This window comes from Stenotrophomonas sp. TWI273 (assembly GCF_039674765.1).
In the GTDB taxonomy this organism is placed as follows: Bacteria; Pseudomonadota; Gammaproteobacteria; order Xanthomonadales; family Xanthomonadaceae; genus Stenotrophomonas.
Map to the genome: position 1 here is coordinate 1 of NZ_JBDJOA010000017.1, position 43,139 is coordinate 43,139.

38 protein-coding genes are annotated in these 43,139 nt (G+C 67.7%); 16 read left to right on the forward strand and 22 right to left on the reverse strand.

Annotated elements, in window-relative coordinates; translation table 11 throughout:
• Positions 1-85: 85 nt before the first annotated feature.
• Positions 86-856, reverse strand: coding sequence for a DUF4349 domain-containing protein (locus ABE571_RS16265; RefSeq protein ID WP_313210880.1), 771 nt, complete (start codon positions 854-856; stop codon positions 86-88).
• Positions 857-1,012: 156 nt separating this feature from the next.
• Between ABE571_RS16265 and ABE571_RS16270 the strand changes: the two genes are divergently transcribed.
• The gene (locus tag ABE571_RS16270) at positions 1,013-2,821 is read left to right on the forward strand and encodes a DUF885 domain-containing protein (RefSeq protein ID WP_346494147.1); all 1,809 of its coding nucleotides are present in this window, start codon (positions 1,013-1,015) and stop codon (positions 2,819-2,821) included.
• A 193-nt stretch (positions 2,822-3,014) separates the two neighbouring features.
• Here ABE571_RS16270 and smrA read toward each other — a convergent pair whose 3' ends face one another.
• The gene (gene smrA / locus ABE571_RS16275; protein ID WP_313210817.1) at positions 3,015-4,847 is read right to left on the reverse strand and encodes a multidrug efflux ABC transporter SmrA; all 1,833 of its coding nucleotides are present in this window, start codon (positions 4,845-4,847) and stop codon (positions 3,015-3,017) included.
• Positions 4,848-4,936: 89 nt separating this feature from the next.
• Positions 4,937-6,514, reverse strand: coding sequence for a serine hydrolase (locus ABE571_RS16280; protein WP_346494149.1), 1,578 nt, complete (start codon positions 6,512-6,514; stop codon positions 4,937-4,939).
• 111 nt (positions 6,515-6,625) lie between these two features.
• Between ABE571_RS16280 and ABE571_RS16285 the strand changes: the two genes are divergently transcribed.
• On the forward strand, positions 6,626-7,066 hold the full coding sequence (locus ABE571_RS16285) for a VOC family protein (protein ID WP_346494151.1): 441 nt from the start codon (positions 6,626-6,628) through the stop codon (positions 7,064-7,066).
• Positions 7,063-7,881 (forward strand): DUF72 domain-containing protein, encoded by an 819-nt coding sequence (locus ABE571_RS16290; RefSeq protein ID WP_346494153.1) that lies wholly within the window; start codon positions 7,063-7,065, stop codon positions 7,879-7,881. Before ABE571_RS16285 ends, ABE571_RS16290 begins: the two co-directional genes overlap by 4 nt.
• A 4-nt stretch (positions 7,882-7,885) precedes the next feature.
• On the opposite strand, the gene ABE571_RS16295 is transcribed toward ABE571_RS16290, so the two are convergent.
• Complete coding sequence (locus tag ABE571_RS16295) at positions 7,886-8,542, reverse strand: Pr6Pr family membrane protein (RefSeq protein ID WP_346494155.1); 657 nt, start codon at positions 8,540-8,542, stop codon at positions 7,886-7,888.
• Positions 8,543-8,620: 78 nt separating this feature from the next.
• Here ABE571_RS16295 and ABE571_RS16300 point away from each other — a divergent pair, with 78 nt between their 5' ends.
• Complete coding sequence (locus tag ABE571_RS16300; RefSeq protein WP_293981624.1) at positions 8,621-9,568, forward strand: DMT family transporter; 948 nt, start codon at positions 8,621-8,623, stop codon at positions 9,566-9,568.
• A 52-nt stretch (positions 9,569-9,620) separates the two neighbouring features.
• On the opposite strand, the gene ABE571_RS16305 is transcribed toward ABE571_RS16300, so the two are convergent.
• From ABE571_RS16305 to ABE571_RS16325, 5 genes are all read right to left on the reverse strand, one after another.
• Positions 9,621-10,691 carry a sensor domain-containing diguanylate cyclase gene (locus tag ABE571_RS16305; protein ID WP_313217701.1) on the reverse strand — a complete coding sequence of 357 codons (1,071 nt, stop codon included), beginning with the start codon at positions 10,689-10,691 and terminating at the stop codon, positions 9,621-9,623.
• 68 nt (positions 10,692-10,759) lie between these two features.
• Positions 10,760-11,482 (reverse strand): pseudouridine synthase, encoded by a 723-nt coding sequence (locus ABE571_RS16310; RefSeq protein WP_019184431.1) that lies wholly within the window; start codon positions 11,480-11,482, stop codon positions 10,760-10,762.
• A gap of 56 nt (positions 11,483-11,538) precedes the next feature.
• Positions 11,539-13,173: a diguanylate cyclase gene (locus ABE571_RS16315; protein ID WP_346466585.1), complete on the reverse strand. Its 1,635-nt coding sequence runs from the start codon at positions 13,171-13,173 to the stop codon at positions 11,539-11,541.
• 101 nt (positions 13,174-13,274) lie between these two features.
• A complete protein-coding gene (locus ABE571_RS16320; RefSeq protein ID WP_346494157.1) occupies positions 13,275-15,656 on the reverse strand; it encodes an EAL domain-containing protein in 2,382 nt (793 codons plus the stop codon).
• A gap of 222 nt (positions 15,657-15,878) precedes the next feature.
• Positions 15,879-17,828: a DEAD/DEAH box helicase gene (locus tag ABE571_RS16325; protein WP_346464416.1), complete on the reverse strand. Its 1,950-nt coding sequence runs from the start codon at positions 17,826-17,828 to the stop codon at positions 15,879-15,881.
• 267 nt (positions 17,829-18,095) lie between these two features.
• Between ABE571_RS16325 and ABE571_RS16330 the strand changes: the two genes are divergently transcribed.
• Positions 18,096-18,326 carry an RNA-binding S4 domain-containing protein gene (locus ABE571_RS16330; protein ID WP_019184435.1) on the forward strand — a complete coding sequence of 77 codons (231 nt, stop codon included), beginning with the start codon at positions 18,096-18,098 and terminating at the stop codon, positions 18,324-18,326.
• Positions 18,327-18,349: 23 nt separating this feature from the next.
• On the opposite strand, the gene ubiM is transcribed toward ABE571_RS16330, so the two are convergent.
• The 4 genes from ubiM to ABE571_RS16350 all read right to left on the reverse strand — a co-directional run bounded on the left by ubiM (position 18,350) and on the right by ABE571_RS16350 (position 21,757).
• A complete protein-coding gene (gene ubiM, locus ABE571_RS16335) occupies positions 18,350-19,522 on the reverse strand; it encodes a 5-demethoxyubiquinol-8 5-hydroxylase UbiM (RefSeq protein ID WP_346494159.1) in 1,173 nt (390 codons plus the stop codon).
• A gap of 89 nt (positions 19,523-19,611) precedes the next feature.
• Entirely contained in the window at positions 19,612-20,001 is a 390-nt protein-coding gene (locus tag ABE571_RS16340) for an MAPEG family protein (RefSeq protein ID WP_346494163.1), read from the reverse strand.
• A gap of 18 nt (positions 20,002-20,019) precedes the next feature.
• The gene (locus ABE571_RS16345; RefSeq protein WP_346494165.1) at positions 20,020-20,553 is read right to left on the reverse strand and encodes a DUF4019 domain-containing protein; all 534 of its coding nucleotides are present in this window, start codon (positions 20,551-20,553) and stop codon (positions 20,020-20,022) included.
• Positions 20,554-20,614: 61 nt separating this feature from the next.
• Complete coding sequence (locus tag ABE571_RS16350) at positions 20,615-21,757, reverse strand: hypothetical protein (RefSeq protein ID WP_346466592.1); 1,143 nt, start codon at positions 21,755-21,757, stop codon at positions 20,615-20,617.
• Between the two features lie 176 nt (positions 21,758-21,933).
• On the opposite strand from ABE571_RS16350, the gene ABE571_RS16355 reads away from it, so the two are divergent.
• The 3 genes from ABE571_RS16355 to ABE571_RS16365 all read left to right on the forward strand — a co-directional run bounded on the left by ABE571_RS16355 (position 21,934) and on the right by ABE571_RS16365 (position 25,226).
• Positions 21,934-23,400 (forward strand): AlkA N-terminal domain-containing protein, encoded by a 1,467-nt coding sequence (locus ABE571_RS16355; RefSeq protein WP_346494166.1) that lies wholly within the window; start codon positions 21,934-21,936, stop codon positions 23,398-23,400.
• Entirely contained in the window at positions 23,397-23,888 is a 492-nt protein-coding gene (locus ABE571_RS16360; RefSeq protein ID WP_313210785.1) for a methylated-DNA--[protein]-cysteine S-methyltransferase, read from the forward strand. The genes ABE571_RS16355 and ABE571_RS16360 overlap by 4 nt, the downstream gene beginning before the upstream one ends.
• A 75-nt stretch (positions 23,889-23,963) precedes the next feature.
• Positions 23,964-25,226 carry an ectonucleotide pyrophosphatase/phosphodiesterase gene (locus tag ABE571_RS16365; RefSeq protein ID WP_313210783.1) on the forward strand — a complete coding sequence of 421 codons (1,263 nt, stop codon included), beginning with the start codon at positions 23,964-23,966 and terminating at the stop codon, positions 25,224-25,226.
• Positions 25,227-25,307: 81 nt separating this feature from the next.
• Here ABE571_RS16365 and ABE571_RS16370 read toward each other — a convergent pair whose 3' ends face one another.
• Complete coding sequence (locus ABE571_RS16370; protein WP_019184443.1) at positions 25,308-25,490, reverse strand: 30S ribosomal protein THX; 183 nt, start codon at positions 25,488-25,490, stop codon at positions 25,308-25,310.
• Positions 25,491-25,608: 118 nt separating this feature from the next.
• Positions 25,609-26,022 (reverse strand): MerC domain-containing protein, encoded by a 414-nt coding sequence (locus ABE571_RS16375; RefSeq protein ID WP_121041406.1) that lies wholly within the window; start codon positions 26,020-26,022, stop codon positions 25,609-25,611.
• A 157-nt stretch (positions 26,023-26,179) separates the two neighbouring features.
• Between ABE571_RS16375 and ABE571_RS16380 the strand changes: the two genes are divergently transcribed.
• From ABE571_RS16380 to ABE571_RS16405, 6 genes are all read left to right on the forward strand, one after another.
• The gene (locus tag ABE571_RS16380) at positions 26,180-28,375 is read left to right on the forward strand and encodes a TonB-dependent receptor (protein WP_346494168.1); all 2,196 of its coding nucleotides are present in this window, start codon (positions 26,180-26,182) and stop codon (positions 28,373-28,375) included.
• Positions 28,376-28,489: 114 nt separating this feature from the next.
• Entirely contained in the window at positions 28,490-28,924 is a 435-nt protein-coding gene (locus ABE571_RS16385; protein ID WP_313217685.1) for a MarR family winged helix-turn-helix transcriptional regulator, read from the forward strand.
• Entirely contained in the window at positions 28,921-30,162 is a 1,242-nt protein-coding gene (locus tag ABE571_RS16390) for an MFS transporter (RefSeq protein WP_346481897.1), read from the forward strand. The genes ABE571_RS16385 and ABE571_RS16390 overlap by 4 nt, the downstream gene beginning before the upstream one ends.
• A gap of 101 nt (positions 30,163-30,263) precedes the next feature.
• On the forward strand, positions 30,264-30,830 hold the full coding sequence (locus tag ABE571_RS16395) for a TetR/AcrR family transcriptional regulator (protein WP_313210773.1): 567 nt from the start codon (positions 30,264-30,266) through the stop codon (positions 30,828-30,830).
• Positions 30,827-32,512: an MFS transporter gene (locus ABE571_RS16400; protein ID WP_313217681.1), complete on the forward strand. Its 1,686-nt coding sequence runs from the start codon at positions 30,827-30,829 to the stop codon at positions 32,510-32,512. Before ABE571_RS16395 ends, ABE571_RS16400 begins: the two co-directional genes overlap by 4 nt.
• An 8-nt stretch (positions 32,513-32,520) precedes the next feature.
• On the forward strand, positions 32,521-33,705 hold the full coding sequence (locus ABE571_RS16405; protein WP_313217679.1) for an HlyD family secretion protein: 1,185 nt from the start codon (positions 32,521-32,523) through the stop codon (positions 33,703-33,705).
• 65 nt (positions 33,706-33,770) lie between these two features.
• Here the strand turns inward: ABE571_RS16405 and ABE571_RS16410 are convergent, their stop codons facing one another.
• From ABE571_RS16410 to creB, 7 genes are all read right to left on the reverse strand, one after another.
• Complete coding sequence (locus ABE571_RS16410) at positions 33,771-34,256, reverse strand: Fur family transcriptional regulator (RefSeq protein WP_019184450.1); 486 nt, start codon at positions 34,254-34,256, stop codon at positions 33,771-33,773.
• Positions 34,257-34,272: 16 nt separating this feature from the next.
• Positions 34,273-35,676 (reverse strand): glutamate--tRNA ligase, encoded by a 1,404-nt coding sequence (gene gltX / locus ABE571_RS16415; RefSeq protein WP_313210766.1) that lies wholly within the window; start codon positions 35,674-35,676, stop codon positions 34,273-34,275.
• A 119-nt stretch (positions 35,677-35,795) separates the two neighbouring features.
• The gene (locus tag ABE571_RS16420; protein WP_346481910.1) at positions 35,796-37,382 is read right to left on the reverse strand and encodes a M20/M25/M40 family metallo-hydrolase; all 1,587 of its coding nucleotides are present in this window, start codon (positions 37,380-37,382) and stop codon (positions 35,796-35,798) included.
• Between the two features lie 100 nt (positions 37,383-37,482).
• On the reverse strand, positions 37,483-37,914 hold the full coding sequence (locus ABE571_RS16425; protein ID WP_313212851.1) for a hypothetical protein: 432 nt from the start codon (positions 37,912-37,914) through the stop codon (positions 37,483-37,485).
• 9 nt (positions 37,915-37,923) lie between these two features.
• Positions 37,924-39,243: a cell envelope integrity protein CreD gene (creD, locus tag ABE571_RS16430; protein WP_313217675.1), complete on the reverse strand. Its 1,320-nt coding sequence runs from the start codon at positions 39,241-39,243 to the stop codon at positions 37,924-37,926.
• A 92-nt stretch (positions 39,244-39,335) separates the two neighbouring features.
• A complete protein-coding gene (creC, locus tag ABE571_RS16435; protein WP_313212855.1) occupies positions 39,336-40,793 on the reverse strand; it encodes a two-component system sensor histidine kinase CreC in 1,458 nt (485 codons plus the stop codon).
• Between the two features lie 2 nt (positions 40,794-40,795).
• Positions 40,796-41,485 carry a two-component system response regulator CreB gene (creB, locus tag ABE571_RS16440; protein WP_121041385.1) on the reverse strand — a complete coding sequence of 230 codons (690 nt, stop codon included), beginning with the start codon at positions 41,483-41,485 and terminating at the stop codon, positions 40,796-40,798.
• Between the two features lie 45 nt (positions 41,486-41,530).
• Here creB and rlmJ point away from each other — a divergent pair, with 45 nt between their 5' ends.
• Together rlmJ and ABE571_RS16450 are read left to right on the forward strand one after the other, a co-directional pair.
• The gene (rlmJ, locus tag ABE571_RS16445) at positions 41,531-42,388 is read left to right on the forward strand and encodes a 23S rRNA (adenine(2030)-N(6))-methyltransferase RlmJ (protein ID WP_282263631.1); all 858 of its coding nucleotides are present in this window, start codon (positions 41,531-41,533) and stop codon (positions 42,386-42,388) included.
• A gap of 126 nt (positions 42,389-42,514) precedes the next feature.
• Complete coding sequence (locus tag ABE571_RS16450; protein ID WP_019184458.1) at positions 42,515-43,060, forward strand: GNAT family N-acetyltransferase; 546 nt, start codon at positions 42,515-42,517, stop codon at positions 43,058-43,060.
• The last annotated feature ends 79 nt before the right edge of the window (positions 43,061-43,139 follow it).

The window sequence follows — 43,139 nt, forward strand, 5'->3', positions numbered from 1 at the left end:
TTTTTTCTGTGCTTTTCTTCCGCCTCGACACCCGGGGCCCGCCCGTGCGTCCCCCCCCCCCCCCCCCCCCCCCCCACCGGTCTGGTCAGCGTGCGGCCGCCGCGGCCTTGCGCCGCTTGCGACGGCGCCACAGCGCCACGACCACGGCACCGACCGCCCAGACCACCACGCCGACCGGCACCAAGGCGGCGATCGCGCGGATCACGAAGGCGATGCTGGTGGTGAAGATCGCCCCGAACTCACTGAACGCCTTGCCGATTTCGCTGCGGCTGCGCTGCCCGGCCGGGCCTTCGAAGTGCATCGTCACCAGCTGGGTGTCGATCCGCCGGCGTTGCTGTGCCGCGTCCTTGTTGGCCTGCTCCAGCCCCGCCTCGATCTCCGCCATGCGCTGCGAGACCGCCAACAGGTCGGCCACCTTCATGTCACTGCGCTGCTGATACGCCTGCAGCTGCGCGTGTTCTTTCTGCAACCGCGTCTGGGTCAGCGCGGTATCGGCCACCTGCTGGGCCAGATCTTCGGCATGCGTGTTGCGCGAGGCCACATCGCCGCCTTCACCAGCCAGGGCGATGATCGGTTCCACGCCCTTGGGCGCGATGCGCACGCGGATGGAGCCGGAGCGGGTTTCACCGCCTTCCTCGCCTACCTGCAGCACGGCACAGTCCCCGAACCGGTTGCTCTGGCAGGCCGCGGACACGGCCTTGACCCGCTCACTGATGCGCTTGGCATCCAGCTGGATGCGGATGTCGTGTTCATACGCCAGGAACGCGCCCTCGGGGGACGCCACGGCCCCGGCGGCCGCATCGGCGGCGTAGTTCGGCCCGCTGCGGCCACAGGCCACCAGGACCAACAACAGCATCCCTGCCAGCCCGGCGCGGGCCCGTCCTTTCCACTCGGTCACAGTGCAGCTCCATCAAAAGCGGTGATCTTCACGGCGCATGGTAATCCAATGGCACGGGGACAACGGCGGCCATCGGCCCTATGCTCGGGGATTGTCCCCAGTACAGGAACACCGATGCGCCAGCATCTGCTTGCCCTCGCCCTGATCGCCGCCCTTGGTGGCTGCCAGCAGGCCGACTCCCCGACGCCCACCACCGGCACCGAAGCGGCCATCCCGGCTGGCGATGCCGCGGTCGATGCGGACTTCGCCGATCTGTCCAAGCGCGCCCTCGACACCTGGATGCAGCTGTCCCCGATCAGCGCCACGCAGATCGGCGACCACCGCTACGACAGCGAGATCGACGACCTGAGCGCGGCCGGCCAGCAGAAGGTGCTGACCGCATACAAGGCACTGCTGGGCGATCTGGACAAGATCGACGTCAGCAAGCTCTCGCGCGAGAACCAGGTGGATGCGGCGATCCTGCGCAACCAGCTGCAGTCCGAGGTCTGGACCGCGGAAGTGCTGCAGTCGCCCAAGTGGGACCCGCAGATGTACAACGGCATGGCCGGCAGCGCGCTCTACGGCCTGATGGCGCGTGAGTTCGCCCCGCTGCCCGACCGCCTGAAGTCGGCGACCGCGCGCATGGAGAAGCTGCCGCAGATCTTCGCCCAGGCCCGCGAGAACCTGGACCCGGCCCGCGTGCCGAAGATCCATGCCGAAACGGTGGCCAAACAGAACCGCGGCATCCTGAGCATCGTCGATACCTTCATCACCCCGCACATCGGTGAGCTGCCGGCCGAGGACCAGAAGCGCCTGCAGGCCGCGATCGAGGGCTTGAAGAAGGCTGTCGACGAGCAGCAGACCTGGCTGGACAAGACCCTGGTGCCGAACGCCAAGGGGGACTTCCGCATCGGTGCGGACCTGTACGACCAGAAGCTGAAGTTCGCGCTGAACTCCTCGCTCTCGCGCGCCGAGATCGGCGAGCGCGCGCGTGCCGAGCTCAAGCGTGTGCGCCAGGACATGTACGGCATCGCGCAGACCGTGCTCAAGGACAAGCCGGGCGCGCCGGCGCTGCCGGCCAACCCGAGCGATGAGCAGCAGCAGGCCGCCATCGAAGCCGCGCTGGAGCTGGCCTATGCCGACAAGCCGGCCCGCGACAAGGTGGTTGACGACGCCAAGGCCGCGCTGGAGCAGTCCACCGAGTTCGTGCGCAAGCATGACCTGATGACCCTGCCCGATTCGCCGGTCGACATCATCCTGATGCCGGAATTCCAGCGTGGCGTGGCCGTGGCCTATTGCGACTCGCCGGGCCCGCTCGACAAGAACCTGAAGACCTTCTACGCGGTCTCGCCGATCCCGGACGACTGGACGGACAAGCAGGTCGATTCGTTCCTGCGCGAATACAACAGCCGCATGATCCACCTGCTGAGCATCCACGAAGGCACCCCGGGGCATTACCTGGAAGGCTGGCACTCGGGCAAGTTCCCCTCCACGCTGCGCGCGGTGCTGCGTTCGGGCCTGTTCGCCGAAGGCTGGGCGGTCTACACCGAGCGGATGATGCAGGAGCAGGGTTACCTGGACAACGATCCGCTGTTCCACCTGGTGCAGCTGAAGTTCTACCTGCGCACCATCTCCAACGCGATCCTGGATCAGGGCGTGCACGTGGACAACTGGACGCGTGAGCAGGCGATGCACCTGATGACCCACGATGCCTTCCAGCAGGAAAGCGAAGCCTCGGGCAAGTGGGTGCGTGCGCAGCTGACCTCCGCGCAGCTGCCGACCTACTTCGTCGGTGCGCAGGAACACTTCGATACCCGCAAGGCCGTGCAGGACAAGCAGGGCGCGAAGTTCAACCTGAAGGCGTACCACGATCAGATGCTGTCCTACGGCGCCCCGCCGGTGCGCTTCGCGCGCCAGCTGATGCTTGACCAGCCGATCGAGTAAACCCGCCTGGTTCCTCGTCAGACAGGCAACGGCCCGGTGCGAACCGGGCCGTTTTTTTGTGGGGTTTCGTAGAGCCGGGTTCTACCCGGCTGCCTGCGCCACGCAACAGCAGGAGCAGCCGGGTAGAACCCGGCTCTACGCGGGAAGCAGCCGACTGACCGTCGGCTATACCCCCCGGCAGCGTCGGCACCGGTTAGGCATCGGCGGCGACGAAGCCCCCGGTCTGCCGCGCCCACAGCCGCGCATACAACCCGCCCGCCGCGATCAGCTCGGCGTGCGTGCCGGTCTCCACGATGCGGCCCTGATCCATCACCACCAGCCGGTCCATGCGCGCGATGGTGGACAGGCGGTGCGCGATCGCGATCACCGTCTTGCCGGTCATCAATTCGTCCAGGTTGTCCTGGATCGCCGCTTCCACTTCCGAATCCAGCGCCGAGGTTGCTTCGTCCAGCACCAGGATCGGGGCGTCCTTGAGCAGCACCCGCGCGATCGCGATGCGCTGGCGCTGGCCGCCGGACAGTTTCACCCCGCGCTCGCCGACGTGCGCGTCGTAAGCACGGCGCCCTTCCCCATCGACCAGCGTATCGATGAAGGCCGAGGCGCGTGCCTTGGCCACGGCGGCATGCAGCTGCGCCTCGGTTGCATCCGGACGCCCGTACAGCAGGTTGTCGCGGATCGAGCGGTGCAGCAGCGAGGTGTCCTGGGTGACCACGCCGATCTGCCGGCGCAGGCTCTCCTGGGTGACACCCGCGATGTCCTGGCCGTCGATGCGGATCTGCCCGCTCTCCAGGTCGTACAGACGCAGCAGCACGTTGACCAGGGTCGATTTGCCGGCACCCGAGGGACCCACCAGGCCGATCTTCTCACCGGGTTTCACCTGCAGGTCCAACCCGGCGATCACGCCCCCGCGTTTGCCGTAATGGAAATGGATGTGATCGAAATGCACGGCGCCCTGGCTGACCACCAACGGCACGGCGTCGATACGGTCCTGCACGGTCAGCGGCTGGGAGATGGTGGTGATGCCGTCCTGCACCGTGCCGATATCTTCGAAGATGCCGTTGATGGTCCACATGATCCAGCCGGACATGTTGTGGATGCGGATCACCAGGCCGGTGGCCAGGGTGATTGCGCCGACGGTGATGTGGCCGCCGTTCCACAGCCACAGCGCCAGGCCGCAGGTGCCCACGATCAGGAAGCCGTTGACGATGGCGATGGTCACTTCCAGCCCGGTGGTGACCCGGGTCTGGCCACGGTGCTTGGTGGCCAGTTCGTCGATCGCCTCGGCCACGTAGGCCTGCTCGCGCCCGCCATGGGCGAACAGCTTCAGCGTGGGCACGTTGGTGTAGCCATCCACAATGCGGCCCATCGCTTTGGAGCGTGCTTCGGAGGCGATCCACGCGCGCTCTTTGGCCCGCGGCACGAAGTACCACATGATCACCGCGTAGCCGGCCATCCACAGCCCCAACGGAATCATCAGCCGCCAGTCGGCCTGCGCGAACAGGTACAGCGCAGTGCCGGTGTAGACGATGATGTACCAGAGCGAATCGACCATCTGCACGGCCGATTCACGCAGCGACGTCCCCGTCTGCATGACCCGATTGGCCATGCTGCCGGCGAAATCGTTCTGGAAGAAGCTCAGGCTCTGCCGCACCACATAGTTGTGCATCAACCAGCGCGAGCGGTTGCTCAGCCCCGGTACGATCGCCTGGTTCACCAGCAGGCTGTGCAACGACACCAGCAGCGGGCGCGCGATCAGGGTGATGCCGGCCATCCACATCAGCGTGTTGGCATGCCGCGCAAAGAAATCGCTGCCGGGCTGCTCGGCGACCATGTCCACGATGCGGCCAAGGAAATCGAACATCGCCACTTCGACCAGCGCCAACAGCAGGCCGGCGATCAACGTGGCCAGCAGCACCGGCCACACCGGGCGCAGATAGTGGATATAGAACGGCACCACCTTGCGCGGTGGCATGCGCGCATCGATCGGCGGGAAAACCGGAATCAGCGATTCGAACCAGCGGAACATCGCAGTGCACCAAAAACAAAACAGGCCGCGATTATCCCACCGCGGCCTGTCCTTTTACTCTCACCTCCATCACACGCCGGCGACGGGGTTCAGCCCTTGGCCTCGGGCGCGATCGGTATCAGCAGCAGGTCCTGGAAATCGAAACTGAAATCGGTCAGCGAGGACGCCGCCTGCATGCGGACCTCACGGACGTTGCCGTCCGGATCCAGACTGAAATTCACGAAGGCGTCGGCATTGAGTGACCGGTCGTCCCAGCGCACCAGGAAGGTATCGTGCTGCCAATGTTCCAGCGTGCCGATCAACTGCGCGGTCTTGCCGAAGCGCAGGCGCAGCTTGCCGCCCTGCTGCTCAACGAATACATCGCCGTACCATGCGTCGCGGTAGCCCCCTGCGTAGCGCGCCAGTGGCAGCGACGGCTTGGATCTCGCATCGCGTGCGGCCTGGTGCTTGGCCCAGCCTTCGTCTGCTTTCTCCTGTGACTTGGCAACGGCAGCGGCATACGCGGCGACCCAGTCGGTGGCCGGGGCCTGCAGATAGGCATCCAGCGCTTCCATCGTGATGGCATTGAAGGCCGCGCCGACTTCCTGGTTGGTGAGCACCACGATGCCCAGCTTGTGCTCCGGCACCAGCGTCACGCGCGACACCATCCCCGGCCAGCCGCCGGTATGCCAGACCAGCTTCTGGCCGCGGTAGTCGCTCAGGCTCCAGCCTTCGCCATAGCCGGCGAAGTTCGGCCGTGCGGCCGCCAGCTGCGGCACGCTCGGTTCGGGCACGACCTGAGGCGTAATCATCTGCCACATCGCCTGCTGGGTCTTGGCGGTGAACAGTGGCTGCCCGTTCTCCAGCGTGCCGTGGGCCAGCTGCACGTTCATCCAGCGCGCCATGTCGTGCACGCTGGAATAAATGCCGCCGGCGCCGGCATTGTTGGACCAGGTCAGCGGCGCGACGGTGCGCAGCTGGCTGAAATCGTACTTGGCGTGACCGACCGCGGCGTTGTCGCCGGGCTGCAGATGATCGGCGTTGTAGCGGGTGCCTTGCATGCCCACCGGGGTGAAGATGTGCTGCTGCAGGAAGTCCGCATAGGTCTGCCCGGACACCTGTTCGATCACCTGCTGGGCGACCGCGTAGAGAATGTTGTCGTAGGCATAGCGATCACGGAAACCGGCCTTCAGCGGCACCTTGCCCAGCCGCTGCACCACCTCCTTGTTGCTGTAGGAGGTGGTCGGCCAGAACAGCAGGTCGCCCGCGCCCAGGCTCAGGCCACTGCGGTGCGAGAGCAGATCGCGGATGCGCATTTCGCCGGTGACGTACGGATCGGACATGCGGAAGCCGGGCAGATGATCGATCACGCGATCCTCCATCTTCAGCTTGCCCTGCTCGGCCAGCAGATTCAGCGCGGTGGCGGTGAACGCCTTGGTGTTGGACGCGATCGCGAACAGCGTATCGGCCTGGACCGGATCCGGCTTGCCCAGCTCGCGCACCCCGTAGCCGCGCTCCATCACTACCTTGCCATCCTTGACCACCGCCACGGCGATGCCGGGGATGTCGAACTCGGTGCGGGCGCGTTCGATGGTGGCGTCCAGCCGCTGCAGTTCGGCCGGCACGGCGGCCGATGCCAAGGGTGCGCATGCGAGCAGCACGGCGCCTCCGATCCAGGATGTGTTCAAGCAGTGTCTCCGGTTGCGTGTGGCGGGGGCGTCGAGGGTGTCGCTGCCCCGGTTTCGCACGATGGTAACGCGGCCCGGATCAGGCTCGCCTGTGCCAGAAGGAGGCCCGCCATGACCGCGCCCGCCGAGACCACCGCCACGATCATTCCCTGCCTGCGCTACCGCGATGCACACGCCGCGATGGCGTGGCTGCAGCGCGCGTTCGGCTTCCAGAAACAGGCGGTGTATGCCGAGGGCGATATCGTCCACCATGCCCAGATGGTGTATGGCCACGGCATGATCATGCTCGGCTCGGTCGACAACGCCAGCGAGTGGGGCCGCTACAGCGTCCACCCGGACGAGGTCGGCGGTCGGCAGACCCAGAGCGCCTGCGTGATCGTGGCCGATCCGGATGCGCACCATGCGCGCGCCGTCGCCGCGGGCGCGCAGATCGTCATGGACATCGCCGACCAACCGTATGGCGGCCGCGGCTATGCCTGCCGCGATCTGGAAGGTTACCTGTGGTGGTTCGGCAGCTACGACCCGTGGGCCGACCATGCGGGCGGCGCATGAGCACACCGCCTGGCACCATCCGCACCGGCATCGGCGGCTGGGTCTTCCCGGCATGGCGCGGCGGCACGTTCTATCCGGCCGGGCTGCCGCAACGCGAAGAACTGGCCTACGCCAGCCAACAGCTGGGCTGCATCGAGATCAACAGCACGTTCTACCGTGCGCAGAAGCCGGCCATCTACGCGCAGTGGCGCGAGCAGACGCCAGCGGGCTTCCGCTTCTCGGCCAAGGCGCCGCGCACGATCACCCAGACCCATGACCTGACCACCGTTGGTGAACGCGCCGAGCGCTTCATCGAGGGCATCAGCGTGCTGGAGGACCGGCTGGGACCGCTGATCTGGCAGTTCGGCGACAGCCATCCCGCCGGTGCGGACGAATTCGAGCAGTTCCTGGGCATGCTCCCGCGCAAGATCGACGGTCGGCTTCTGCAGCATGCACTGGAGGTACGCAATCCCGCCGCATGGACGCCGGCGCTGTTGGCCGCTGCCCGCGCCCACGGTGCAGCGCTGGTATTCAGTGGCTCGGATGAGTACCCCAGCTTTGCCGACCCGACCGCGGGGTTCATCTATGCGCGGCTGATGCGCTCGCGCGCCAACCTGCGCGCCGGCTACCCGGCCAGGGCCATGGAGCAATGGTGCCTGCGTGCGATGCGCTGGGCCCGCGGCGAAGACAATCCGGACCTTCCCCACCTTTGCGCCGAACGCCCCGCGCAGCCACCGCGCGAGGTGTATGTGCTGTTCATCGGTGCGGCCAAACAGCGCAATCCCGGCGCGGCGATGGCGCTGCGCGATCAGCTGCAGCTGCTCGGCGGCAGCTGATGCGTTAGCGGTTCCGGCGGCGCGCCGCCAAGGCACCATCCAGCCACCACACCAGCGCACCGCACACGACGAACACCACTGCCACGGACAGCGCATTGCGCGCAACCAGCGCGATGCCCAGCGCGCCCAGGTCCAGGAAGGGATACGGGTACTGCCCACTGAGCCGCCCGACCAGCAGGGCCCAGCCGAGGTAGACCGTCGGCAACGCCAGTGTGCTGAGCAACCCACGCCGATGCAGGCCGCCATGCGGCCCGGCCAGCCAGCCAAGCAGATACAGCACGGGCACCGCGTAATGCAGGCCGGTATCGGCCCACCATTGCGCGCCCTGCGGGTGCCACAGCGGACGCAGGATGATCACGTAGATCAACCCGGTGATGCCGATGAACAGCGCCACCGCCGCGCGCGGGACCGGGCCGGCCAGCCCTTCACGGCGGCCCCGGGCCAGTGCCAGGCAGACCGCGGCGACGCCGATGTTGCTCAGGATGGTGAAGTAGCCCAGGTAGCGCAGCGTCGCGTCCGCAGCCCCCAGGCCGGGCGTGCGCAGCAGCAGGTGGTACTGCAGCAGCAGTGCCACCACGGCGACCGCGGCGGTGAGGCCGGCCAGGGCGCGCAGGGCGTGCGGCAGTCCGGCGGGGACAGGGGCGATGGGCAGGCGCGTCATCGCCGCAGAATGCCATGACCCCGCGCGGGATCGCGTGGAGGGCATCCTTCGCGGCGCGGCTTGTCGCACAATAGGCGGATGCCGATGACCGATACCCGCAGAGCCCTGCTGCAAATCCATTTCTGTGTGCTGCTGTGGGGCGTCACCGCCATCCTTGGCAAGCTGATCACCCTGCCCGCGCTGCCGCTGGTGTGGTGGCGCATGTTGCTGGTGGTGGCGATGCTGGCCCTGGTGCCGCGCGTGTGGCGCGGGCTGCGCCAGCTGTCCCCGCGGCTGGTCGCCGGTTACTGCGGTGTGGGCGCGCTGGTCGCGCTGCACTGGCTCACGTTCTATGGCGCGGTGAAGCTGGCCAATGCTTCGGTGGCGGCGACCTGCATCGCGCTGGCGCCGGTGTTCACCGCGGTGATCGAACCCTGGGTGGCCAAGCGCCCCTTCCAGTTCCGTGAGCTGGCCTTCGGGATCCTGGTCCTGCCGGGCGTCGCGCTGGTGGTGGGCGGCGTGCCCGATGGCATGCGCCTGGGCGTCCTGATCGGCGCGCTCTCGGCGCTGCTGGTGGCGATCTTCGGCTCACTCAACAAGCGCCTGGTCAGTCATGCCGACCCGCTCACCGTGACCGCGCTGGAACTCGGTGCGGGCACGCTGACCCTGACCCTGCTGGCGCCGGTACTGCCCTTCCTGCTGCCGGCCCTGGCCAGCGACCTGTGGGTGATCCCGGACCTGCACGACGGCCTGCTGCTGTTGGCCCTGGCCGGGCTGTGCACGCTGCTGCCGTTCGCGCTCGCGCTGGTCGCCCTGCGCCACATCAGCGCCTACACCTCGCAGCTGGTGACCAATCTTGAGCCGGTCTACGCGATCCTGCTGGCGATGGTGCTGCTCAGCGAGCAGCGGGAGCTGACCCCGCTGTTCTATGCCGGCGTGGCGATCATCGTGGGGGCGGTGTTCCTGCACCCGCTGCTCAACCGCCGCCGGAAGGTGCAGCACCCGGAACTCCTGGCGACGTCCGAGGCACGCAACATCGCCGATTGAGCGGGCGTACCGGCCAACACCCGGTACCTGCCGCGGATACGGCCCGTGCACCTCAGTCGGCGCGGATGACCCGGTTGCGCCCCTCGCCCTTGGCCCGGTACAGCGCCGCATCGGCGCGGGCCAGGGTCTGCTCGATCGCATCGCCGTGGCGGTGCGCGGCCACCCCGATGCTGATCGTCAACGGCAGGCCCAGCGGCAGATCGGCTACCGCCATGCGCAGGAAATCGCACTGCAGCTCTGCCGTGGCCAACGGCGTGTCGGGCATCAGCACCACGAACTCTTCGCCGCCATAGCGCGCCGCCAGGCCATGCCCGGCGAAATGCGCGCGCAGCAGCCGGGCCAGTTCGGCCAGCACGTGATCGCCGGTGGCATGACCGTACAGATCGTTGACGGTCTTGAAGTGGTCGATGTCGAGCAGCGCCACAGCGGTCGCGCGCGGGTGACCATCGGCATCCACCACCGCCGCCTCCAGCGCGGTGCTCATCGCGCGGCGGTTGGGCAGGCCGGTGAGCGGGTCGGTGCGGCTCTGTTCGGCCAGGTCGGCGTTCTGCTGTTCCAGCAGTTCGTTGTACTCGGCCAGGCGCTGCTCGTACCAGGCGCGATCGGTCATGTGCTGCTGTATTTCATGCGCATACCGGCGCAGCTCCATCACCAGCGAAACCTGCCGCGACAGCGCCGACAGGGCATCGCGCTGGCCGGGGCTGAGCTGCCCGGGGGCGGCATCGAACACGCACAGCGTGCCCAGGGGCAGGCCGTCACTGCTCAGCAGCGGCGCGCCCGCATAAAAACGGATATGCGGCTCATCGACCACGACCGGGTTGTCGAAAAAGCGTGGGTCGGTTCGCGCATCCTCGACCACCATCACCTGGTCCGGCTGCAGGATGGCGTGACCGCAGAAGGAGATGTCCCGGCTGGTTTCGGGTGCGTCCAGCAGCTGCCGCGCCTTGAACCACTGGCGCTCCTGGTCGACCAGGGTCACCGCGCCCATGTGGGTGCCGCACAGCGCGGTGGCGATCGTGACCAGATCATCGAAGGACCGCTCGCGCGGCGTATCCAGGATCTGATACCGCTGCAGCGCCAGCAGGCGCTGTGCTTCGTTGTCCGGCTTGGACGGCTTGATCATCGTGGCAGGCGGTGGCGTGTGCCGGATCAGTCTAGCCCGGGTACGGTGTCACGGCGTGACGCACAGCATCACCAGTCCAGCTGTTTGGGCAGCAGGCCTTTGAGCTCGGCATCGGTGAGATTGCGCCACTGCCCCGGCTTGAGCGCACCGAGTTTGATGTTGTCGATGCGCACGCGGCGCAGCTGGGTGACCCGGAAACCGAACGCGGCCGCCATCAGGCGGATCTGCCGGTTCAAGCCCTGCTGCAGCGTGATCCGGAACCCGAACTTGGCCAGCTTGCTGGTCCGGCACGGCAGCGTGACCTCATCGCGGATGCGCACGCCGCGGGCCATGCCACGCAGGAACTCATCGGTGACGGCCTTGTTGACCGCGACCATGTATTCCTTCTGGTGCCCGTTCTCGGCGCGCAGGATCTGGTTGACGATGTTGCCGTTGCTGGTCAGCAGGATCAGGCCTTCGGAATCCTTGTCCAGGCGGCCGATCGGGAAGATGCGCTGCTCGTGGCCGACGAACTCCACGATGTTGCCCTTGACCGAACTTTCGGTGGTGCAGGTGATGCCCACCGGCTTGTTCAGCGCGATATAGACGTGCTTGCGGCCGCCGGCCTTCTTCGCTTCGCGCGCGCGCAGCGGCTGGCCGTCGACCAGCACCACGTCCTGTTCGCCCACCACCGCACCGGTACCGGCCGGATGGCCATTGACGGTGACGCGGCGTTCGCCGATCAGGCGGTCGGCTTCGCGCCGGGAACAGAAGCCGGTGTCGGCGATATGCTTGTTGAGTCGGGTTGTCATCGGCCCATTATCGGGCAAAAGGCGGTCGCTGCTGCGTTTTTCCGCGTGCCGGCGGTTCAGGCCGGCAGCGGATCGCCGGCGGTCGTGGTGCGCTCGCCGTCATGGATCTGGTTGCGACCGTTGCGCTTGGCGCAATACATGGCGTGGTCGGCCCGGCGCAGCAGCCCGGCCAGGTCGTCACTGCCCGGCTTGAGCACGGCCAGGCCGATGCTGGCCGAGACCGTCAGGCCGGGAATGCCGAGTGTCTGGGTGACTGCGGCCACCTGCTGGCGCACCGTCTCCAACCGCGCCACGGCGGCGGCATGGCCGGCGCCGGGCAACAGCACCAGGAATTCTTCGCCGCCCATCCGGATCACATCGTCGTGATTGCGCACCGAGCCGCGCAGCGCGCGCGCCACCGCGACCAGGACCTGATCGCCGACGTCGTGGCCGAACTGATCGTTGATGTTCTTGAACAGATCGATATCCAGGAAGCCGATTGCCAGTGCATGCGGTTCCTGGCGTGCCCGTTCCAGGTATTCGGCGAGCAGGCGCAGGCCGGCGCGGCGATTGGGCAGGCCGGTCAGCATGTCGGTATCGGCGAGCTGGCGCATTTCATCGCGCTGGCGGCGCAGCCGGCCCAGCCGCAGGTTCAGGGCATAGGCGGCCATCATCAGGAACCAGGTCGCCGACAGCTGCAACGCTTCGATCCGGTATGCCACCAGCCACTGCGCATCCAGCGCATCGGCCCCGATCATGATCCACCAGGGGGCCAGCGCGGCCAGCCCCGGCAGTGCATGCGCATCGCGCTGCCACAGCCCCCACAGGCCTGCGCCGAGACACAGCGTGCAGCCCGTGAGGAAGACCCACTCCAGCAGCTCGGACACCACGGCCAGGCCGTCCGGCCCCCACAAAGGCACGGTCAGCCCCATGGCCACCAGTCCCCATAGCACCGCATGCTGGGCCGGGCGGGAGCGCGGCCAGCGGCGATCGCCGCCGTTCAGTCGCCACAGGATGGGCAGCAGCAGCGCTTCGGTGAACGCGCTCAGCGCGACCAGCCACCACGAGGCGTGTTCGTGCACGGGCAGCCACGGCTCGGGATAGCCGCTCAAGCCCCCCAGCACCGCCTGCCACAGCACGAACACCGCGCACGCGCCGACATACACCAGGAACAAGCGGTCGCGGGTGGTGACCCACCCCATCATTGCCGACAGTGCCAGCGCGATCGCCACCGCGATGCAGGCGGCGCGCATCAGCAGCCGTGCCGTATCGTTCTGCTGCACCGGGCTCGGTGCCCCCAACTGGATGGTCGGAACCCAGCGCGGCTTGAGCGGGCGTGTCCACGAGACCACGATCGGCTCATGGTTGCCGGCCTCGGGCACCACCACCAGCCCGACCCCTGCACGGAAACGCGAATCACGGGTACGCGCATCGTGCATGCTGCCGCAGATCTCGCGGTCACCGTGGCTGATGCGGACCTCGCCGGTGAGCACGCCGAACACATCCACGGCCTGGGGCTTGCCCGACCAGCCGGCGGCCGGGGCCGGGATGGACAGCACTTCCTGGTGGCGTGCCAGCACATCCGGGGTGCACGCGCGCTGGGGGGTGACCGCATCGGTCGCCCCGCCCAGCAACAGGAAATCCTGCCCCACGCGCGGGGCCGCCTGCAGGCTCCAGGGCAACAGCCACAGCAGCACCAGCGCAAGCGCCATCCACCCGATTGAATACCCGCCCCCGTTGCTCACACTGCGCCCTGCCCGCCCGTGATCGCCCGCGCACACCGTGTCCGCTGTCGTCGGCGAGGATTATCGCATCATGGCGCGCCCCGCCAGGCCTCGGAGGGCCGCCCCGCGCCCACCGGCCGTATCGCCAGCTGGGTCATCCGCTCCAGCGGAATCGGCCGTTCGATCGCATACCCCTGCAGGCCCTCCACGCCCATCTGCGCCAGCTGATCGGCGACCACCGCCGATTCCACCCATTCGGCCACCACCATCATGTGCAGCTCGCGGCCGACCTCGGTGATCGCGCGCACCGCGGCGCGGTTGACCGGATCCAGGTTCATGTCGCGCACGAACACGCCGTCGATCTTGAGCATGTCCGCCGGCAGTTGCCGCAGGTAGCCGAACGAGGACAGCCCCGAGCCGAAATCGTCCAGCGCCATGCGGCAGCCACGCGCTTTCACCGCATCGATGAAGGCGCGCGCCTGGTCCAGGTTGCTGACCGCCGCGGTCTCGGTGATTTCAAAGCACAGCTTGCGCGCCAGGCCGCGGTTGCGTTCAAGCAGATCGGTGACGAAGGCCAGGAAGCTCGGCTCGGCGATCGACTGCGCGGACACGTTGACGTTGCACAGGCCCAGCTGCTGCACATGGCTCGGGCACACCTGCAGGTGCCGGAACAGCAGCGACAGCACATGCCGGTCCAGTGCCATGCCCATGCCGTATCGCTCCACCGCGCCCATGAACTCGGCCGGCCCCTGCAACGCGCCTTCCGGGCTGCGCATGCGCACCAGCACTTCGTAATGCAGGAACTCCGGATCGCCGACCCGCTCGATACGCTGGGCATACAACAGCATGCGGTTCTCGGCCATCGCGCTGGAAACATGGGCCAACCGCTCCGCTTCGCGCCGCCGCTCATCCAGTGCCATGCGGCTCTCGTTGTAGCAGTGCACCCGGTTGCGACCGGCTTCCTTGGCCGCGTAGCAGGCACTATCGGCGGCGCTCATCAACCAGTTCACATCCGGCGCATCCGGGCTGATCTCAACGACCCCGATGCTGCAGCTCACCCGGGGTGCGCCGTCGCCCTGCTGGATGCTGACCTGGCCAAGCGTGCGCACCACCCGCTGCAGCACCTGCTTGGCTTCATCCTGTCCGGCATTGGCCAGGAACAGGGCGAACTCGTCGCCTCCCAGGCGGCCGACCCAGTCGCCATCGCGCACCGCCCCCACCAGGTAATCGGCGAAGCTGCGCAGCAGCTGATCGCCAGCAGCATGGCCGAGCCCGTCGTTGACCAGCTTGAAGTAGTCCAGATCGATGTAGCACAGCGAGTGGGTGCCGCCCGCGGCCCGTACCGCCACCAGCGCCTGTTCGAGCAGCCGCTCGATCTCGCGGCGGTTGATCAGCCCGGTCAGCGGGTCGTGACTGGCGTGGTGCTCCACCTCGCGTGCCAGGGCATGGTTCTGCGAAACATCTTCCACCAGCGCGAACACCGCCGGCGCCCGCGCCCGGGTGTGCACCACGGTACCGCTCCAGCGCCCCCACATCAGGTTGCCGTCGGCACGCAGGAAGCGCAGCTCACCGGGGCGCAGCTGCCGCGGCCAGTCGATCCGGCCGTGCTCGTCCAGGACCAGCTCGCCCTCCACCAGCAGATCGGCCAGCGACAGACTGAGCAGCGCTTCGCGGCGTTGGCCGAGGATATCGGCCATTGCCTGGTTGGCCTCAATGATGCCGCCGTCCTCATCCAGCTTGAGCATGCCCACCGTGGCCTGGTAGAACGCGGCCCGGAACCGGCTCTCCTGTTCGGTCAGGTCATTGCGCACGCGTCGCGCCAGCAGCACGGCGACCAGGGTGATCGCCAGCACCGACAGCCCGCCGACGATGAAGGTCGTCATGCGCACCATCGCCGCGGTGTGCAGCAACGCGCTGGAGAACGCACGCGCCTGGTTCTGCATCCCCACATCCAGCGCCTGCACCCGGCGCAGCAGGGCCTGCTGCGCCGCCGGTGTCAGTGTGCCGGCGGAATGCCCGGCCTGGACCCGGTCGGTGATGGCCACCAGTTGCAGCAGATCGTCATCGGTGTCGCGCCACAGCCGTACCGCATCGCGGAAATACGGCTGATCGCGCAGGTAGCGATACGAGAGGATCAAACGGTTGATGTCGCCGCGGGCGTTGCCGCCCTCAATGAAGCCCTGGCGTGCTGCGGCGATGTCCGGGTCGGCCTGCTCGAGGGCACGGCGGGCGGTGAGATCGCCCAGCGGCACCCGCAGCGCCTGCCGGGTTGCGCCCAGGTCAACAGCATCCCCCGAGGCGATGTACCGCGACAGCGCGTGAGTGGCCTGCTGCTGGCCACGCGACCAGTGGCTCTGGCCCATGATCCACGCCGTGGAGGCCGCCTGCAGCTCCTGGATCAACGCGGAAATCCCGACCAGGCCGATGGCCATGCCGGTCAACAACACGAAGCGCAGGGTCAGGCCCCGCATCGAACACGGTATCGCGGTCCTGCCACTCTCCCTGCGACCTCCAGACATCGCCGATCCCCCCGGGGCTGCGGATGTGGAAACTCATTCCATTGGAGCATGGTCCAATCCGCAGGCTAGGGCCAGCACTGTTGAGACGGTGCGAAACCGGTCGACCGGGACGCGGAGGCCGGATACGACGACGCCAGCCCGGAGGCTGGCGTCGCGTTGATCACCCTGGGGCGATCAGAAGTTGCGCGGACCGCGCGGCTTGAAGCCGTCACGACGCGGCGGGCGGTCGTTGCCGCCCGGGCCGCTGCGCGGGCCACCCGGACCGCCCGGACCACGCGGCTTGCCACCGAACTTCGGCTTGAAGGCCGGACGCGCCGACGGGGTCAGGTCTTCACCCGGCTCGACCTTGCGCATCTGAAGCTGCTGGCCCGAGACCCACACCTTCTTCAGGTGGGTCAGCAGGTCCTGCGGCATTTCGGCCGGCAGGTCCAGCACCGAGAAGTCGTCGTGGATGTCGATGCGGCCGATGAAACGGCTTTCCAGGCCGGCTTCGTTGGCGATCGCGCCGACGATGTTGCCCGGCTTCACGCCGTGGACGTGGCCCACTTCGATACGGAAGGTTTCCATGCCCGGCTCGGCGGCACCGCGCGGGGCGATGTCACGGCGCGGGGCGCGCTCGACGCCGCCTTCGCTGTTGCCGAAGTCGCCTTCCGGACGCGGCGGACGCGGGCCACGGTCGTCTTCACGGCGCGGACCACGCTCGAAGCGCGGCTCGAAACGGGCCGGACGCTCGCCACGGTCGTTGCTGCGCTCGTTGCGCTGATGCGGGGCACGCTCTTCACGGGCACCACGGACCGGCGGGGTCAGCAGGAACGGCGAATCACCCTGCAGCAGCTTGGCCAGCGCCGCGGCGATCTCGATCGCCGGCACGTTCTTCTCGCCTTCCAGGCGCTGCAGCAGGTCGCGGTAGAACTCGGTGCCACCGGCATCGAGCACATCGCTGATGCGGCTCATGAACTTGGTGATGCGGGTGTCGTTGACCGCGTCCACGCTCGGCAGCTGCATCTCTTCGATCGGCTGGCGGGTGGCGCGCTCGATGGCCCGCAGCATGCCCTTTTCGCGCGGGGTGGCGAACAGGATCGCATCACCGGTGCGGCCGGCACGGCCGGTACGGCCGATGCGGTGCACGTAGCTTTCGGTGTCGTACGGGATGTCGTAGTTCAGCACGTGGCTGATGCGCTCCACGTCCAGACCACGGGCGGCCACGTCGGTGGCGACCAGGATGTCCAGCTTGCCTTCCTTCAGCATGCCGATGGTGCGCTCGCGCTGGGCCTGCTGCATGTCGCCGTTGATGGCGGCCGCGGCCAGGCCGCGTGCCTGCAGCTTCTCGGCCAGCTCTTCGGTGGCTGCCTTGGTACGCGAGAAGATGATCATCGCGTCGAACGGTTCCACTTCCAGGATGCGGGTCAGCGCGTCCAGCTTGTGCATGCCGCTCACCCACCAGTAACGCTGGCGGATGTTGGCCGAGGTGGTCGTCTTGCTGACGATGGTCACTTCGGCCGGGTTCTTCAGGTAGGTCTGCGCGATGCGGCGGATCTGCGACGGCATGGTGGCCGAGAACAGGGCGACCTGACGGGTCTCCGGCAGCTTCTTCAGCACGGCTTCGACGTCGTCGATGAAGCCCATGCGCAGCATTTCATCGGCTTCGTCCAGCACCAGCGTCTTCAGCTCGGACAGGTCCAGGGTGCCGCGCTCGAGATGATCGATCACGCGGCCCGGGGTGCCGACGATGACGTGCACGCCACGGCGCAGGGCCGACAACTGCTGGCCATAGGGCTGGCCGCCGTATACCGGCAGCACGCGGAAGCCGGGAATGCCGGAGGAATAGGTCTGGAACGCCTCGGCGACCTGGATGGCCAGTTCGCGGGTCGGCGCCAGCACCAGCACCTGCGGCTTGGTCTGGTTGAAATCGAGGTTGGACAGCACCGGCAGCGCGAAGGCGGCGGTCTTGCCGGTACCGGTCTGGGCCTGGCCGAGCACGTCACGGCCTTCCAGCATGGCCGGAATGGTGGCGGCCTGGATCGGCGACGGGGTTTCGTAACCGACAGTGGCGACGGCCTGCATCACAGCGTCGGACAGGCCGAGATCTGCGAACAGCAGCGGCGCGGGGGATTCTTGGGACATGGGAAACTCCGAAACACCGCCGTTTTGGAAGGCAGTGAGATAAAAAAGGGGGATGGTCCGCGCTTTGGGCGCCCTTTCTTATCGCGTGCCCTGGCGCTGCTCGGTCGGAGGAGAATTCACTCACTCAGGGGGCGATGATACCGCATCGTTCCTGAACAACGTATACAGATTCCGGGATGGATCCCGTTGCCCCGCCTGCTGGCGCACAATACGCGCCCTTTCACGGCCCGGTCCCACGTCCGCGCCTCTTCCCAGGATACCCGCTCCATGCAGACCCTCGAATTTGAACTGGACCGCGACTACGTCGAGCTCAAGCAGCTGCTCAAGCTGGCCGACCTGGTCACCAGCGGCGGCGAGGCCAAGACCGTGATCGGCGACGGCCAGGTGCTGGTCGACGGCGAGGTCGAGCTGCGCAAGGCATGCAAGATCCGCGCGGGCCAGCAGGTGCAGTTCGCCGACACCGTCATTCACGTGATCGCCGACAGCGACGCGCCCTGACCCTGTGTGACGACCAACGGTCATCACCTACCGGTGAGGTGGGCCGCGATCAGCTGGCGGAACGGGGCCACCCCGTGCGCCAGCCGCAGTCCAACCCGGCGCAGCAGCCGCGCCGGCAGACGGTCATCGGTGTACAGCGAAGCGATCGCATTGGTCGCCTCGTAAAGCGGCCGCGAGGCCAGCCGGTGCCCGCGCTCGTAAGCGGCCAGCCCGGCGGGTGCGGCGATGTCGCGTCCCTGCCCGGCGGCCTTGCGCAGGCGCCCGGCCAGGCGATGCTGGCTCTGCAACCCCAGATTGAAGCCATGCGCGGTGACCGGATGCATGCCGACAGCGGCATCGCCGATCAACGCACAGCGATCGCCGGCGAACGCGTTGGCATACACCCCCACGAGGGGATAGGCCACCGGCGTGGCCACCGGCCGCATCGCGCCCAGCCGATGCTCGAAAAAGCCACTGAGGCTGCGGCCGAAATCGGCCTCGTCCTGGGCCATCAAGGCCGCGATCTGCCGCGGCGGCAGCGTGATGACGGCCGAGGCCTGGTCGCCATTGAGCGGCAGCAGGGCCATGGTGCGGCCATAGCCGAACCACTCCCAGGCGGTGTGCTGGTGCGGCACCTCGATCTGCATGCGGCAGACCAGCATCGATTTGCCGAAGTCACGCAGCTGCGCGCCGATCCCCAGCAGGCGGCGGGTGGAGGAGAAGCGGCTGTCGGCAGCCACCACCAGCCGCGCGGCCAGCTGGCGGCCATCGGCCAGGGTCACCACGCTGTGGGCCGGACCCGGGCTCACGGCCGTGACGCTGGCCTGGTCCAGGATCTCCAGACCGGCCTGGCCCTGCACGCTCTGCCAGGCGGCGCGGCGGATCAGATGGTTGGGCACCAGCCAACCGAGGTCGTCACCGGTGCGCTGGTCCGCGGCGAAGGTCAGCGCGAACGGCGAGCCACCGTCCATCACCTTGGCATCGCGCAGCGGGGAAATCTCGGCGGGATCCAGCTGCGCCCACAGGCCCAGCGATACCAGGATCTGGCGGGAGGCATGGGTCAGCGCGATCTCGCGGCCGTCGAACGCGGCCTGCGCCAACGCGGCACGCGGCTGCTGTTCGATCAGGGTGACGCTCAGGCCGGTATCGGCCAGCGCGCGCGCGAAGCACAGCCCGGTCGGGCCGGCGCCCACCACCACCACATCCACTGACTGCATGATCCCATCCTGCCGTTACGTGTCCATCGCAGCTTAACGCCGCAGCGCCGGCGCCGTCCTTGATCTGGATCAGGCGCGCCAGCGCGGGTTCACAGCAGCGCCCACAGCAGCATCACGATGCCCAGCAGCGATACCAGCCACACCAGGCTGCGCACATACGGCACGCCGGCGGCGTACAGCGGCAGATAGATCAGTCGTGCCCAGAAGTACAGTTGCACGGCCGCGGCCGTCATCCCGTCCTGGCGCTGGGTCAGCACCACCGCCAGCACCGCGGCGGCGAAGAAGGGGAAGGTTTCCATGAAGTTGCTCTGCGCCCGCTGCAGGCGGCCAGCCAGCGGACTCGGCGCCGGCATCGGCTGATCGCGCGCCGACGCATTCCAGCCCACCCCGCGTTCACGGGTGATCAGGGTGGACGGGGCGAACACATGCACGATGCCCAGCAGCATCGACCACACCAGCATCTGGATCTCGATACTCATCTGTGCAGTCTCCGGCAATCAGGGGGTGGCGGCACGCACGCTGTAACCGGCCAGCCGCCAGATACGGTCTTCATCGAACCGGAAGGAGACCAGTTCACGCACCGGCTGGGCGCTGTTGGCAAAGCGCGTGGGGAAGCTGACGTTGATGTAGAGACCTTCCGGCACGGTCGCCCCGGCGGCGTACTTGACCCGGGTGATCACCGGCTGGCCGCGCGAGGCCAAGGCCCCCAGGCGCTGGCGATCGGCCGTGAGCTGACTGACGAAGGCCTGCTCGGTCACCGATTTCTTCGCCACGGCGGAGGCGCCTTTCCAGGCCTCGCCCGCACGGTTGGCATCGATCAGATGGGCGACCTGCAGTGCGGCCGCGCTCATCTCCGCATCCTGCTTCTGTACCTGCGCCTGCTGCGCCGGGCTCAATGCCGGGCGTGCCGAAGGAGCGGCAGCGGGCGCGGGGCGCGCCGGGGCCGGTGCAGGCGTGGCCGGCGGCGGAGGCGTCTGGGCCAGCGCGGCGAAAGGCAGCAGAGCGGACAACAGCAGCAGCGGAACACGCATCAGGACACCGTTGGCTGGAAGGAACTGCCTGCCAGTCTACGGGATGGACGTGAGTCCTCCGTCAGTTGCGCTCGGCCGCCTCGGGCGGTGCGGGGCGAGCATCGCCGAGGGTCTGCTCCACCGTCTCCGGCCGACCCGGTGCCGTCGTGTCCGGCAGCAGCGTGGAGACATCGATCTCCGACAGCGGGCTCTCGTCCGGGCAGGTCTCATCCGGGAAGCCGAAGCGCTGCTTCAGTGCCTGGCCACAGCTGTTGACGGCCTCCAGTTCACTGCCTTCGCGCTTGCACTCCTGATCGAAAGCGACCAGGAAGGCATCCTTGCGGCGGACAAACGCATCGCCGCATTTGCGCATCTGCTTGATCCGTTCCAGGTCATCCTGCACCGCGTTGGTGCCATCCAGCCCGAACTGACGCAGCTCCTCGGCGGTGAGCAGGCGCAGGCTGCGGTTGGGCACCGTCATCATCAGGTCGGCCACGCCCACGGCCACGCCGTTGCGCTGCAGGTAATCCTTGACGTTGTCGTAGACCTCATGGAGTTCGCGGTTGAGCTCGGCGCGCGAGGTCGCCTTGGAGCTGATCCGCATCATCCGGTGGATGCCCACCTTGCCCGATACCAGCCGGTTGTCGCCGGCGGCCAGCACGAACACGCAGGCGCTGTGGCAGACCGAGCCTTCGCGCACCCAGATCGTCCAGTTGGATTCGCCGATGCGATCCCCCGCCACGATGGCGGCTTCGACCTGGCCACCACTCGAATCCAGATCCAGAATGCGGCGGGAAATACGCTGGGCATCGGCGACCACGGCCAGCCGCGCGACCAGCTCGGAGAAACCGGGATTGATCTTGCCCACATAGCGCACGCGCAGCAGGCCACGTTCGGCGCACGGCTGCAGGGCGGCATCGATACTGGGCCTGTCCAATGCCTCCAGCGGCGCACCATCGCCCGCGTCGCCGGCATAGTCGGTATCGCAGCTGATCCACGCCTTGCCGTTTTCCAGGGCTGCTTCCGGCCAGCTCAGGTCACCGCGCTTGGGCGCGGGCGGCGGTGGTGGCGGCGCATCGGCGGCGTTGATCGAGACCATGTGGTCGCCATCGGCGGTCTGTGCCCGCACGGCCTTGTCGGCGGCAGTGACATTGCCCGGGTTTTCCAGCTGGCTGCAACCGGCCAGACCCAGGCACAACAACGGCAACCACCACGACTTGAGCAACATGGACAACCCGGAATCCTTGCGAGGGGGAATGCGCGGCAAAACCAGCGCAGATGCACAGTCTAGTGCGCGACCGGCGCGGCGCGGCAACCTGTCCTGAACCGGGCGACCCGGGGCTGGCATTGGCGTCCGAAAATGGCGAGCCAGCGCTGCTCACCGGGCATAGACTGGCCCCCATGGAGACCGCCCTGCCCCTGGACCACGCCGCCTGCGAAAGCGCCCGCCTTGCCCGCGATGCGCGCTTTGACGGGGTGTTCTTCACTGCCGTGCGCAGTACCGGCATCTACTGCCGACCGGTCTGCCCGGCACCGGCGCCGAAGCCGTCCAACGTCACTTACTACCCCACGGCTGCCGCCGCCGCAGCGGCCGGGTTCCGCCCCTGCCTGCGCTGCCGCCCCGAGTTGGCCCCCGAGGCGCAGGACGCACTCAACAATGAAACGCTGCAGCGCGCGCTCGCCCTGATTCACGATGGCTATCTGCAGGACCAGCCGGTGGCCGATCTGGCCACGCATGTCGGCTTGAGCGCCCGCCATCTGCAGCGCCTGTTCGTGGCCCGGCTCGGTGCGGCGCCGGCGCAGATCCACGCGACCCGCCGGCTGTTGTTGGCCAAGCAACTGCTCACCGAAACTGCATTGCCGGTCACCGATGTCGCGATGGCCTCGGGCTACAACAGCCTGCGCCGTTTCAACGCAGCCTTTGTGGACGGCTGCGGCATGCCCCCGACCGCGATCCGCCGCCAGCGCGGTGCGCTGGCCGAGGGCGCGCTGACCCTGCGCCTGGGCTACCGTCCGCCACTGGATTTCACCGCGATGCTCGGTTTCCTGCGCCGCCGTGCGATTCCCGGCATCGAGCAGATCGACACGGACAGCTACCAGCGCGTGATCGGGCCGCCCGAGCGCCCCTCACTGCTGCGCGTGACCGCCGATCCACGGCGCCCGGAGCTGTTGCTGCACCTGGGCCAGATCGATCCGCGTGCGATTCCGGGCATCGTGCGCCGCGTACGCCGCATCTTCGATCTCGATGCCGACCTGCGCATGGTGCACGCCACGCTCGCGCAGGAACCATTGCTGGCGACGGGTATCGCACAACGCCCCGGGCTGCGCGTACCCGGCGGCTGGGATGGGTTTGAAGTGGCCGTGCGCGCCGTGCTCGGCCAACAGGTCAGCGTGGCGGCCGCCGCCACACTGGCGCGCAGGGTGGTGGATCGCTTCGGCGCCACCCTCGAAGGCATGCCGGCAGGACTGGACCGCCAGTTCCCCTCGCCGGAAGCGCTGGCCCAGGCACCGCTGGAAACCATCGGGCTGCCGCGCACCCGTGCGGCCACCGTACGTGCGGTTGCGCAGGCGGTGGTCGATGGCCGGCTCGATTTCCGTGCCGGCCAGTCGCTGGCCGGCTTCGTGGCGCGCTGCGTCGCCTTGCCCGGCATCGGCCCATGGACCGCGCATTACATGGCACTGCGTGCGCTGGCACTGCCCGATGCGTTCCCGGCCGGCGATCTGGTGCTGCAGCAGGTGCTCGGTGGTGATACGCGACTGAGCGAACGCGCCACCGAGGCCCGCTCGCAGCCGTGGCGACCGTGGCGTGCCTACGCCGTTCTGCACCTGTGGCATCTGGCCACACCGTCTTCGGGAGTTACCTCATGACCCTGCTCTACGACACCTTCGACAGCCCGATCGGCGCGCTCACCGTGGCCGGTGACAGCCAGGGCATCCACCACATCCTGTTCGAGAACAACCGTTACGACGCGAAGGGGCGCGAGCACTGGCAGCGCGATGCCCATGCGTTGCGCGGTGCACGTGGGCAACTGCTGGAGTACCTGCGCGGTGAGCGCGTGCGCTTCGATCTGCCGCTTGCCCCTCACGGCACGCCGTTCCAGCTGCGGGTGTGGAAGGCGCTGGCCGATATTCCGTTCGGCCAGACCTGGAGTTACGTGGCACTGGCGCGGCACATCAACCACCCCACCGCCAGCCGCGCGGTCGGTGCCGCCAATGGCCGCAATCCACTGCCGATTGTGCTGCCCTGCCACCGCGTGATCGGCAGCAGTGGTGCGCTCACCGGATTCGGCGGCGGACTGGAGACCAAGGCGGCCCTGCTGCAACTGGAAGCGCGGCGCGATTCGCTGTTCGCGTAACAGGGCATGCGCCGTGGGGTGGCGTATGCCATCGGTTGTCTTCGACGCGTCACCGCCACGCACTATCATGTCGTCATGATTTCCGTCCGCCTTCCACTGGCGCTTGCCGCCGCTCTCTCGCTGGCCGCCTGCGCCACCGCACCGTCTTCCCCGCCTGTCGCGTCTGCGGCGACCGTCGCCCGGAGCGTCCCGGCGCAGCAGCAGAAGCTGCTGCTGATCTCCATCGACGGCCTGCGCGCGGACATGCTCGACCGCGGCATTACCCCGAACATCAGTCGGCTCGTCCACGAGGGCGTGCGGGCGCAATGGATGACGCCCTCCTATCCCGCGCTGACGTTCCCCAACCACTACACGATCGTGACCGGCCTGCGGCCCAACCATCACGGCATCATCCACAACAGCATGCACGAGGATGCACTGGGTAGATTCCAGCTGCACGTGCGCGAATCGGTGGCCGATTCCCGCTGGTGGGGCGGTGAGCCGATCTGGGTGGGTGCGGAAAAGGCTGGCGTGCGCACGGCCGTGTGGTCCTGGCCGGGGAGTGAGGCGGCGATCCAGGGCATCCGCCCCAGCCAGATGCATGGCTACGATGAGACCGTGACCCTGCCCGATCGCGTGGATCAGGTACTGGGCTGGCTGGACCAGCACGGCCCGCAGGCGCCGCGACTGGTGACGCTGTACATGGAGCAGGTCGACAAGGCCGGCCACAATCACGGCCCGGAATCGCACGAGTACGCCGCCGCGGTGGCCCTGGCCGACGGCGCGGTCGGTCGCCTGCTGGACGGTCTGCAGGCACGCGGTCTGGCCGAGGCCACCAACGTGATCCTGGTCTCCGACCACGGGATGGCCGGCGTGCCGGACGGCCAGGTGGTGGCCACCGAAGACATGATCGATCCCGCCATTGCCGAGGACATCTCGGTCGGCCAGTCGATCGGGTTCGCCCCGTTGCCGGGCAAGCAGGCGCAGGCCGAGCAGATCCTGCTGGGCGCGCATGCCCAGTACGACTGCTGGACGCGCCAGACCCTGCCGGCGCGCTGGAAGTACGGCAGCAACCCGCGCATTCCACCGATCGTCTGCCAGATGCACGAAGGCTGGGATGCCCTGACCCGCGAGCGCATCGCCAAACGCGGGCCGGGCGATCGCGGCTCCCACGGGTATGACAATGCGCTGCCGTCCATGCGCGCGGTGTTCGTGGCGCGTGGCCCGGCGTTCAAACAGGGTGAGCGCCTGCCCCCGTTCGACAACGTAGATGTTTACCCGCTGCTGACCCGCCTGCTGGGGATTCCAGCGGCGCCCAATGATGGCGACGCCGAGCGACTGCTGCCTGCCCTGCGCTGAGCGCGCATCGGCTTCAGTCGGAACGCAGGCAAAAAAAAACGCGGCGCAAGCGCCGCGTTTTTCATGACCCGCCTGGCTGGATCAGCCGGCCTTGGCCACCGCTTTCTTGGCAACGGCCTTCTTGGCCGGCGCCTTCGTCACGGTCTTCTTGGCAACCGGCGCAGCTGCGCCCACGGCCGCCTTGCTCACGACGTGCGAACGCGAATTGCCGTAGCTGGCATTGAAGCGCTTGCCCTTGGCGGTCTTGCGGTCACCCTTACCCATGTCGTAACTCCTTAGTCTGAATGCTGCGAAATCTGATTACCCCGTACTGACACGGGTTCGGCGGGGCCGCCCTCTCAGGCGCCCCCGCGCACGATCGGAAAGCCTACCATGCGCGCTCTCAATGAGCACAGCTGGCGTCATGGACGTGGCCGTGGTTCAGGCGCAGATTCACCAGATGGGCCACGCCAACCAGCACGCCGCCCAGGGTCATCACCACCGCATGCGGCACCGCCGAGTGGTGCAGCGGGCCGTACAACAGGCCCGCCCACAACGCGGTCAGGCCCGGGATCAGGAAGCCCAGCGCGCGCAGCGCGCCATGCCGGCGCCAGCCCCAGACCAGGCTGAACAGGCCCAGCAGGGTGACGAAACTCACCAGCGCCAGCTCAACGCCGTCACTCATCCAGACCGACAGGCCCAGCGATGGCGCAGCGGCCAGCAGCACCGGGAGCACAGCGCAATGCACGGCGCACAGCAGCGAGCCGGTGGCACCGAAACGATCCAGCAGATGGCGAACACGAGCGAACAGGGGCATGACTTCCAGCAGGGTCGGCGAAGCGTTATGGAATAATATAACATCAATCCTGACGCGCACCCTTGCCTCCCCCTGACTTCCCTTCCCCCGTCCCGTTACGGGATTCGCGCGCCCCACCATTGATATATTGTAACAATTGACCGAAGGCCCCTGCCCTATGCGCTCCAGCTCCCTCCTGCTCAAACACCACACCCTGTCGCTGGCCCTTGCCGCCGCGATGCTGCCCTCGCTGGCCATGGCCGCCGAGGATGCCGGCAACCACCGCGACCGCCACCTGACCGAACTCTCCACCGTGAAGGTCACCGCCTCGCCGCTGCAGGGCGATGCCGAATCGCTGGCCCGCCCGGTTGATGTGCTGGCCGGTGAGCGCCTGGACGAGCAGAAGGCCGGCACCCTCGGCGACACCGTGGCCAAGCTGCCCGGCGTGCAGAGCACCTTCTTCGGCCCCGGGGTCGGCCGCCCGATCATCCGTGGGCAGGAAGGTCCGCGCGTGGCGGTGCTGTCCAACGGCATGGGCAACATGGATGCCTCCACGGTGAGCGCCGACCATGCCACCAGCATCGAGCCGTTCCTGGCCGATCAGATCGAGGTCCTGAAAGGCCCGGCGACCCTGCTGTTCGGCAGCGGCGCGATCGGCGGCGCGGTCAACGTGGTCGACGGCCGCATCGCCCGCGAACTGCCGGACCGTCCGCTCAGCGGCCGCGCAGAGCTGCGCGGCAATTCGGTCAACGACGAGCGCAGCGGCATGTTCCGCCTGGACGGTGTCAGCGGCAACGTCGTGCTGCATGTGGACGGCCTGGTCCGCAACGGCGATGACTACCGCATTCCCGGCTACGCGGTGATCGATGGCCTGGAAGATCACAGCGGCCACGACCATGAGGAAGGCGACACCGACGAACCACGCCGCGGCCGTCTGGACAACAGTTCGATCCGCACCCGCGCCGGCGGCGTCGGTGCCACCTGGCTGGGCGATGACGGCTACTTCGGTGTGTCCGCCAGCACCTACCGCACCAACTACGGCATTCCCAACGGCGCGCACGTGCATGCCGACGACGACCATGATCATGACCACGATCACGACCATGGCGATGAGGAAGAAGGTGACGAGCATGACGTCCGCATCGACATGGTGCAGAACCGCTTCGAAGCCAAGGGCGGCATCTACCAGCCGACCTCGTTCCTGAAGAACATCACCCTGCGTACCGCCTACACCGACTACGAGCACACCGAACTCGAAGCCGGCACGCCGGCCACGCGCTTCACCAACCGTGGCATCGAAGGCCGCCTGGAAGCCGTGCAGGAAAAGATCGGCGGCTGGGACGGCGCGTTCGGCCTGCAGTTCGGCAACAGCGACTTCGGCGCCAAGGGCGAAGAAGCCTTCGTGCCGGATACCGCGACGAAGAACATCGGCCTGTTCGTGCTGCAGGAAAAGCAGTTCGGCGCGTTCAAGCTGGAGCTCGGCGGCCGCCATGACCAGGTGAAGCTGGACCCGACCGGTGATTACCGCGCCCGCACGTTCGACGCCACCAATCTCTCCGCCGCCGGCATCTGGACCCTCAACGACGCCGTCGACCTGCGCTTCGGCATCGACAGCTCCGAGCGCGCCCCGACCAACGAAGAGCTCTACGCCGCCGGCGCGCACATCGCCACCCGCTCGCTGGAAATCGGCGATGCGAACCTGAAGACCGAACGCGGCCAGCGCGTCGAACTGGGCATCCACACCCACAGCGACCGTGTCGACTTCTCCGCCTCCATCTACCAGACCAAGTTCAAGGACTTCATCTACCTGGCCGACACCGGCGTGGTCGAATCGCTGCCGGTCCGCCTGTGGACGCAGCAGGACGCCACCTTCAAGGGGGCTGAAGCCGAAGCGCTGTTCCATCTCTTCGAAGGCAACACTGGCGACTGGGACCTGCGCGTTTTCGGCGACTACGTCAAAGCAGAACTGGATGGCAGCGGCAGCCGCAGCGTCGACATCGCCGTCCCGCACGGTGATCACAACCACAACTACACCGTGGATCTGGCCAACACCGGCTACCTCCCGCGCATCGCCCCGGGCCGTGTCGGCGCGGACCTGCGCTGGGCCAAGGATGGCTGGCGCGCCTCGGTCGGTGCCGTGCGCTACAGCAGCCAGAAGGACGTCGCCCAGAATGAAGAGCCGAGCAACGGCTACACCCTGGTCGATGCCCACTTCGCCTACCGCTGGGACCGTACCGACAGCAACAGCTACGAAGTCTTCCTGGACGGCAGCAACCTGACCAACCGCGAGGTCCGTCCGCACACCTCCCTGCTGCGCGACTACTCCCCGCTGCCGGGCCGCGGCGTGGCATTCGGGATCCGCGCTTACTTCTGATCGATTCACTGGGTGGTTGCTTGACCCGAGGGGGCCGAAAGGCCCCCTTTTTTGGTGCTTGACCAACTACGTGCATATGCACGTATCATCCAGCACCCACCCCGGCGCACGCCCATGGACCCGCTGACCCAGAGCCCCTGTACCTGCTTCCGCCTGCGCCGCGCCGCACGCCGGCTCTCGCAGATCTATGACGCCCACCTCGCCCCCGCCGGGCTCAGCCTCAACGCGTACTCCATCCTGCGTCGCGCCCCCACACCGCGCCAGCTGGGCGACCTGGCCGAGGCGCTTGGCATGGACCGCACCACGCTCACCCGCAACCTCAAGCCCCTGCTCAGCGCCGGCTGGCTCGAACAACGCCGCGGTGATGACGCCCGGCAACGCCTGATCGTCATCACCGCTGCCGGCAAGGCCTGCCTTCGCCGCGCGCGTCCCCTGTGGCAACAGGCGCAACACGACGTGGAAACCACCTTCGGGCCCACTCCGACCGCCCGGCTCAACGCCCTGCTCGACCAACTCGACCACGCCCTGCCCACCGGAGCCGACGCATGAGCACGTCAACCCCTGCGACCCGCGCACCCTCCATGCATTGGGGCCTGCTGGTCGCGGCCTCCGCCATCCTCATGGTCACCATGGGCGTGCGCCAGACTTCCGGCCTCTACGTCGACCCCATCCACCGCGGCACCGGCGTCAGCATCGTCGAAATCAGCTTTGCACTGGCCATCGGCCAGTTCGTCTGGGGCGCGGTGCAACCCGTGTTCGGGGCCGTCGCCGACCAGCGCGGCGCATTGCCTGTGCTCATCTTCGGTGCCCTGCTGCTGGCGGCCGGGCTGCTGCTGGCACCGCTGCTGACCAGCCCGCTGGGCATGACCTTCACCCTCGGCCTGCTGATGGCCGCCGGTGCCGGCGCCGGTAGCTTCTCGGTCCTGATCGGCGCCACCGCCCATCGCCTGCCAGCGGAAAAGCGGTCGTTCGCCGCCGGCCTCATCAATGCCGGCGGCTCGCTGGGCCAGTTCGTGTTCGCGCCGCTGGTCCAATGGATCATCGGCACCGCCGGCTGGGCACGGTCCATGATCACCATGGCGGTGATCACCCTGCTCTCGGTGCCCTTGGCCTGGCCGCTGCGACGTCGCGCGGGCGACCATGCGCCCACCGCCGGCGCCACCGATGAAGGCGGGCTGCGCGCGCAGTTGCGCGTCGCGGTGCGCGATCGCAGCTACTGGTATCTCCATCTGGGCTTCTTCACCTGTGGTCTGCACATCGCCTTCCTGGTCACCCATCTCCCCGGCGAGATCGCGCTGTGTGGCCTCTCGCCCACCGTCGCCTCATCCTCCATCGCGCTGATCGGGCTGTTCAACGTCGCCGGCAGCCTGATCGTCGGCGCCCTCGGCCAGCGCTACCGCATGAAGTACCTGCTGTTCTGGATGTACGCCAGCCGCGCCGTGATGATCGGGGTCTACCTCGTTGCGCCGCCCACCCCACTCACCTTCTACGTCTTCTCCGCCGCGCTCGGCTTCACCTGGTTGGCGACCGTTCCGCCCACCGCCGGCCTGGTCGGCAAGCTGTTCGGCCCGCGCTACCTCGGCACTCTGTTCGGCCTGACCCTGCTCTCGCACCAGTTGGGCGGTTTCTTTGGTGCATGGCTCGGCGGCCTGGCGCTGGCGCACACCGGCAACTACCTGTGGATGTGGTACGCCGACATGGGCCTGGCCGTGCTCGCCGCGTTGATCAATCTACCCATCCGCGAAGCCCGCATGGGCGGCTGTCACGGCGTGCCCGCGCCGCGCTGAGCTCACCCGCCCTCGACATTGCCCAGCGCGCGCCAACCCGCGCGTGCCAAAACCGACGCCCCCCCCTTCCGCGCCGGACAGTTGTGTCCGATGATGCGCGCATGCCTACCCAACGTGCCGACGCTGCCGCCCGCCGTGCCCAGATCCTCGACGCTGCCGATGCCGTGTTCGGCCAGCACGGCGTGACCGCCCCGTTGGACCTGGTGGTCGAGCGTGCCCAGGTCGGCCGGGCCACGCTGTACCGCAACTTCCCTGACCGTGCCGCCCTGGTGGAGGCGCTGCTGCAGCGCACCGTCAACCGCATCGCGCGCCAGGTGCAGACCCTCGGCGACCGCGACGATGCACTGTTCGAAGTGCTGGAAGGGATGGCGAACCGGATCGTGCAGTCGCCGGCATTATCGGACTACTGGCGCGCGGTGGATCCGGATCAGATCCCGATCCGGGCCGCGCGCGAAACGATCTTCGAACTGCTGCGCGAACCGATTGCCCGTGCGGTGGCCGCAGGTCTGTGCCGCCCCGATCTGGAAACGACGGACATTTCACTCATCTCAGGCATGCTGGGAGCCGCGCTGCGTGGCAAGACGCGTGACGAACGCGCCCGGCTGGCCACGCGCGCCCTGCAATTGCTGCGTGGCGGATTGCGGGGGCCTGCCGACGGGGAGGGATGATGCCGCAGTACCTCAAGCCGGTTCCGGACTGGGAGGAGCACGAAAAACCGACCCTGCCGGGCTCGGCTTCGATGCCGTGGCATCCGCCGCACCGCCGCCTCGCCTATGCGCTGGTGGCGCTGCTGGTCGGGATCACCGGCGGCCTGGGCAATGCGCTGGTCAGTGCCAACCTGCCGTTCCTGCAGGGCCAGCTCGGGCTCACCCCGGCGCAGGGCAGCTGGCTGGTGGCCGCGTATGCAATGGTCAACGTCACCGCCAACCTGCTCGCCTTCAAGTTCCGCCAGCAATACGGCATCCGCCTGTTCGCCGAGATCGGGCTGGGCCTGTATGCCGCGCTGGCGGTACTGCATCTGTTCGTCGGCACCTTCGAAACCACCGTGCTGATGCGCGCGGCCAGCGGCTTCGCCGGTGCGGCCTGCAGCACCTTGGGCACGCTGTACATGCTGCAATCGCTGCCGCGCAAATACACCGGCAATCTGCTGGTGATCGGCGTGGGCATCTCACAGCTTGCGGTGCCGATCGCGTGGCTGGTCTCGCCCGGCCTGGTGGACACCGGGCAGTGGCACAACCTGTATCTGTTCGAGGCCGGGCTGGCACTGTGCGCGTTCGCCGCCGTGGTGGTGCTCAAGCTCCCGCCGGGGGCACAGATCAAGGCGTTTGAACCGCTCGACTTCCTCACCTTCGCGCTGCTCGCTCCCGCCGTCGGCCTGCTGGTCGTCGTGCTGGCGCAGGGCTACACCCGCTGGTGGCTGGATACGCCGTGGCTGGGCTGGGCACTGGTCGCCTCGATCGCGCTGTCCACCACCGCCTTCATCATCGAGCACTACCGCCGCAACCCGCTGCTGCAGACGCGCTGGCTGGCCAGCCTGCCGGTGATGCACTTCATCATCGGTGCGTTCCTGATCCGCTTCCTGACCACCGAGCAGTCCTATGGCGTGGTCGGCCTGATGCGCACGCTCGGCATGGGCCCGGACCAGATGCGTCCGTTGTTCGCGGTGATCCTGGCCGGCGTGATCACCGGCATGGCCGCCAGCTCGCTCACCTTCGGCCCGAAGCGACTCATTCCGCAGTTGTTGATGGCCATCCTGCTGCTGGGCAGCGCGGCCCTGCTCGACCAGAGCCGTACCAGCCTGGATCGCCCGCACGACTTCTTCGCCAGCCAGTTCCTGGCGTCCGTCGGCGCCGGCATGTTCATGGGGCCGCTGATCATGCTTGGCATCACCCAGGCGTTGAAGCAGGGCGTGGACCACATGATCACCTTCCTGGTCACGCTCTCCATCACCCAGACCCTGGGTGGCCTGGCCGGCTCGGCCGTGCTGGGCACCTACCAGCTGCACCGCGAGCAGGTGTATTCCGGTGCGCTGGTCAGCCAACTGGATCCGGCCGACAACGTGGTTGCCCAGCGCTTGAAACAGCAACAGCAGCTCTACGCCAGGCTGATCACCGACCCGGTGCAGCGCAGCGCGCAGGGCACCGCGCAACTGGCGCAGATCACCCGCCGCGAAGCCAACGTGCGCGCGTTCAATGACGTGTTCGCGCTCAGCGGCCGCGTCGCGCTGGTCTTCCTTGGCTGGTTGCTGCTGCTGGCGGTGCGCACCGCCGTGCTCAAGCAATGGCGCAAACGCCACGCGCCGACACCTCCCCTTTCCGCGCCGACGCCTGGCAGCGTCGCGCCCCGATGAGCCCGCCCATGTCGACCCAACCCCCGCACGACGATACCGCCCCGGAGAACGTCAACCCACCGCCGCCGACCGATGCTGCGCCCGCCCCTGCGCCGCCGCCCGCGGCGGCCCCCTCGGGCGTGCCCAAGTACCTCAAGCCGAGCCTGCGTGCTGTGATCATCATGATCGTGATCGCCCTGATCGGCATCGCGCTGATCCTGCGCGCCTGGTCACTGTGGCCGTTCGAGACGTCCCGGGTGACCACCGACAACGCCTACGTGCGCGGCCAGATCACCGTGCTCGCGCCGCAGGTCAACGGCTATGTGACCGAGGTGCTGGTCAAGGACTTCCAGCACGTCAAACAAGGCGAGCCGCTGCTGCGCATCGACGACCGCATCTACCGCGAGAAAGTCGTCCAGGCCGAAGCCGATCTGGACAGCGCCAAGGCCGCGCTGGCCAACTCCGATCAATCCCAGGCACAGAACCGCGCGCAGATCCAGGCCGCGCAGGCCAACCTGTCTGCCGGCCAGGCCGAGCTCTCGCGCTCGCGTACCGAACTCAAGCGCTACGAAGAACTCGCCGACCAGCAACTGGTCGCCCTCAACGACCGTGACAAGTTCCGCACCACCACGCAATCGGCGCAGGCCAGCGTGCTGCAGTCGCAGGCCCAGATCCGCATCGCCGAGGAAACCCTGACCTCCACCCAGGTTGCCCGCAAAGGCCTGGAAGCCCGCGTCGAGACGGCCCAGGCCCAGCTGGAACTGGCGAAGATCGATCTCGCCAACACGGTGATCCAGGCGCCGCGCGACGGTCAGGTCAGCGAAGCCTCGGTGCGCCTGGGCCAATACGTCACCGCCGGCTCGCAGCTGCTGTTCCTGGTGCCCGATGCCTTGTGGGTGGTCGCCAATTTCAAGGAAGGCCAGACCTGGAAGATGCGCATCGGCCAACCGGCCACCTTCTCCGTGGATGCCTTCGATGGCCAGAAGCTGCACGGCCACATCGAACAGATCGCCCCGGCCACCGGCTCGGAGTTCAGTGTCCTGCGTCCGGACAACGCCAGCGGCAACTTCACCAAGGTCGTCCAGCGCCTGCCGATCCGCATCTCCATCGACCCCGATCAGCCGCTGGCACCGCGCCTGCGTCCGGGCATGTCGGTGATCGTCAAAGTGGATACCGCTGCGGAAGGGCGCGAGCCGACCGATGCGACGCCGTGAAACGAAAAAGCCGCGCAGATGCGCGGCTTTTCAACATCAACAGCGTACCGACCAACGGTCGGTACCTACCCCGCACAGCGCGCGCACAGGCCATGCACTTCCAGCGTCTGCGCCTGCGGCTGGAAACCGAGCTCCTTCGCCCGTTTCTCCAGCTGGCTGACAATCTCCTTGTCCTCCAGCTCCACCGCACTGTGGCAACTGTTGCAGATCAGGAACGGCACCGAATGCTGCGCACTGCTCGGATGGTGGCACGCCACGAACGCATTCACCGATTCCAGCTTGTGCACGAAGCCATTGGCCATCAGGAAATCCAGCGCCCGGTACACCGTCGGCGGGGCGTCGGCACCGACGCCCTTGCCGTTGCGCACCCACTCCAGCAATTCGTACGCCTTCACCGGCTTGCCGGCCTCGGCAATCAGGCGCAGTACGTTCGCGCGGATCGGCGTCAGCCGCAGCCCGCGTTCCGAGCACACGCGCTCGACCACCTTCACGAAGTCGGAGGCGTCGTGAACGTGATGATGCGGAGCGGTACAAGCGGTTTTTGCGGACATGCGCGGTCTCCTGTGGTCAGGCCGTCGGTACTTTAGTGAGTGCGACCTCGATGCGTTTCAAGGCCTCTTCACGCCCGGCCAGGAACACCGTCTGTGAAATGTCCGGGCTGACCTGGGTGCCGGTGATGGCCACGCGCAGCGGCTGGGCCACCTTGCCCATGCCGATCTCAAGCGCCGTCGCCACGTCATGCAGTGCCGCCGAAACGCTCTCCACCGTCCACTCCCCGGCCGCGCCCAACAGCTCGCGGGCCTTCCCCAGCGCCAGTTCCGCGCCCGGCTTGAAGTGCTTGGCCACCGCGGCCTCGTCGTATTCGGTCAGCGGCTGATACCACACCACCGCCTTCTCGGCCATTTCCTTCAGCGTCTGCACGCGGTCGCGCAGTGCCACCACCACGTCGGCCGGCGCCGGACCGGCGTTCAGGTCCAGGCCCAGCTTGTTCAGCTGGTAGACCAGGTGCGGAGCGATGTCGGCCGGTTGTTCGGTCTTCAGGAAGTGCTGGTTGACCCAGCCCAGCTTGGCCATGTCCAGGCGCGCGGCCTTGGAATTGCAGTTGGTCACATCGAACAGATCGATCAGTTCCTTGCGGCTGAACAGCTCCTGGTCGCCATGCGACCAGCCCAGGCGGGCCAGGTAGCTGAGCAGTGCGTCCGGCAGGTAGCCGGCGTCCTTGTACTGCATCACGTCGGCCGCACCGGTGCGCTTGGACAGCTTCGCGCCCTGCTCGTCCAGGATCATCGGCATATGGCCGAACTTCGGCACGGGGGCGCCGATGCCCTCGTACAGATTGATCTGGCGCGGGGTGTTGTTGATGTGGTCGTCGCCGCGGATGACCTCGCTGATGCGCATGTCCCAATCGTCCACCACCACCGCGAAGTTGTAGGTGGGGAAACCGTCCGGGCGGAAGATGACCATGTCGTCCAGCTCGCTGTTGGCGATCTCGATGCGGCCCTTGATCAGGTCGTCGAACACCACCGTGCCCTCGAGCGGATTCTTGAAGCGGATCACGCGGTTCGGGTCGTCCTTGTACGGCAGGCCCAGCTCACGCGCGGCGCCGTTGTAACGCGGCTTTTCCTGCTTGGCCATGGCGGCCTCGCGCATCGCGTCCAGCTCTTCCCTGGTCTCGTAGGCGTAGTAGGCCTTGCCATCGGCGACCAGCTGCTCGGCCACTTCCAGATAGCGGGCCACGCGCTGGGTCTGGTAGATCGGGCCTTCGTCATAGCCCAGGCCCAGCCACTCCATCGCCTCCAGGATCGCGTCGATCGCGCCCTGGGTGCTGCGCTCGCGGTCGGTGTCTTCGATGCGCAGCACGAATTCGCCGCCACGGTGACGGGCCTCCAGCCAGCAGTACAGCGCCGTGCGGGCGCCACCAATGTGCAGGTAGCCGGTGGGACTGGGGGCAAAACGGGTGCGGCAGGTCATGGAGGGCTCAGGGCGGGAAACGGAATCCCGGCAATTTTACCCCGCCCCGGCCGCAAACCGGGCACTCCTTGCCCGGCATGGCGTGGGCGGCCATTTCCCGGCGGCCCACGCGGCAGCCTTCAGGGCGTCAGCAACGGCTTGCGCGGCAGCTTTTCATCGCGCATCGCCGCGTTGTAGACGAACGAGGCCACGATGGCGGCGGCCTGCTTCAGGTCCTCCGGCTCGGCGTGGTCCCAGGTGTCCAGGTTGCTGTGGTGGACGTTGGTGAAGTAGTCCAGGCGGTCCTGAATGAACTGGAACCCGGGCAGGCCAACGCGATCGAACGCGATGTGGTCGGTGCTGCCGGTGTTGCGGGTGGCCACGGTGGTCGCGCCCACGTCATGGAACGGGGCCAGCCACGCTTCGAAGATCGGCACCGCGGCCAGGTTCTCCTGCGCGTAGATGCCGCGGAAGCGGCCCGAGCCGTTGTCCATGTTGAAGTACGCCGAGAACTTGTCGTAATCGCGCTGGCGCTGCAGGGCGCCGGTGGGTTCACGCATCGAGGCCGGCAGCTTGAGCTGCGCCGGGTCGGTCGGCTCGGGGTAGCGCGCGAAGTGCTTGGACACGTAATCCTGGGAGCCGATCAGGCCCTGCTCTTCGCCACTCCACAGCGCCACGCGGATCGTGCGCTTGGGCTTGGCGCCAACCGCCTTGAGGATGCGCATGGCTTCCATCATCACCGCCACGCCGGCAGCGTTGTCGGCTGCACCGGTGCCGGTGTGCCAGGAATCCATGTGCGCGCCGAGCATCACGATCTCATCGGCCTTGCCGCTGCCGCGGATCTCGGCCAGCGTGTTGTAGCCCGGCTGGTCCTGCGTATCGGTGAAACGGGCCTCGACATTCACGCGCAGCTTGACCGCCTGCTTCTGGTCGACCGCCCGCACCAGCTGGTTGTAGTGCTCGGCCATCATCGCCAGCTCGGGCACGCCGACCGGTTCGCCCGCCTTGCGTGAGCCACCGCCGCCGACGCGGATGATGCCGTTGTCCCAGCCGCTGATGCTGATCGTGGCCAGCACGCCCTGCTCGGCGAAGAAGGCGTTGGTGGCACGGGTCAGTTCCTGCTTCTCCAGGAACTCCTTGGCCTTCTTGGCACGGTCGGCCTTGGCATCGGCGACGTCCTTGGGCACCGCGAACACCTGCAGCTCGGCCAGGCCGGCGTCATCGTGGCGGTGCGAATCGGACTTGGTTGCCCGTTCGTAGTCGCGTGCATCATTGAGCAGCAGGATCTTGCCGGCGATCTTGCCCTTGTACTGATCCAGATCGGCGAGCTTCTTGATCTCGACCTTGATCACCTCGCCCTCGACCGGGCCGTTGGTGCCCGGGGTCCAGGCCTTCGGCAGCGCATACAGCGGCGCCACGCGCGGGCTCAGCAGTTCCACGCTGGCGTTGCTGAACTCCCAGCCGCGGCCGAACGCATCGAAGGCCTCGTCATGGACGTTGACCAGGCCCCACTCGTTGAACTTGCTGCGGGTCCAGGTATTGGCCTCGCCCATCGCGGGCGAATTGGTCAGGCGCGGGCCGATCTGCTCGGTCAGATGGCTGAAGGTCGCCATCACCTGCGACCGGTGGAAGGCTTCCTGGCGGATGCGGCTGACCATGTCCAGGTCCACCGTTTCCTTCGTCTGTGCATCGGCGACGCCACTCAATGCCAATGCCACGCTCAACATGCCCCACTTGAACACGATTACCCCCGCCTCTCGGCCAGACCACGAACAATCCCCGAGTCTATCGGGCGTGGTCCCGGTGCCCCCGGGCCAAGAGTCATGGTCACGCCATCCAGCCGTACCAGAGCTGGCCACGGGCAGGCAGTACCAGCAACCAGCGGCTGCGGTCTTCCGAGGCGCTGGCGTAGACCGCCGCATGCACCGGCCAGTCCGCGGGCAACCCGCGGATGCCGACCTCACGCAACGCCTGTGCACCCTCACGCCACGGCCGATAGTCGCCACACCAGTGCGGCAGCGGCAGGCGTCCGCGCGCCTGCCGTGCCTGTTCCAGAAAGCGTAGCCCGTGCACGGTGATCGCCTCGCAGGTGGCCGGGGCCAAGCCGAAACGCAGCAGCCCCGGCGCTGCCGGCGTACCGGGCAGCGCCCTCAGCGGTGACGGCCATCCCGAGGCCTCGCCCTCCAGCAGCGAAGCCACCTCCAGCCGGGCGGGCAGCGCCCGGCGCACTCGTTCCTGCAGACAGCGGCGCAAGCTCATGTCCGTTCCTCAGCTCAGGCGTGCGCCGAGTTCGTACCAATCGACCCGGCGGGTCACCCACATCACCGCGGCCAGCACGCCGAACAGCAGCAGCGAGCCCATCAGCAGCGCGTTGTTCTCCGAGATCAGCAGCCCGTACAGCGCGCCATACAGGGCACTGAGCATCAGCGCGAAGCCCAGGCCGCGTTTCCAGCTCTTCAATACGCCGGACAGATACACGGTCTGGATGCCGATACAGGCGAGCGCCGAGAGTGCATAGGCCTGCCAGAACGCGATGTGCTCGGAGAGGCTGAGCAGCAGCAGGAAGAAGATCGCCAACGCCAGGCCGACCATCAGGTACTGCAGCGGGTGGATGCGCAGCTGCTTGATCAGCTCGAACAGGATGAAGCCGACGAAGGTGAGCAGGATGAAGAGGATGCCGTACTTGCTGGCGCGGTCGGCCTGGGTATAGACATCGACCGGATTGACCAGCTCCACGCTTACCGCCTCGGCGTCGATGTCCGGGCGGTTGCGCAGCTGGTGCTGGGCACGCGAGGCCAGCGAGGACACCGCCCACTGGGCGTCGAAGCCCTGCGCGTCGACCTTGCGCTCGTTGGGCAGGAAGCTGCCACCGAACAGCGGGTGCGGCCAGGGCGAGCGCAGCGCGATGCGGCTGTCATCGCCCACCGGCACCACCGACAGCGACCGGGTGCCATCCAGCACCAGCTCCAGCTCGACCTTGCTGCCCTTGAGCACGCCACCCCGTTCATCCGCCAGGCCCGGCAAGCCGACATGCAGGCCCGTGCCGATGCCACTGACGCCGCCGGCATCGGGCAACAGCGTCACGGCGTTGCCATCCACGCGCAGGTTCGGCGAACCGACCAGGCCACGCACATCGGCGATGCCCACGGTCAGGAAGGGCGTGCCATACACGCGGCCGGCTTTCACCGGGTAGTCGTCATCGGCGAACGCGGCGCTGATCGTGGCCTTCCAGCTATAGACCGGGACGCGGAACAGGCCGACGCGGCGCTCGTCCGGCTGCATCACGCCGTCCACCGTGAGCGTGGCCGGCATCTGCAGCCACTGGCCCTGCTCGACCTGCTTTTCCTTCTTTTTGGTGCCGGCCGCATCCACGACCTCGACTTCGCGGGTTTCGGTCCACGGCACCACCCGGATCGGGCCGGTCAGAATCTGCGCGCCGGCGCGGCTCTGCGCGACGCGTTGGTACGCCTCGTCGCGGTAGGCCTCACGCTCGCGGATCACCCCCTTGATCAGGCTCAGCGGAATCAGCAGCAACAGGATCAGCCCGCCGACAATGGCGAACCGCAACAGCATCTTCAGGGATTTCATGACCCGTCCTCGGTTGGGAGGGGGCCAGCTTCCCGCGCGCCGGTGTGCGGGGTTTGTGCCGAGTTTGAAGTCAGTGTGAAGTGCAGCGGCGGTCAGCGCCGCGGCGGGACCGAAGGCAGCCGCGACGGCAGCCACAACACCGCCTGCGCGCCGCCGTCATCGCGGTTGCGCAGGCTGACCCGGCCGCCGTGCAGGCGGGCCACTTCCTGCACGAACGACAGGCCGAGGCCGGAGCTGCGCTGGCCGGTACCCGGGCGCGCCAGGGAATAGAAGCGCTCGAACACGCGGTCGAGCGCGTACTCGGGCACGCCACTGCCGCGGTCGGCCACGGTCAGCGCGATGCCCTCGCCTTCTGCACGCGCACCGAGCGTGATGCTGCTGCCGGCGGGTGAGAACGCCACGGCATTCTCCAGCAGATTGTTGAGCGCCTGGCGCAGCAGATAGCCGTCGCCCTGCACGCTCTCGGCCAGCACCTCCACATGGAGTGCTACGCCCGCCGCCTGCGCACGCACCGCCACCGCATCGGTCGCGGCCTGCAGCAAGGGTGCCAAGGCAAGCCGCTCGTGCTTGTGCAGCCAGCCGTACTGTTCCACCTCGGCCAACGCCAGCAGCTTGTCGATGGTTTCGGTGAGCCGCTGCGCCTGGCCTTCAATGCTGCGTGCAAAATGCGCACGGTCGGCATCCGGCAACGGCTCCTGCAACAGTTCGGCGGCACCGCGGATCGCGGCCAGCGGGCTCTTCATTTCATGCGTCAGCGATTGAACGTACTGCTCGACGTAGGCCTTGCCTTCCAGCTTGCGACGCATGGTTTCCAGCGCCTGGCCCAGATCGCCGATCTCGTCGCGGCGCGGCTTCGGCGGCGGCACCGGCTCACCGGCGCTGACCGCCTTGGCGTAGCGATTGAGCCGGCTCACGCCGTGCATCAGCCACGCGGTCATCAGCAGGCCGATCAGCGCCGAGAGACCGATCAGCCAGGCACCGCGCTTCATGATGGCGCGCTGGCTGGCGGCGATGAACGGATCGATGCTGCGGTTGGGTTGGGCCAGGCTGAGCACACCGATCAAGCGGCGCCCATCGGCCGGATCGAAGATCGGCGCGGCCACGTGCATCACCGAGTGGGTATCGTCGCCCGGGGTTTCCGGGCTGGAACGCGCGCCGTATTCGCCACGCAGGGTGCGATAGACATCGTTCCAGCGCGAGTTGTCGCGCCCCACATCGCGCCCGGTCGAGTCGTACACCACGATGCCCTTGGCATCGGTGATGGTGACCTGGTAATCCAGCGTGCGCTTGGGAAAACGCCACACCATCGCCTTCGGGTCACGCCGCTGCGCACGCGCCAGATCGGCGACAAAGCGGCCGTCGCGGATGTGCCCGGCCTTGAGATCGGCGGCGGCCATTTCAGCCAGCACGTTGGCTGCATCGACCAACGTCGACTCCATCGCCTGGCGCACGCCAGGCTTCACTTCGTTGACGAAAATACGCATCACGAAGAACGCGGCGATACCCACGATCAGGAAGAAGCCCAGGAACAGTTTCAGGCCCAGCCGCATGCCTACACCTCCAGTGCGTAGCCCAAGCCACGGTGGGTGCGGATCGGGTCGGTCTCGGCACCGGCGGCACGCAGCTTGGCACGCAGGGTTTTGACGTGGGTATCGACGGTGCGGTCGGCGCTGTCGGCGTCGCTGTCCCAGCCGCGGTCCATAAGCTGGGCGCGGCTGAGGATCGCGCCGGGGCGCTGCAGCAGGGCCGCCATCAGCGCGTACTCGTAGCGGGTCAGGTCCAGCGGCTGGTCACCGAAACGGATCCGGCTGCCCTCGCGGTCGATCGAGAAGCGCCCAAGCTGCTGCCAGCCGGTGGTGTCGGCCGGGGCTGCGGACCGGCGCAGGCGCGCGCGCACCCGCGCCACCAGCTCGCGCGGCGAGAAGGGCTTGGCCATATAGTCATCCGCCCCCAGCTCCAGGCCGAGCACCCGGTCGAACTCGTCATTGCGGGCGGTCAGGAAGATCACCGGCACCTCGCTGAAGGTGCGCAACGTGCGGCAGACCTCGAAACCGCTCATGTCCGGCAGGCCGACATCCAGCACCACCACATCGAAGGCGTGCTGGCGCAGCCGGGCCAGCGCCTCCCCGCCGAGCAGGCAATGCTGGGCGCCGTAGCCTTCACTGCGCAGTGCATACAGAACGGTATCGGCGATGGCGGTTTCGTCCTCGACCACCAGGACGTTGTGCAGGGGGTGGCTCATGCGCGCAGCATAGCCGCTGGGCCCGCCGCCCCGTACACTGCGCCGATGAATTACCGCCACGCCTTCCATGCCGGCAACCATGCCGATGTGCTCAAGCACATCGTGCAGCTTGCCCTGCTCGACACTTTCAAGCGCAAGGACAGCCCGTTCTTCGTGCTGGACACCCACGGCGGCGCAGGCCGCTACCTGCTGGCCAGCGAGGAAAGCCGCAAGACGCTGGAGGCCGAAGACGGCGTGATGCGCCTGATGGCCCAGCCGCAGCTGCCCGCGGTGGTGGAGCGCTATCTCAAGGCAGTCCAGGCCGACAACCCGGTCGGGGCGATGATCAGCTATCCCGGCTCGCCCCTGCTGACCGCCCAGACCCTGCGCGAGCAGGACCGCATGGCCGTCTGTGAAGTGCAGGATGCCGAAGCCACCGCGCTGAAGGCACTGTTCGCCCATGACAGCCGGGTGGCCGTGTATCACGCCGATGGCTATGCCCAGAACAAGAAGCTGCTGCCGCCCAAGGCCAACGGCGTGAAGATCGGCCGGGGGCTGGTCCTGATCGACCCGCCCTACGAGGGGCAGGACGCCGAGTACCAGGCCATCCTGGCCTCGGTGACCGAGATCCTGGGCCGGTGGCCGCAGGCCAGCTTTGCGATCTGGTTCCCGATCAAGCAGCGCCGGACCATCCTGCATTTCCTGCGCAAGGCCTGTGCGCTGCCGGTGAAATCGGTGCTGACCGCCGAGCTGCTGATCCGCCCGGACGACTCCCCGCTGCGGCTCAATGGCAGCGGCATGCTGCTGCTCAACCCGCCGTGGCAGTTCGACCAGGTCCTGGCCCCGGCCATGCCGGCGCTCAAGCAGCACCTGGGCGAGGCCGGCGCCTCGACCCGCCTGCAGTGGCTCAAGCAGGCCGAATGACCCCCTGAATCCAGGCCGGAACCCCGGCCTGGCCGGCGCCTCCCGTCCGGCGCGGCGTGAGTGATCCGTTCACGGAACGCTGCCCCCGGGATGCGAGAATCCGAAGACCACCAAGGAATCACCGGTATGGCTACCCGTAACCGCATGCCGCCCTGGCACGAGATTTTCAAGGCACCCAGTGGCCACGAGCTGCTGATCCGCCCCATCCGGCCGGAAGACGGCCCGCCGCTGCATGCCGCTTTCAGTCTGTTCGGTCCCGAAGAGATCCGCGACCGCTTCCTGCAGTCGGTAACCGAACTGTCGCCGGAAACGACGCAGCGCCTGACCCATCCCAATCCCAAGAGCGAAATCACCCTGGTCGCGGCCGAGTCGCTGCCCGCCGGTGAAGCCGTGGTGGGTGCGGTCGCGCGTGCCTCGATCATCCCCGGTACCCGCGAGGCCGAGTACGCCATCCTGGTCAGCCGCTTCCTGGTCGGCCAGGGCCTGGGCAGGCAGTTGATGCGCAAGCTGGTCAAGTGGGCGCGCGGCAAGTACCTGGATCGTCTGTACGGTGATGTTGCCGAAGAGAACGAGCCGATGAAGCAGCTGGCCGCCTCGCTGGGCTTCCAGCCGATCCCGCACCCGAACGGTACGCCGGGCCTGGTGCGCATGGTGCTGGAACTCGACAGCTGACGCGGGGGCGTCTTTCCGCGCCCTCATCGGCAGAGCCGGCCGCTGGCCGGCTGCCCGCACATCACGCATCGCCTGGAGC

Excerpts from the sequence above, each read along its gene's own strand:
- ABE571_RS16410 (WP_019184450.1), bottom strand. The coding sequence starts at position 34,256 with ATGTCCGCAAAAACCGCTTGTACCGCTCCGCATCATCACGTTCACGAC.
- ABE571_RS16305 (WP_313217701.1), bottom strand. The coding sequence starts at position 10,691 with ATGATCAAGCCGTCCAAGCCGGACAACGAAGCACAGCGCCTGCTGGCG.
- ABE571_RS16400 (WP_313217681.1), top strand. The coding sequence starts at position 30,827 with ATGATGCCGCAGTACCTCAAGCCGGTTCCGGACTGGGAGGAGCACGAA.
- rlmJ (WP_282263631.1), top strand. The coding sequence starts at position 41,531 with ATGAATTACCGCCACGCCTTCCATGCCGGCAACCATGCCGATGTGCTC.
- ABE571_RS16340 (WP_346494163.1), bottom strand. The coding sequence starts at position 20,001 with ATGAGTATCGAGATCCAGATGCTGGTGTGGTCGATGCTGCTGGGCATC.
- ABE571_RS16320 (WP_346494157.1), bottom strand. The coding sequence starts at position 15,656 with ATGCGGGGCCTGACCCTGCGCTTCGTGTTGTTGACCGGCATGGCCATC.
- ABE571_RS16380 (WP_346494168.1), top strand. The coding sequence starts at position 26,180 with ATGCGCTCCAGCTCCCTCCTGCTCAAACACCACACCCTGTCGCTGGCC.
- ABE571_RS16375 (WP_121041406.1), bottom strand. The coding sequence starts at position 26,022 with ATGCCCCTGTTCGCTCGTGTTCGCCATCTGCTGGATCGTTTCGGTGCC.
- ABE571_RS16395 (WP_313210773.1), top strand. The coding sequence starts at position 30,264 with ATGCCTACCCAACGTGCCGACGCTGCCGCCCGCCGTGCCCAGATCCTC.
- gltX (WP_313210766.1), bottom strand. The coding sequence starts at position 35,676 with ATGACCTGCCGCACCCGTTTTGCCCCCAGTCCCACCGGCTACCTGCAC.
- ABE571_RS16295 (WP_346494155.1), bottom strand. The coding sequence starts at position 8,542 with ATGACGCGCCTGCCCATCGCCCCTGTCCCCGCCGGACTGCCGCACGCC.
- ABE571_RS16370 (WP_019184443.1), bottom strand. The coding sequence starts at position 25,490 with ATGGGTAAGGGTGACCGCAAGACCGCCAAGGGCAAGCGCTTCAATGCC.
- ABE571_RS16285 (WP_346494151.1), top strand. The coding sequence starts at position 6,626 with ATGACCGCGCCCGCCGAGACCACCGCCACGATCATTCCCTGCCTGCGC.
- creC (WP_313212855.1), bottom strand. The coding sequence starts at position 40,793 with ATGCGGCTGGGCCTGAAACTGTTCCTGGGCTTCTTCCTGATCGTGGGT.
- ABE571_RS16420 (WP_346481910.1), bottom strand. The coding sequence starts at position 37,382 with ATGTTGAGCGTGGCATTGGCATTGAGTGGCGTCGCCGATGCACAGACG.
- ABE571_RS16325 (WP_346464416.1), bottom strand. The coding sequence starts at position 17,828 with ATGTCCCAAGAATCCCCCGCGCCGCTGCTGTTCGCAGATCTCGGCCTG.
- ABE571_RS16405 (WP_313217679.1), top strand. The coding sequence starts at position 32,521 with ATGTCGACCCAACCCCCGCACGACGATACCGCCCCGGAGAACGTCAAC.
- smrA (WP_313210817.1), bottom strand. The coding sequence starts at position 4,847 with ATGTTCCGCTGGTTCGAATCGCTGATTCCGGTTTTCCCGCCGATCGAT.
- ABE571_RS16300 (WP_293981624.1), top strand. The coding sequence starts at position 8,621 with ATGCCGATGACCGATACCCGCAGAGCCCTGCTGCAAATCCATTTCTGT.
- ABE571_RS16425 (WP_313212851.1), bottom strand. The coding sequence starts at position 37,914 with ATGAGCTTGCGCCGCTGTCTGCAGGAACGAGTGCGCCGGGCGCTGCCC.
- ABE571_RS16270 (WP_346494147.1), top strand. The coding sequence starts at position 1,013 with ATGCGCCAGCATCTGCTTGCCCTCGCCCTGATCGCCGCCCTTGGTGGC.
- ABE571_RS16265 (WP_313210880.1), bottom strand. The coding sequence starts at position 856 with ATGCTGTTGTTGGTCCTGGTGGCCTGTGGCCGCAGCGGGCCGAACTAC.
- ABE571_RS16330 (WP_019184435.1), top strand. The coding sequence starts at position 18,096 with ATGCAGACCCTCGAATTTGAACTGGACCGCGACTACGTCGAGCTCAAG.
- ubiM (WP_346494159.1), bottom strand. The coding sequence starts at position 19,522 with ATGCAGTCAGTGGATGTGGTGGTGGTGGGCGCCGGCCCGACCGGGCTG.
- ABE571_RS16385 (WP_313217685.1), top strand. The coding sequence starts at position 28,490 with ATGGACCCGCTGACCCAGAGCCCCTGTACCTGCTTCCGCCTGCGCCGC.
- ABE571_RS16345 (WP_346494165.1), bottom strand. The coding sequence starts at position 20,553 with ATGCGTGTTCCGCTGCTGCTGTTGTCCGCTCTGCTGCCTTTCGCCGCG.
- ABE571_RS16390 (WP_346481897.1), top strand. The coding sequence starts at position 28,921 with ATGAGCACGTCAACCCCTGCGACCCGCGCACCCTCCATGCATTGGGGC.
- ABE571_RS16450 (WP_019184458.1), top strand. The coding sequence starts at position 42,515 with ATGGCTACCCGTAACCGCATGCCGCCCTGGCACGAGATTTTCAAGGCA.
- ABE571_RS16315 (WP_346466585.1), bottom strand. The coding sequence starts at position 13,173 with ATGGCGCTTGCGCTGGTGCTGCTGTGGCTGTTGCCCTGGAGCCTGCAG.
- ABE571_RS16360 (WP_313210785.1), top strand. The coding sequence starts at position 23,397 with ATGACCCTGCTCTACGACACCTTCGACAGCCCGATCGGCGCGCTCACC.
- creB (WP_121041385.1), bottom strand. The coding sequence starts at position 41,485 with ATGAGCCACCCCCTGCACAACGTCCTGGTGGTCGAGGACGAAACCGCC.
- ABE571_RS16290 (WP_346494153.1), top strand. The coding sequence starts at position 7,063 with ATGAGCACACCGCCTGGCACCATCCGCACCGGCATCGGCGGCTGGGTC.
- ABE571_RS16365 (WP_313210783.1), top strand. The coding sequence starts at position 23,964 with ATGATTTCCGTCCGCCTTCCACTGGCGCTTGCCGCCGCTCTCTCGCTG.
- creD (WP_313217675.1), bottom strand. The coding sequence starts at position 39,243 with ATGAAATCCCTGAAGATGCTGTTGCGGTTCGCCATTGTCGGCGGGCTG.
- ABE571_RS16355 (WP_346494166.1), top strand. The coding sequence starts at position 21,934 with ATGGAGACCGCCCTGCCCCTGGACCACGCCGCCTGCGAAAGCGCCCGC.
- ABE571_RS16310 (WP_019184431.1), bottom strand. The coding sequence starts at position 11,482 with ATGACAACCCGACTCAACAAGCATATCGCCGACACCGGCTTCTGTTCC.